Source organism: Methylocystis sp. H4A, assembly GCF_015709545.1.
GTDB lineage: Bacteria > Pseudomonadota > Alphaproteobacteria > Rhizobiales > Beijerinckiaceae > Methylocystis > Methylocystis silviterrae.
This window is the reverse complement of record NZ_JADNQY010000028.1, coordinates 1-57671: the sequence shown is the minus strand read 5'-3', so window position 1 is coordinate 57671 and position 57671 is coordinate 1. Positions and strand designations below refer to the sequence as shown.

The window sequence follows — 57671 nt, the reverse complement described above, 5'->3', positions numbered from 1 at the left end:
CTTCATTCGCGTCGTGTTCGATTTGCTCGGCCCGCCGGCCTTCTGGTGGTCGGTCGAGCCGATGACCTTTGGCGCAGCGAGCGCCCTCATCGGCGTTCTCTTCGCGACGATTCAGAGCGATCTGAAGAAGCTGCTCGCCTACAGCACCATCGAAAATATCGGCATCATCTTCATCGCGCTCGGTCTTGCCTTGGCGTTCAAGGCCAATGGCATGGCGCTGCCGGCCGCCCTCGCCTTCACTGCGGCGCTCTTTCACGTTTTCAATCATTCGCTGTTCAAGAGCCTCCTGTTTTTTGGCGCCGGCGCGGTATTGAACGCGAGCGGCGAAAGAAGCATCGAACGCCTCGGCGGTCTTATTCACTCCATGCCGAAAACGGCGTTCCTTTTTCTCGGCGGCTGCGTCGCCATCGCCGCCCTGCCGCCGCTGAACGGCTTCGTCTCGGAATGGCTGGTCTTTCAGGCGATCCTGCTGAGCCCGTCGCTGCCGCAATGGACCGTGAAGCTCCTCGTTCCGGCGGTCGGCGTGGCGCTGGCGCTGAGCGCGGCGCTCGGCGCTGGCTGTTACATCCGCGCCTATGGCGTCGCTTTTCTGGGGCGCCCCCGCAGCGAAGCGGCACGCGCGGCGCACGACCCAGATCGCTGGTCGCTCGCGTCCATGGCGGTATTGCTGACGCTGTGCCTCACGGCCGGTCTGCTGCCGAGCCTCGTCATCGACACGATCTCGCCCGTGGCGAAAGATTTTGTCGGCGGCCGCATGCCGACGCAGGCTGAACTCTCCTGGCTCTCGATCGCGCCCGTGGCCGAAAGCCGCAGCTCCTACAATGGGCTTCTGGTCTTCGTGTTCATTCTTTTCTCCGCCTATTCGGCGAGATGGGTCATCCACAAATTCGGCACGGCGCGGTCGCGGCGCGCGCCGGCCTGGGACTGCGGCTACATCGAAACCAGCCCCATGACGCAATACACAGGCAGCAGCTTCGCGCAGCCGATCCGGCGCACCCTTGGCGTCATCGCCTTTTCGGTGCGGGAGCGCCTCGACATGCCAGCGCCTGGCGATACGCGGGCCGCGCGCTTAAGCATTGAAATCAAGGATCGAATCTTCGACTATCTCTATGCGCCGCTCACGCGGGCGGTTGAGTCCTGCGCCGCCGGGCTGAACATCCTCAGTCTCCTGACGATCCAGGAATATCTCGCGCTGGTTTTCGCGGCGCTCGTCTTCCTCCTGGTCCTGGTGGCGATATGACGCTTCTTTTCAATCTCATGGCGCAGAGCGTCCAAATGCTTTTGGTGCTTGCGCTGGCGCCGCTGCTCATCGGCTTTGTTCGAAAGCTGAAGGCGCGCCTCTTGCGCCGCAAAGGACCGCCGATCATTCAACCCTGGCTCGATCTCATTCGGCTGCTGCGCAAGGAGGTCGTCCTCGCCGAAAACGCGTCGTGGCTGTACCGCTGGGCGCCCTATCTGATCTTTGCCATGATCTGGGTCGCCGCTTCGCTCGTGCCGACATTCGCCACGGGACTGACGTTCAGCTGGTCGGCCGATCTCATCGCCATCATCGCCCTGCTCGGCAGCGCCCGTTTTTTCCTTGCTCTCGCCGGCATGGACATTGGAACAAGTTTTGGCGGCATCGGCTCAAGCCGCGAGGCGATGTTCGGCTCGCTCGCGGAGCCGGCGATGATGATGATCGTCTTCACCGTCTCCTTCGTCGCCGGAACGACGCAGCTGTCTGAAATTGCAGCCTACATGGTCGCGAATATGGAATTGCGCGCCTCGGTCGGGATGGCGCTCGTCGCGCTCCTCATCGTCGCCATCGCAGAGAATGGACGGATTCCCGTCGATAATCCCGCGACCCATCTTGAGTTGACGATGGTGCATGAGGCGATGGTTCTCGAATATTCCGGGCGCTACCTCGCGCTCATTGAACTCGCCGCGGCGCTCAAGCTGCTCCTTTATCTCTCGCTCATCGCCTGCGTCTTTTTCCCCGTCGGGCTCGCCTCGCATGATGCGGGCGCGGAGGCGATGATGATTGGGCTTTGCGCTTACGTCCTGAAGCTGGCGATCGGCGGCGGCGCGCTCGCGCTGTTTGAGACAACCACAGCCAAGATGCGCATCTTCCGCGTTCCCGACTTTCTCGGCGCGGGGCTGATGCTTGGCCTCCTCGCGACGCTGCTCGTTTTCGTGACACGGAGCCTCTGATGGAGCTTTTGACAATCGACATCGCCCATGTGCTCGCGGGCGCGCTCCTGCTGACGAGCTTCATGCTGCTGTATCAGGATCGACTGTCGGGGCTGATCAATATCTACACGCTCCACGCCGTCATTCTGTCGCTGTCGGTCGCCTGGCAGGCCTATTACCAGGACGCACATCATCTCTATCTAACGGCTGCCATCGCGGCGATCTTCAAGGCGCTGATCATTCCCTTCAGCCTTCGCCACATCATCAAGCGCTTGCGCATCCATCGCACCGTGGAGGTTGTTGGCGGCGTCGGCATCACCATGCTCATCGGCATATTTCTCGTGGCGCTGTCCCTCGTCGTCATGCTGCCGGCGACCGCCTCCGCCGATCCGCTGTCGCGCGAGGACATCGCATTCGCCTTGGCGATCGTGCTGCTGGGACTGTTGATGATGGTGACGCGACGCAACGTCGTGAGCCAGATTATCGGCTTCATGTCGCTGGAAAATGGTCTGGTTTTGGCGGCTGCAGGGGCGAACGGCATGCCGCTCGTCGTCGAGATCAGCGTCGCCTTTTCCATTCTCATCGCCTTCATCGTGATCGGCATCTTCCTGTTTCGCATCCGTGAGCGATTCGACAACGTCGACCTTTCTGAACTCGATCGCGTGCGCGGAGGACGTTCATGAGTTCCGATCTCTTCCTGGTCTCGAACGCGCTTGTCGGCATTCCCGCCGTCGCGGCCATTGCCGTTGCGCTTGAACCGGCCTACCGACGCTCGGCGATCATCAACCTCTGCGCCTCCGGCGCGACGTTTCTCTTCGCGCTTGTGCTTCTCGTCGTCGAGCCCGAAAGCGGCGGCTATCTCTTTGTCGACGACCTCAACATCGTCTTTGTTGTGCTCTCGACCTTCATCGGCTTCACCACGAGCGTCTATAGCGCGAGCTATATCGACCATGAGATCGAAACTGGCCGGCTGACCACGAGAAACGTCCGCTTCTATCACGCGATGTATCAGTCGCTGATGTGCGCGATGAATCTGGCGCTGCTCGCCAGCAACATCGGCCTCATGTGGGTCGCGGTCGAAGTCGCGACCCTGACAACCGTGTTGATGGTCGGCATGTACCGCACGCCGCACGCTCTCGAGGCCGCTTGGAAATATTTCATCCTCGGCAGCGTCGGGATCGCGCTGGCGCTCTTCGGCACGATCCTCATTTACATGGCGGCCGAGCCGGTTCTGGGACAGGGCTACGACGCCATGGTCTGGACGACGCTGATGCAGAAAGCGCCGCAGTTCAATCCGCGGATGCTCAACGTCGCCTTCGTGTTCCTGATGCTCGGCTACGGCACGAAGGTTGGGTTGGCGCCGATGCACGCCTGGCTTCCGGATGCGCATGCGGAAGGCCCGACGCCGATCTCGGCGGTCTTGTCCGGCCTCCTTCTGAATGTCGCGCTTTACGCGGTGCTGCGGTTCAAGATGCTGCTGACGGCCAATGCGGCGGCGATTACGCCAGGCCCGTTGATGATCACGCTCGGCCTTGCATCTCTCATCATGGCGGCCTTCATGCTTTACCGCCGTGGCGACATCAAGCGGCTGTTCGCCTACTCCTCCATCGAGCACATGGGCATTATCGCCTTCGCCTTTGGCATGGGCGGGCCGCTCGCCAACTTCGCCGGTCTGCTGCACATGACGATGCACAGCCTGACCAAGTCCGCGATCTTCTTCTCGGTCGGCCACATCGCGCAGGTCAAGGGCACGCAGCGAATCGCCGACATCCGAGGACTGACGCAGAGCCAGCCGGCGCTCGGCTGGTCCCTCGTCGCTGGCGTCGTCGCAATCATCGGCCTGCCGCCGCTGGGCATCTTCATGAGCGAATTTCTCGTCGTAAGCTCGACCTTCGCACGCCAGCCGCTCCTCGCTATCCCGCTGGTTTTCGGCCTCCTGCTGGCTTTTGGCGCCTTGCTGTTGCGGCTCACCGGGATGGCGTTCGGCGAGCCAAGCCGCGACCAAGGCGAGGTGAAGGCTTCGATGTGGCCTGTCTACGCCCATCTAGCCCTTGTGCTGCTGGCCGGAATCTATCTTCCGTCTCACGTCGTGACTTGGTTCCAGAACGTCGCGCGACTGTTAGGCTGAGCTCGAAGGATGAAAAGATGAACTTCGCCAGCAAACAGATAGAGGCCCAGCCGTCGCCGCCGACGTGTCTGCCCTGGCCGCGTGAGATCGTCGACAGAGCTGGTTGGCTAGCTTTCGCCGAAAGTCTTGCGAGAGGCGAGCGCGAGCTCCTCAGCCTCTGGGGCGAACCTTCGAGCGTTCACATGGCGGCGCTCGAAGAGCGGGAGCCGCGCCTGCGCATTGTCACGTTGGACTGCCCCAAGGGCTCCTTTCCATCCGTCGGGCGATTGCATCCGCCGGCGTTGAGGCTCGAGCGCGCGATCCGCGATCTTTATGGCCTGCGAGCCGAAAACGCGCCCGACGAGCGGCCCTGGCTCGATCATGGCCGTTGGGGCGTGCGTCATCCTTGCAACGACCCCGAAAAGATCGACTCCGCCAGTGACAGCTACGCGTTCCTTCCCGCAGAAGGCGAACCGCTCCACCAGATACCGGTCGGACCCGTGCACGCCGGCATTATCGAACCGGGCCATTTCCGCTTCTCAGCCAATGGCGAAACCGTCGTGCGGCTTGAGGAGCGGTTTGGCTTTGTGCACAAGGGCGTCGATCAACTGATGGCCGGCGCCTCGATCGAGCGCGCCGCGCGTCTCGCGGCGCGCGTGTCCGGCGACAGCACGGTCGCCTATAGCCTCGCCTTTTCGCAGGCGATCGAAGCGGCGTTCGACGTCAATGTTCCGCCGCGCGCGACATATCTGCGCGCTCTAATGGCTGAACTCGAACGGCTCGCTAATCATTTCGGCGATATCGGCGCCATCTGTAACGACGCGGCCTTCGCATTGATGCATGCGCAGTGCGGCATCGTCCGCGAACGCATCTTGAGAAAAGCGGCAAATTGCTTCGGACACCGCCTGATGATGGATCGCATCGCGCCGGGAGGCGTTGTCGTCGATTTGGAGCAAGAGAACGTCGCGGCGCTTTTCACGCTGATCGAGTGGATCGAGCTCATGACTCCGCGCCTGATCGCGCTCTTCGGCGACACGACGTCGCTGCAGGATCGGACCGTCGGAACCGGCGTCGTCAGTGAGGCGCTCGCAAAGCAATATGCGTGCGGGGGCTATGTCGGACGCGCCTCCGGCCGGACATTCGACGCGCGCAAGGCGATCGGTTACGCCCCCTACCCGCAGCTGACCTTCGAGATCGGCGGCTCGAAGGAAGGCGACGTCGACGCGCGCGTCTGGGTCCGGTTCGATGAAATCAGAGCCTCGCTGCGAATCGTCAGACAGATTCTCGACGAAGCGCCGCAGGGTCCGATCATCGCCGCATGGGCGCTGCCGGAAGACTGGACGCGCGAAGGCGCCGCGCTCGTCGAAGGATTCCGCGGCGATATATTTGTCTGGCTGCGCATCCGCGCGGACGGCGTGGTGCAGCGCTGTCATTTGCGCGATCCGTCCTGGTTCCAGTGGCCGCTGCTCGAAGCGGCGATCAAGGACAACATCGTCGCCGACTTCCCCCTCTGCAACAAATCCTTCAACTGTTCCTACTCGGGGCATGATCTCTAGGACACGCGCGCGATGCAGAAATTCTTGCTTCAGGGCCTGCTCCGCCGCGCTCTGACCGAACAGGCCCCCATTCCGGATCCGACGTCGATCGCGGAACTTGGCTACACGCTGGGGCGCACCGCGCGCCAAAAACTGGGCCGCAGCCTGTCGATCCGCGAAGTCGACGCGGGCTCCTGCAATGGCTGCGAGCTGGAAATACACGCGCTCAGCAACGCCTATTACGATCTCGAGAGATTCGGCCTGCGCTTCGTGGCGTCGCCGCGTCACGCCGACGTCTTGCTCGTCACCGGACCGGTGACGAAAAACATGCGCGAAGCGCTTGAGCGAACCTATGCGGCGACGCCGGATCCAAAATGGGTGATCGCCGTCGGCGACTGCGCCTTTGACGGCGGCGTTTATTGCGAGAGCTACGCATGCGTGGGGGCCGTCGCGAAAGTCGTCCCCGTCGATCTTCATATTCGCGGCTGTCCGCCTGATCCGACGACGCTGCTCAAGGGGCTGATCGCCTTCGTTGAAACGATGAGCTGAACGACTCCGCCGAGACCCGCTTCGGCCGCGAATGTGGCGATGCGCTGTCACCCGGCCGATTCTCGAAATGCGCGAGCAATATTTCCTCGCACGAGAAAAACTCGAGAAAAACCTACGTACGAAAACTTGGCTAGAACGAGAGCGCGCTTCGCGCTTCGCATATGCGAGTCGCGGCGTTCAACGCGATGAACTTGCTGTCTTGATGCGCGGCAAAGCGCTCGCCGCTCACGCGAATAAAGACGCAAGCGGGGCTAGTCATGAATCTCCCAGGCTGGAAGCATGTCGCGGCAAGCGGGCTTGTCGCGGTTTTCTCGACAACGGCGGCGCATGCCGCCTCAAGCGACGCGATTGAGGCGAGGCTGCGAGTGCTGGAGGCGGAGATCGCAAAACTGCGGCGAGAGGCTCGCCAGGCCAAAGCGGAAGCCCAGCAGGCGACTCAGTCCGCTCAACGAAGCGCGGCGAAGGCCGAGGCGGCGCAAACCGCGACGTCGCTCATGCCGCCGGTTTTCGTCGCATTCAAGAACGGCCTGTTCGTCGAAAGCGCAGACAAAGCCTACAGCTTCAAGATTGGCGGGCGCATGCAGTTCGATGGCGGCGGCGCGGCGCAGCCGCTCAATGGCTGGTCAGGCCAGGCCGGCGTGCGCCAGGTGCGTCTCGAAGTGGAGGGCAAGGCTGCAAAATACTGGTTCTACAAACTGCAATATGATTTCGCCGGCTCGCAATATGGCACGCCCTTCAATGCGCCAGTTCAGGGAGGCATTCGCGACTTCTATCTTGGCGTACAACATCCCATTTTCGCGCTGCCATTCACGAAGGAGCCAGCCTTCATCCATATCGGCAGCTATTTCGAACCCTTCAGCCTCGAATTCACCGCGTCCTCGCGATTCCGCGACTTCATCGAACGCGCTATGGCGGTCGAAGCCATCGCGCCCAGCCGCCACCTTGGCGCGGCGATCGGCGCTTATGGCGACAATTGGACCGCCAAGGGCGGCATCTTCACCACGAGCTTCGAAGATTTGAACACAAACCCAGCGGTCGGCGCGCCGCCGTTAATCGGCATTCCGGCGCGCGCCGGTTGGGTCCCCACAGGCGGCGGCCAATATTTCGATCTGACAGGCCGATTGACCTACGCGCCGATCATGACCGAACACGATCTGCTGCATGTCGGCGTCTCCGGCCGCTATCACCAGCCAAACAGCGCCACGGGATTATCCGACGATCGCGTGCTGCGCATCGGCAACCGCATTCGCTCGGAAGCCTATATTCTTAACCAGGGGCTGCTTGGAACGCCGGATCTTTCCTGCGGAACCGTCGCTCTGCCGGGATGGACGTCGGCGGCCGCGGCGCATTGCGTCAACAACGTGCAGTCCTTTGGCGTGGAGCTGTCCGCGGCGCATGGGCCGTTCTCGCTGCAGGCCGAATATCTGGGGCAGCAAGTCAATCGCAACACCACCAATATCGCGCTCGCGCGCCTCGCGGGCGCTTTCGCGCCGGGCGGCGCCTCGCATTATTTCAGCGGCTTTTATCTCTATGGACAATGGTACCTGACCGGCGAGGAGCGCGCCGCCGCATATGACGTGACGAACAAACTCGGCGCAAACTTCAATCAGATCACGATCAAGCATCCGATGAGCGCGGGCGGCTTCGGCGCGGTTGGGGTCGCCGCGCGCTACAGCGCGCTCAATCTCAACAGCGGACCCTATAGCGGCTCAAGCCTCTACAACATGCTCGCCTATACGACGCTCATCGCGCCCAATCCCGTCGCCGCGTCTTATATCGGCAACGCTGGCGTGGTCGGCGGCCACCAGCAAAACGTCACTCTGGGACTCAATTGGTATCCCGACAATGGAATCCACTTTCAGTTCAACTGGGTCCATGTGCTGCAGGCCTCTGCGCCGCTCAATGATTACGCCTTGTTCACGACCGGCGTTCCGACGCGGCAAGGTCCCTATTTCAACGGCGCCCATCCCGATCTCTTCGAGGCGCGCGCGCAGGTCTATTGGTAGACGATCCGCCGACGCGCGCACGGCTCTTCAGTCCGTAGAAGGAACGGGCGCTCAAGACGCGCGGCGTATCGCTGCTTTGGAACGCGCTTCTTCCATGTGCTTCATTGTTCGAAAGCCCATATCCGGCTCCAATCGCTTTTCATGCTGATAACGAACCAACCCTGCCGCTTCGCCTCATCATGCAAAGACTGAGGAAAAGCCCCAATTCTGGTGTCGGGCAATCCGAGCGCTGGGCCATAGGCGTATTCGCGCCGGACGTCGTCGTGTAAAACCAACATGCCAAGCCGCGCGCCGTCCCCCGACGTCGTGTATTCGAGCATCTGCCGGTCGCCCGTTGAGTTGCCGAAGGCGGCGCGCGGCCGACGACCGATCATCAAATGGATGGCCTCGGGCTTGCCGGCGCCGACGTCGCTGAGCAGCGTTTCGGCGCTCTCGATCAGAACGGGACGCCCGCGACTGTCATAACGATAACTCACGCTCTCCAGAGTCCCGACAACCTCCTCGGGCGGAACGCCATAGGTCTTCTCTGCGTAGACTCGCACGAAATCCTGCCCGCCTCCGGTGACGATGTAGGTCTTGTAGCCGTTGGCGCGCAGATGCTTCATCAGTTCGAGCATTGGCAGATACGTCAGCTCGGTGTAGCGGCGACCCCAGCGCGGGTGTCTCGCTGTCTCAAGCCATTTCTCCGCATCGGCTCTGAACCGCTCTACACTCATGCCGCTGAGCGGCGTGGCCATGATCTTGATGAGGTCCTTCGTGGAAAGCTTCGATATCGCCTCCATGTTGCGAGAGAGCGCGGTCTTGAAGGGCTCGATCTTCGCAAGCGCCGGTCTCGCCTGTACGACGGCAGGCAGGCGATCCAGACAATACATCAACTGCGGATATATCGGATGTGACGCCCAGAGCGTGCCATCCTGATCGAAGACCGCGATACGCTCTTCGGGCGGGGCGAATTTCGTACTGGATGGATCGGTCGTCGCTCGAATGAATTCGACGATTGCATGTTTAGCCGGACCTTCGTTCCATGACGGAAGCGGATCGCTTCCCGCTCTGACAGATGATCCCGCCAACAGGAATGTTGTGGCCATCACAGCGATCAGGAAGCTCAATCGAACCAGCGCTTTCATCATTCCTCCCTGATAGGCTGACAGGTTGTCTAACGAGCGCCTCCGAGGTCCCATGCCGGCACGAACGGATGGTCGACGGCAGACGATGGGCGCGGTTATTTATAAGCGATTTGCGTGATCGATTGTGGTTGCCATCCCCGGCGCGAACATGAGTCGTCTTCGAGCGCGGCGCCTCGACTTTTGGAGCAGCTGCTTCGCGCCGAAGATCTGTTGAGAACCACAAGCGCCGCGACAAATTTGCAACGCTTGGCGCAATTCGTCGATGAAAGACGCGAGAAGATCGGAACAGAGCTTGATTTCATTCGTTGTTAGGATGACGCTCTTAAATCGGTTGTTCAGTGGTCCGTCTCTAAAGAAGGAGATTTCCAATGACCACCAGGAAGCTTCAGCGAAGGCGAAGCGCGATCAGATCGCTTCTCCAGAACCTCGAAACTCGTCCGTTCTGCGGGGATCAATTGCCGCACTCCGGCGGATGGCTGAGTCAGCCTCGGCCGAAGCTGTCGCGCGGCTCGGCCAGCGCCGGCGGTCAAGGCGATCGCCGATAGAGATTTGCGGCTGAGGGGCCTGTGAGCGCCACAGCCGCGCCAGCATTGGACGCGGACAGCATTCCGCAAACGAACGCCCCGACCGTGGATGTAACGGCGGGGCGTTCTGCATAGAGCGGCAAAGGTCGCATGCAGCGTCGATAAAGGGTCCTTGGAGGTAGTAGTCGCTCTTGCTGCGGCGCTACTTTTCGGCTCAGGGGGATTCCGGCGCCTCCAGCACATTCTCAATCGGGCAGTCGAAGTCCCAGACGACGCCTGCGCTGTCGTATTGGAGCCTTGCATCCCCTCTGAGGTTCAGTCTGATCATGTCACGAATGACTGTGGACCCGAAGCCGTTACGCGCAGGCGGAACGACCGTGGGACCCTCCGTCTCACGCCAGCGCATCGTGAAACGCCGGCCTTCGCCATCTTGCTCGCGGACGCCCCATTCGATGTCAACGCGGCCATCCGAGTTGGACAGAGCGCCATATTTGACGGCGTTGGTCGCCAGCTCATGCAGCGCCATGCTGAAAGATTGCGACGCCGCGGCCGAGATGATCAGCGGCGGGCCGTTTAGCCCGATGCGATCGCCGATCAAATCCTCCAGATGAGCGAGCTGCGAGCGCACGAGATCGCTTAGCGGGACGCCTTGCCAATCGCTGGCGACCAGCAGGTCCTGGTTGGCGGCGAGAGACAAAATGCGCTCTTGAAACGTTTCCTCGAAGTCGCGTCCTGGATTGCCCGCGGTCGCTCGTGCGATGGCCAGCACGATGCTCAACATGTTTTTCGAGCGATGATTGAGCTCGCGCATGAGAAGAGCGCGCTGTTCCTCCGCGCGCACGCGCTCAGTCACATCCCTCGACAGCACGGCGACTCGTGGGCTGTCCGCTTCCTCGATGCGGAAGACAAACGCGTCGTAGATCTTGCCGAGCGCTCGCGCTCTGCGGACGACGCGTTCGGCGTTCCCGGAAACCCCGACTCTGCCGATCGTATCGATCCAGTCCTTTTCTAGGCTGGGCGCAAGCTCGCGACCGCTCCGCCCTTCAACGTTCTTCAGCCCGGTAATAGCCACAAATGCTGGATTGACTTCAAGGAAGCGGTAGTCGACCGCATGACCTTCCTCGTCATAGAGCGGCTCGACCACCGTGAAGCTTTCGTCAATGGATTCGAACAGCAGGCGATAGCGCGACTCGCTGTCGCGCAGCGCCTCCTCCGCGCGCGCCCGTTCAATCGCCGACCACGTTCGCTCGGCGACATCTTCGGCGACCGCCGCCTGAGCGGCGCTCCACGTCCGCGGTCGCCGCGAGTGAACGGTAACCACCGCGACCAGCCGGTCGTCCTTGACCAGCGGCGCGGCCAGAAAAGCGGAAATCGAACGGCTTTCGAATGACCTTAGGGTCTCAGGCGCCGCCGTGCGCGGGTCGTTGCGAACGTCGCTGACGACGATTGTTCTGCCACGCTTGAGGTCTGCGATCAGGGCCTCTCCCCAACTCTCGAGACGATGGCGCCCGGCGTTGCTTGGCGCCGCGCCGTCGTTCCAGTCGTGCTGAACAGTTGCGTAGTCGCCGGTCTCGTCGATCTCCGCATAGGCCGCTTGGGTGGCCTTGAGATGTCGGCCCAGGACCTCGCTGGCCGCAGCCTGAATCGCCACGGGATCCGCCAACGGGCGCAATCGGTCATTCAGATCGATGAGGAGATTTTGCCGAACCTCGCGGTCCCGACGGTTCACCTCGCACGTCAGTTGCTCCATCGTGTCACTTATGGCGAGAACGATCAGGTTAAGCTGGTCGAGCCGACGGCCGTTCACCAGCATCACCCGAGGACCGAGGTCTTGGAACACGTGTTCGATCTGGTAGTCGTCGAAACTCTGGCGGCGAGGGAGGATATCCTCAAGCAGCCGTCGCAGCTCCGGGGTGTCCCACTGGCCATTGTCCAGCTCGTAAACGAGACGTCCTTCCGTCTCCTTGGGGTCTCCCCCGAAGAGTCGATAGAAGGGCCGATTCGCCGAGTGAACCGTGAGGTCCGCGTGGAGAACCAGCAGCGCTTCACGGACGCTGTCGATCAGTTTCTCCGAAAATTCGATCCGGCCTTCGAGTTCATGACGAAGCCGCTCACACTCGCTCTCGTCGAATATCGCAAGCAGGATGCAATCTTTTTCATCCGGCCTGCGGATGCGCTTGGCGTTGAGCCGCATGATGCGACGGCCGACACGTTCGAAGTCATGTTCGACGCGGCAATCCTCGATCATACTGTTTCGCTCAACAATTTGCTCTAGCAGCCGGCGCAGCTCCGGGATGTCCCACTGCCCGTCGCAAAGCTCATAAACCGGCCGGCCGACTGTCTCCTCGCGCGTCACCTGAAACTGGCTGAGGAACGCGTCATTGGCGAACTCGACCGTGAGTTGTGAATCCAGCGCCAGCAGCGGCAAGCCCACGGTCTCCAGGATCGAGCTCGCATAGGCGGAAATGTCCGTCTCGGTTGACATGCCTACCGAACTCAGATCGACGATCGCCCTCGCGAAAGGTAAGGCGTTTTGGCGCGAGAGGAACCCCGTAATGCGAAAGGCAGGCGGGCAAGTGGATGCGATCGTCTGGCGAATCTCGATTATGATGTCCTTCAATCGTCATTAATTGTCGATTCGAGGGGAAACGTGCTTTTAAAATTCTGGATGTCGCAGACGACGCTCGTCATGGCGCTCATGCTCACATTCGCCATGGCCGCAGTCGCGCTTTTCCTGTGCTGGCTTAGCTTCGCCTCGCGCTTTGCCGCCTATGCGCAGAACTGGAAAGGCGTCGTGCCGCCCTTCGTCGCCGTTCCGGCGACCCTGTTTGGCCTGCTGATGACGTTCCTCTCGCAGGACGTCTGGGACGCAAATCGCAGCGCCTATCGCGCCATCGCCATGGAGCGCGAGCAATTGGCGACGCTCGCGGCGCTTTCGGGCAATCATGGACTCAACGCGGATGATATTCCGCGCGCCGTGCGAGACTATGTGGAAACCGCCGTTGGCCTCGAATGGAAGACCATGGAAGACGGCAAAGAATCGCCGGAAACCGAGGCCGCGCTGAACAGACTCACGCACGCGGTCGCCAGCGCGAGAATCGAGGCGGCCTTCCAGCGCGCGCTCGTCGATACGGTGATGCGTTTGCGATCGGCGCGGGAACAACGACTCGCGATTGCGGGGGCCTTTCCCGACGATCGCAAATGGGCGGCGGTGATCATCATCGCCTTCATCACGCAAATCGCCCTTGCCATCGTGCATCTCGACCGCCCAAGGCCTCAGCTTCTCGCGCAGGCGGTTTTCGCTTTGGCGGCGATCGTCCCGATATCGCTGGTCGCATCCGTGGACGAGCCCTATTCGCCGCCCAATGCGGTGAGTTCCGAGCCGCTTGCGCAACTGCTGGAGCGCTATCCGCAAAAGTGACCGGGCCGCCCTCTGTGAGAGCGCCCTGTAGACGCAGCTAAGAGTTCCAAAAAATTGCATTAACCTTCAACGAGGGCGGGGCGCGTTGCTGCGCCGAACCCGGGTCCGATCGAGACAGCCAATGGTCGAAATTCAAAAGGTGGTGGGAACCGCTTTTGTCGTGGCGGAATTCCGCAATGACGAAAACAAGCAAGCTCATCCGCTCTACCGCGATCCCTTCGTCCACCTGTTCCTCAATCGGGAATCGAAAGAGGCGGCGGATCGCATTTCCCATTCGTTCCCGCCGATAAGGAACAATGTGCGACTGAGAACGCGCTACTTCGACGACCGGCTCCGTCTTCAGATCGACAAAGGATGCCGACAAATACTCATACTGGGCGCCGGACTCGACACAAGGCCGCAGCGGATCGCGGCCGAAGGCGTCGCCTATTTTGAAATCGACGCTCCTGAAACCCAGGCGTTCAAAAAGGCGAAGCTCGAAGCAAGTGATGTTGATCCCAATACGAAATATATTGGGGCGGATTATGTGACGGATGGAATGATCGGTCTCCTTCGTCGAAACGGATTTGACTTCAAACTTCCCACGCATGTCATATGGGAAGGGAACACAATGTATTTGGATGAAGCGGCGGTCTGTCAGATCTTGACGGACCTCATGCGCCATATCGAGAGCTGCTCGGTGTCCTTCGACTATTTCGCCGAGGATGTGATCCAGAACGCCACCGGCGATCCTGAAATCACCAGCGTCGTTGAAAGATTCGCCGCAATGGGCGCTCCTTGGACGTACGGGATCGAGAATCTTGCGGAGCAAGCCGCGCGGTGCGGAGCGAGCGTGCTCGATCGTTGCACAGTCGCCGACCTTCATCGGACCTACTGGCCGGATCAGCCGTTAGCGTCGCCCCTTTACGGGCGATATTCGCTTTGCACGCTGCAGAACGCGGTGGCGTCGTAATACGCGCGTCGCGGCCCGCGCCGGGGGAACCGAACGTAAACGCCGTAAAGATCGTCAGGGAGACGGCCCAGCGCTACATGAATATCAAAGTCGTAAGACAGGAGACCGCCATGCCAAAAGGCATTCTGTTCACCGGCGATTTTGAGGTATCTGCGATGCCCGCGCTCATTCCTGGCAGCTGGTATATTGGATTTGCGTGCAAACAGTGCCGACAACGCTTTGCTTTTCTGAGCGAGCTGACAGGCACGGGCGCTCTGGAGATATCCGGGCCCGCCACATTTAAGGTGACGTGTCCGAACTGCGGAGCGCGCGGAGAATATTCGGCCACCGAGGTCCTACAGTTTCAGGCCGCTCAGGGCGGCCCATCGTCGACCGCTTAGATCGCTTCCCGATCACATGGAATCATGTGATCGATAAGGACCGCCTCTAAGGCGAGTTACGCCGCCCTCACGTAACCTCACTTGCCGCCGCAGCGCTCGCGGTTCAACCGGCCCGTTCGTAATGGGCGGTGAAGTGCCGCAGAAATGGCGCCTGTTGAGTAATCCGGTAGGCTTCGATTGACTCGCGCTGGCGACCGATGGCGTCCAGCACCTCAATCAGATAGTCGAAATGGCTCTGCGTATAGACCCGGCGAGGGAACGCCAACCGCACCAATTCGTGCGACGCCGCGATCTCCTCTCCCCCTCCCGGCGCAGGCTTTCCGAACATGACGCTGCCGAGTTCGACGGCGCGAACGCCGCCTTCAAGATAAAGCGCATTGACGAGCCCGATGCCGGGATAGTCGCTGGCCCTCAGATGCGGGCAAAACGCGGCGGCGTCGATGAATATGGCGTGACCGCCGGCGGGGCGAACGATCGGTATGTCGCGCGAGATCAGCGCCGACGCCACATATTCGACGGTCGCATGCCGATAGCGCTGATAGTCATATTCCAACGCCTCCAACAGGCCGACGGAGATTGCCTCCAGATCACGGCCGGCGAGACCGCCGTATGTCGGAAATCCTTCCGTCAGGATGAGCAGGTTGCGAAAGTCATCGGCCCAAGAATCATTGTTGCAGGCGAGAAATCCTCCGATATTTGCGAGCCCGTCCTTCTTTGCGCTCATCGTCGCCCCATCGGCGAATGAAAACATTTCCCGCGCAATTTCCAGCAGGCTCCGATCGGCGAAGCCCTGCTCGTGTTCTTTGATGAAGAATGCGTTTTCCGCAAAGCGGCAAGCGTCGATCATCAGCGGGATGTTCTGCTTTTCCAAGATTTGCTTGACGCTCCGGACGTTCTCCATTGACACCGGTTGGCCTCCGCCGGTGTTGTTGGTCACTGTCAGCATGCAGAAAGGAATGTTTCCGGCACCTTCCGCCTCGATCAACTGTTCGAGTCGCGCGAGGTCCATATTTCCTTTGAACCGTTTTTCAGAATGCAGATCGCGCGCTTCGATCGACGGTAAGTCCGTCGCGACGGCGCCGACATATTCGATGTTCGCGCGCGTCGTATCGAAGTGACCGTTGTTAGGAACGACGTTCCCCTTTTTCAAACGCGTCGCAGCCAGAATGCGCTCAGCGGCGCGTCCCTGATGCGTCGGGAAAATGTGTTTGAAACCGGTAATCTCGCGCACGGTTCGCTCGAATCGTCGCCAGGAGCGACTGCCGGCATAGCTTTCGTCGCCGAGCATGAGAGCCGCCCATTGGCGATCGGACATGGCCCCCGTGCCGCTGTCGGTCAGCAGGTCGATGGTGACGTGGTCGGCGTCCAAGAGGAAGACGTTGTTGAACGCCCTGGCGAGAAGGACTTCACGCTCGCTGCGCGTGGTGATGGGCAGCGCCTCGGTCATCTTGATGCGAAACGGCTCGATGATCGTTCTCACGGGAATGCTCACGATTGAATGCCGAAACCGACCGGGCTGTCGGCCCACGTGCTCTTCAAATGGGCCTCATCGCACGGCTGGTCCACTTCCAGGCGCGAACGGCAGGCATCGCCGCCTCCTTCAGAGCGGCGCGCGAGCTTCTGCTCCCTGGTAGATTATTCAGCGGGGATCATCGGGCAGTTCGTGCGCCTTCAAGCGTTCGCGCGTTTGACGCGGCAAGTGCATCGCGCCGGCGGCGACGATCGATTGTGGGCGACTGCGTCGATCAACGGCGATCGTTACTGCTTCTCCCCGAGCCGTCCGAAAAACTTGCGAACCGAATTCGCGGTGCGCTTCAGGAAGGTGGAGAAGCCGTCGGGCTTCCTAGAGGTTTGATGGCTGGCGTTCCTGTCCTTGGCTTGATGCTTGGGTTTGGCGTCCGCGCCGGTATTGACTGCTCCGCGTTTGGACTCAGAGGCGTTTTGCTCCTGGTCGGGCCTGATCTGCTCACGCGATCGTTCCGGCGCCACGGCCGCCGGCTCCGCATTTGAATTCTTGTCCGGCTTTGCAGGCGAGGCGGCTTCCGTGGCGGCGCGCGGAACCGGCGCCGGCAGAGTCGCCGCTGGCGCAGCCTCATTGCCATGGAGAGCCTTGTCTCCCTGCTCACGCTCTTGGGATGGAGACGGCGCTTTGCTTCCCTGCCCGGCGCCCGGCGCAACCGGATTCGGTTTCGAGTTTTCCGGCGTTTCGGCTGGAGGCGCAGCAATGATTGCGGCGTCGCTCGGCCTTGCCGGCGCGGCGCCGCTCGGATGTGTCGCCGCGTCGTTTTTCGGCGCGCTTCCATTCTCCATGAGCTTTGGCGCCGGGGCGTCGGACGTCTCCGCCTTGGGCAATGCGCTCCGGCTGCGATTAGTCTTTTCCGTTTTTTTCTGCGGCGCGCCGGGCGCATTGGCGTCATTGGTCGAGCCGAAAGGGCCCCACAGCGCTGTTGTGACGCCAATGACGGAAACCAAACCGCCAACAACGATGAGGCCGGCGATCATGATGGTTCGGCCGGCGCGGCGCGGCGGCTTGTCGAGAACCGTTCCGTCGTGGCGGCTTACAAGAGGCACAAGGGCTGTTGCTGAAGCTTCATCATTGGCGCCTGTCGCCGCGTCTTGGTTCGCAGATCCGCGATCCTCGGACAGGCTGATGCGCTCCACCGCGACGCCGTCATCCGACGGCGACGAGTCCAGATCTGAAATGGAATGGTCGTCGCTAACGCCCGCCGCTTCCGCTTCATCCGGTCCAGCGATCGTTTCGCGTCGCCGTTCTTCTTGCTGGTGACGCTTGAAGCCCTCGATGAGCCAGTTATCGACGGGAACTTCCTTGCTTGCCGCATGCGTATGCGCGCTACGGGATTGATGCCTCGCCGCTTTTTCGCGCTCGTCCTCTTGCCGGCGCCTGAAGGCTTCAGCGATCCAATTATTGCCGGATCCGTCGTGAGCGCGGCGCGTTTCGCGGGTGTCGGCGCCGCCTGGGGAAGAGCTGCGCTCGCTGCTTCGCCGCGTGTCTTCGCGGCGTTTAAAGGCGCCGAGCGTCCAATCGCTTTCGAGAATTTCCTGCAAAATCTTATCCCCACTCACCGGCTCCGCTCCTGCGCTCAAGGCTGCAGCGACGATCATCCGGGAACGCATGAGGTCTACACGAATGATCGATGCTAGCTGACTGAGGGCGTGCGTCAATGATCCTGGGCTAGACTCCGACTTGGTCAAGTTGGAGGCGCGCCAAATGTGGGCTCGAACACCCCCCTAACGCAAGCGTCACTTGAACGAGAACAGCCGCGGTCGGACGTTCAATGCCGAGCTTACGACGCGCCATGTGGAGCCGCCATGTGACGGTGGCGCAGAAACGGCCATTCGAGGTAAGCTCTCGCTGAAGCGGGAAGCGATGTGAGAGAGCTGGAACGCCGCGGCGGCCGCGCCTGACGGCCACGACGGAAGCGAGTTCAGAAATTTAAACAAAAGGAAACAGACTATGCGGACTGTCCTCAAAATTTCGATTACGCTCGCGTTTGTTGGAATTTCGCATCCCGCACTGGCGGCCCAGTGTGGACGCTCGGCGGCGGGCTTCGACAATTGGAAGCAGGAATTTGCCCAGGAAGCGCGCGGCCACGGCATAGGTCAGGCTGGCATCAGCGCGCTGATGGGCACCCATTACAACGCGGCGACGATTTCCGCCGATCGCGGCCAGAAGAGCTTCCGCCTTTCGCTCGACCAGTTCCTCGCCAAGCGCGGCGGCTCGGCCATCGTGTCGCGCGGCCGCGCGCTCAAGCGGTCCTACGGCGGACTCTTCGCCCAGATCGAGCAGCGCTACGGCGTGCCGCCGGGACCACTTCTCGCGATCTGGGGAATGGAGACCGGCTTTGGCGCGGTGCATGGCAACCAGCACGCGCTGTCGGCCGTGGCGACGCTGGCTTATGACTGCCGCCGTTCCGACTATTTCACCGATCAGCTCTATGCCGCGCTGACATTGGTCGATCGGGGCGCGCTGTCGCCGAACGCCCGCGGCTCCATGCATGGCGAGATCGGCCAGACTCAGTTCCTGCCGAAAAACATCCTGAATTACGGCGGAGGCGGCAACCTCGACAGCGCGGCGCCCGCGCTCAACGCCACGGCGAATTTCCTTCACGCCCATGGCTGGCGCGCCGGCGGCGGCTATCAGCCCGGCGAAAGCAATTTCGGGGCGATCCAGGCGTGGAACGCGGCTTCGGTCTATCAACAGGCGATTGCGCAAATTGGCCGACAGATCGACGGCGGCGGCGCCTACCAGTGACGCGCCAAGCAAAAAAAACGCCGGCGCGAATGGCGCCGGCGCATAGCTAAGGCGACGCTCCAACGCGAGGCGCTCTCACTCAGCCGGAGTCGCCTCGGGTCCGTGATCCTCGTCTGGCGCAGTCGGTGGAGGCGGCGGCGGGGGTTTGTGAGCCTTGGCCGTAGCCGTCGTCTCACGACGGCGATGGACGAGATAGATCGCGAAGGCGGCGATCGTGCCGAGGCCGAGCGTAAGATAGATCGGCAGGTCGCGCATGAAGCTCTTTCCCACCGAGAAGGGGAAGCGCGACACCCAACGCTCTCCGTGATCGCCTGTGACGGTGACGATGCCGACGAAATACCCGGGTTCATTGAACGTATGTTCGAAATTGATGGTGCCCGTCGGATAGCTCTTGGGTTCCCGGTAGGCGACAGTGACGGCCTGGAGATCCTCGTTTTCCTTCTCCTCCCCGCCGACATCCTTGACGATGCGCAGCTCGACCTTCATGTCGCGCAGCTCTTCCTGCTCCGCGTCGAAAACCATGATAATCGGCCCGGTGGCCGGAATGTCCTCGCAGAATTCGTTCTTGGACGCTTCCGGCAGATAGCCGGTGAAATTCATGATATCCGGGCCAATGAAGAGCCGGCACCGGCCTTCGGCCGCCCCCAAGCGCCCATGCGCTTCGGCCGGAGCGGGCGCGCCGGCGACCATCGCCACGGCGACGGCAGCGGCCAAAAAAATCGCGAGGCGAAAGCCTCTCGCGAAACGGCAAGCGTCCCGCGGCGTGAGGCGATCTTCACCCACATCCGGCGCGGGATGCGCTTCCGGATTTCCACCATCACGCATGATGACCTCCTGGGTCTTCGTGTGACAAGAACACGCGACTCTCAGAAATGTTGCCTTTGCGCCGCACAGCCGCTCCCCCGTGACGCTTACGCTCCAGGGAGCCGCTCTAACAACGCCTGAGGCTTGATGTTAGCGGATTTCGTCGCTTCAGCAAGGGTGCGACGATCAGTCGCTGTTTCCGCGCTGCGCAACGTGGGGGGCTCTTTCCGCGCGCGGCTCCGTCGGGATCGCCGGCGCTCAAACGAACGCCGCGCCGAGGAATCGATTTTGCAGCGCGAAATAAAAATTGACGGAAATCAGAAAAAATATCGTAAGTCTGCGCTCGGTCGTGGAACGACCTTAAAAACCACCTTAACAAGAGTTCATTCGTGGAAAGCTTGCCACCCAATTAAGGCGGAGCCATATTCAGCGCGAGGCTGGGGTGCGCTTCCCATATCGGAAGCGCGGAACAGCCAACCAGACCAAGAGGATCACATGTCCAACTTCGACCGCAACACCAGCTTCGGCTACGGGCGCGGGGTCGCGCGGCCGACAACGGCTGAGATCGACCAGGGCCTGCGCGCCTATATGCTTGGCGTCTATAATTATATGACGCTCGGCCTCGGCGTGACCGGGCTCGTCGCGCTCGGCGTTTATATGCTCGCTGTCGCCAAGGTGGCGCCCGGCGCGATCGAACTGACGTCCTTCGGCCACATGCTCTACGCGACGCCGCTGCGATGGGTGGTGATTCTGTCGCCGCTGGCGTTCATCTTCTTCATCGGCGCGCGCGCGAACACCATTTCCGCGGCGACGGCCCGCAATCTCTTCATCGCCTTCGCGGCGGTGATGGGATTGTCGATGTCCTCGCTTCTGCTCGTCTTCACGGGCGTATCGGTCGCGCGGGTATTCTTCATTACCGCCGCGGCGTTCGGCGGGCTGAGCCTTTACGGCTACATGACGCAGCGGGATCTGTCGGCCTTCGGCTCCTTCCTGGTGATGGGCGTCTGGGGGCTCGTGATCGCCGGCCTCGTCAATCTGTTCCTGCAGTCGACCGGCCTGCAGTTCGCGCTGTCGATCATCGCGGTTCTGGTGTTCGCCGGCCTGACGGCCTGGGACACGCAGAACATCAAGGACATGTATTACAGCAGCGACAGCTATGAAGTCGCGCAGAAGAAGAGCGTTTTTGGCGCGCTCTCGCTCTATCTGGACTTCATCAACATGTTCCAGTCGCTGCTGTTCCTGTTCGGCCAGCGCAACAACTAAACGGTCGACCGGACCGATTAAGAGCCCCGCTTCGGCGGGGCTTCTTCTTGCGTACGCCTTTGCGGGACGGCCCGCCTGTGGCAGAAGCGCCGAGCGACCTAACGAGGACCCTTAATGGCGGACGTCACATTCCCGGCTGCTGCGGCGGCGGGATTACTGTCCTTCCTCTCCCCCTGCGTCCTGCCTCTGGTGCCGCCCTACCTGACCTATCTCGCCGGCGTCAGCATGGAGGATCTCGAACTCGAGACCCGCTCCCGCGCGCGGCGCGACATTCTGCTGTCGTCGATTCTGTTCGTTCTTGGCTTTACGACGGTCTTCGTCGCGCTTGGCGCAACGGCCAGCGCCTTCGGCGGCGTGCTGCGCGCCAATCTGCATATCCTGTCCTGGGTCGCGGGCGGGATTATCATCCTGATGGGCTTGCACTTTATCGGCCTGCTGAAGGTCAGCCTTTTGTATCGCGAGAAGCGCGCCGAGTTCACGAAGCCGATAGGGCTTTTCGGCTCCTATGTCATGGGCCTCGCTTTCGCCTTCGGCTGGACGCCCTGCATCGGGCCGATCCTCGCCGCGATCCTCGCCGTCGCCGGGACGCAGGAGACGGTGCCGCTCGGCGCCGCTCTGCTCGCAACCTATTCGCTCGGCCTCGGTCTGCCTTTCATCCTGGCCGCCTTGGCGCTCGGCCGCTTCCTCGCCTTCGTCGCGCGTTTCCGCCGGCATTTCGGCAAAGTCGAAAAGATCGTCGGCGTGCTGCTCGTCTTTACCGGCGTCGCATTTCTCACAGGCGGCGTGCAGGAGATGTCCTATTGGCTACTGGAGCTGTTTCCCGGCCTCGCCAAGCTCGGATAGGCGGAACGCAAAACCCGCTCTATGACGAGCACCGGCTGCCGGAGATCGACCGGCTGCGCGGCCTCGTCATGGTCCTCATGGCGCTCGACCATATGCGCGACTTCTTCGACGCGGACGTCATGCGCTTCTCGCCGACGGATCTCGATCACACCTATCCTTTTCTGTTCTTCACGCGCTTCATCACGCATTTCTGCGCGCCGACCTTCACCGTTCTCGCCGGAGTGAGCGCCTATCTCTACGGCGTGAAGGTGAAAGACCCTGCGGCGCTTTCGAAATTTCTGGCCGCGCGCGGCCTGTGGCTCATCCTGCTCGATGTCGCCATCATAAGCCCGATCTGGAGCATGGGCTGGGGCCGGGTCGAACTGTCGACGCTTTGGGCGATCGGCTGCAGCCTCGTGGCGCTTGCCGCCCTCTCGCGCCTATCGCCGCGAATTGTGCTGCTCGTCGGCGTCGCGATCATCTTCGGCCATAATCTTCTCGATGGGATTCACGCCGCCGACCTCGGCGCGTTCGGACCGTGGTGGTCTCTGCTGCACGAACCCGGCAAACTGCCCTTCGGCGTGCCGGGCGGCGTCCTCTATCCGGCGCTTCCCTGGATCGGCGTCGGCGCGCTGGGTTACGGAATCGGGCCGCTGTTCCTCAAGCCGGCGATCCTGCGCGACCGCACGCTTTATCTTGCTGGCGGCGCGGCGCTGGCGCTTTTCGTCGTGCTGCGCTTCTCCAATCTCTATGGCGATCCGCGTCCCTGGAGCGTGCAGCGCGACTCCGTCTTCACCCTGCTCTCCTTTCTCAACGTCACGAAATACCCGCCCTCGCTTCTCTATCTTCTGGTGACGCTTGGCGGCGCGGCGTTGACGCTGCCCGCGTTGGCGCGCGCCGGAAAAAGAATCGGCGAGGCGCTGACGGTCTTCGGCCGCACGCCGTTGTTCTTTTATGTCCTGCATCTTTACGTCGGCGCCCTCGCGGCGCTGGCGCTCACCTTGGCGCGCGGCTATTCCCTGGAAGACGTCGCGGCCTGGGCAAAAGGCGGGGGCCCGCCGCCGGAATTCGGCGCGGGGCTCGCGGGCGCTTACGTCGCGTGGATATTGATTGTATTGGCGCTGTACCCGCTGTGCCGCTGGTTTGCGGAGGTGAAGCGCCGACGCCGCGATCTCTGGTGGCTGACGTATTTGTGACGAGGCGGCGTTAAATTGGCGCACGGCGTCGCCATTAAGGTTTCGGCGTAAGCCGCCTTGGTGGTCGCGCAGCGCGCTTGTATAGAGGAACCCGACCCAGGAGCGCCGGTTCCCGCTCATATGAGGTCTTACGCCAGAAGGCGGGAAAAACGGAATGCTTGAAAAGCTGGTCGCCTTTTGCCTCCGCTGGCCTTGGACAGTGGTTTTGCTCACTCTCTGTCTGACGGCGGGGGGCGTATATGTCACCGCTGAGCGGTTCGCCATCGATACGGAGACCGGAAATCTTTTCTCGCCAGATATCCCCTGGCGCAAGAATGAAGCGGCGCTCTACAAAGCCTTCCCGGACCTCCTCGACGTCATTGTCGTCGTCCTCGACGGCAAGACCAGCGAAGAGGCCGACGACGCCGCGAAACGTCTCAACGCGGCCCTACAGGACAAGCCCCTCCTGTCGCGCGTATGGCGCCCGGACGAGCACGAATATTTCCGCAAGAACGGCCTGTTGTTCCTGCCGGTCCCCGACATCGAAAAACATGTCGGCGTGATGATCGGCCAGCGCGACGTTCTCGAACCGCTCGCCGAAGATCCAAGTTTGCGCGGCCTGTCGAGCGTGCTCGTGGACAACTTCAAGTCCGCCTCGGGCAGCGAACGCGCCATGAAACTGTACATCAACGGCGTCGAGGAGTTTTCCGCCGGGATCGAACAAGCGCTCGCTGGAAAGCAGGCGGAGGTCGACTGGGGCAAGCTGCTGGCGTCGGACGGAAGCGCGCCCGCTGCGCCTGAAATGGACAAGCGACGCATCGTGATCGCCAAGCCGGTCGTCGACTATTCCGACCTTGAGCCGGGCGCCGACGCGATCCGGCTGGTACGAAAGACGGCGGCCGACCTGCATCTCGACGAAGAACACGGAGTCAAGCTGCGCTTGACGGGTCAGGTGCCGCTCGCGGACGACGAATTCGCCACCATCTCGGAAAACATGACTCTCAACACCACTGGCACGCTCGCCGTGGTGACGCTCATTCTGTTCGCCGCGCTGCGTTCGCCAAAGCTCATTCTCGCGGTCCTCGCCACCCTGCTCGCAGGTCTCGCGATCACGTCGGGGCTCGGGATCTTGATGATCGGCCGCTTCAACCTGATCTCGGTCGCCTTCGCCGCGCTGTTCATCGGGCTTGGGGTCGACTTCGGCATCCAGTTCGCGACCCGCTATCGCGAAGAACGGCACAGCGACGACAATCTCGAACGCTCTCTGCTTTCGGCGACCCGGGGCATCGGCAGCTCGCTGACGCTCGCCGCGGTGTCGCTGCTCGCGGGCTTCTTCTGCTTTTTGCCGACCTCGTTCAGCGGCGTGTCCGAACTTGGACTCATCGCGGGCGTCGGCATGATCGTCGCCTACGTCGCGACCCTCACGTTCTTGCCTGCGGCGATCAAATTGCTGCGCCCGCGCGCGGAGCATGTGCCGATCGCGACGACGTCGCTCGCCGCCGTGGATCACTGGATCGCGCATCACCGGGTCTTCGTGCTGATCGCCACGGCGATCGTCGTGCTCGCCGGCATGCCGGCGCTGATGCATCTGACTTTCGACTCCAATCCGATGAACCTGCGCGATCAGAGGGTGGAATCGGTCGCGACTTTTCTCGATCTCTCCAAGGACCCCAAGACGGCCCCAAACAAGATCGAGGTGCTCGCGCCGTCGATCGAAGCCGCGCGCGAACTGGAAAAGAAGATCGAGGCGCTGCCTGAAGTCGACCACGTCGACTCGATCGACTCCTTGGTCCCCAAGGATCAGGACGACAAGCTCGCCCTCGTCGACATGGCGGTTTCGCAATTGCGCGGCGTGCTGAATCCCAAGATGAAATCGCCGCCAAGCGACGCCCAGACCGTCAAGGCGCTGACGAACGCCGCCAAGGCGCTGCGCCGCGCGACGGCGAAGAAGCCCATCCCGGCCGTGACGCGCTTCGCCGACGACCTCGACGCTCTCGCCAAGGCGAGCCCGGAGACGCGTGCGGCGGCGCGCCAGGCGGTGTTCGGCGGCTTCGACAAGATGCTCGGCGAAATCCGTCAGGCGCTGCAAGCGCAGCGCGTGACGATCGACACGCTGCCCGAGGATTTGCGTCGCGACTGGATTTCCAACACCGGCCTGGTGCGCGTCGAGGTGACGCCCAAAGGCGACAGCAACGACCGTGTCGTCATGACCGAATTCGCACAAGCGATGCAAGCAATCGCGCCGGACGCGAGCGGTCCGCCGGTGATTGTGTCGGAAGCGCAAAAAACCATTACGCGCGCATTTCTCGAAGCTGGCCTCTACGCCTTTATCGCGATCTTCATCATCCTGGCGGTGGCGCTGCGCAATCCGCTCGACGTCGCCTTGACGCTGGGCCCGCTGGTGCTCGCCGGCATCATGAGCCTTCAGGCCGCAGACTTGCTCGGCATGTCGCTTAATTTCGCCAACATCATTGCGCTGCCGCTGATGTTTGGCGTCGGCGTCGCCTTCCACATCTATTATGTGATCGCTTGGCGAAAGGGCGTCGTCGACATGTTGGCGTCGAGCCTAACCCGCGCCATCTTTTTCAGTTCTCTGACGACGGGAACCGCTTTTGGCAGCTTGATCCTGTCGAGCCATCCCGGAACGGCGAGCATGGGCCAACTTCTCGCCATTGCGCTGTTCTTCACATTGCTCGCCGCCTTCATTATCGTGCCGGCGTTTCTTGGGCCGCCACGCGCGCCAGCAAAGGATGCGGGGGACGTGGCTTGACGGAGTCGGCGTTCCGCCGTTCGCTACTTTGAGCGAATCATATTCATCGCAACCGAACAGAGGTCCGGCGTCATGAGAAAAGCACTTCTACGCATCGCGATGGCGACCGCCCTCTGCGCCCCCACGGCGGCGTACGCCGTCGACGCCGTTTACGGCGTCTGGGTTCGCGAAGGACATCCGGACGACAAGCTGGAATTCTACGACTGCTCGGGCAAGCTTTGCGCCAAGGGGATCGAAGCGATGCCAGATGGCTCACCGGCCCCGCAGGTCTTGCGCAACGCCGCCAAAACAACGCCCAACCACTGGGAGGGCGAGATCAATGATCCCGAAAGCGGCAAGACCTACATCGGCAAGATCGCGCTTGATTCGCCGACGACGCTGACGATGACCGGCTGCCTCGTCGCCTTCCTCTGCCAAAGCGAGACCTGGACCAAGGTTTCCGGACCGACCAAGCCGGCGGCCGACGCCAAGCCCGCCGGACAGCCTGCCGGGAAAACGGCCGCGCCCGCGCCGGACGCGAAGGAGCCTGCTGCGGCGAAACCCGCAGCCCACGAACCAGCGGCCAAGGAGACGGCGAAGCCTGCAGCCAAGGCGACAAAGCCGGGAAAGGGCAAGACGACAGCCCCTCCAGCCGCAACGGAATAGCGGCCCGATGGGGCGCGCGGCGGGGACGGTCCTTACCGATAGGTAACTTGACCGTCGCGGCGCGCCGCGCGAGCTTAGAATTCACAGCTTTTCGCGCGTTGACGGCCATCGCGCGCCTCCCCGCCGCCGCTTAGAGGCCCGCAACTCGTCGCTCGTCAGGTCTTCGGACCAGCGGCAGCGCGTTCGCGAATTGCAGAGACGAGCGACGGGCCTTCCCCACGCCTCCACTGGCGCTTAAGGAAGGGGACGCTCTGGCCGTTCCCGCGGTTCCTCTGGAGACGTCTGCTACTTGACCGCGCCCGCTCTGTCTCGCTCTTTTCGACCAGCGCTGGCGGCCGCCGCGACGCTCGCGGCGGCGCTCGCCGGCTGCGATCTTGAGTGGGACAAGCCCGATCTGTCGGCGCCGCCGCCGGCGCGGTTCATAGAGGCGAAGCCGCATCCGCAGCCGCCGATTTCCGGAGGACGGGATTTCGCTGTCAAATTCGGCTCGAAGGAGCTGACCGGGCTCGTCGAGCGCGCGCTCGACGACAACCTCGACCTCGCGGCGGCGATCGCCCGCATCACCCAAGCCGACGCTCAGGCGCGCATTTCAAGCGCCGCGCAATGGCCGTCGGTCTCCATGACGAATATCGCCCGCACGACGCGGACTCCCGGCACGACGATCAACGTCGGCTCCGCAAGCGGCGGATTTAATCCGGCCACCACGTCGAGTTCGAGTTCGACCTCTACCTCGAGCTCCGGCTTCCGCGCGCGCAACTTCGGCTTTTTCCAGCTTGGCCTGACCGCGAGCTATGAAGTGGACTTCTGGGGCAAAAACGAGGACGCCTCCATGGCCGGGCGCATCCTCGCCAACGCCTCGCGCTTCGATCGCGACGTCGTCGAAATCTCGACCGTCGCCGCCGTGCTGAACGCCTATTTCCAGGTGCTCACGGCTCAGGATCGTCTGCGCATCGCCCGCCAGAACGTCACGATCGCCCAGCAGGTCATGGACGCCATCAACGCAAGGCTCGAAGTGGGCGTGGCGACCGTGCTCGACACGTCGCAACAGCTAACCATCCTTGCCCAGCAACAGGCGACGATTCCGCCGCTCGAACAGACCCTGCGCCAGACCCGCAACAATCTTGCAGTGCTGCTCGGACAGACGCCCGAAAGCATGACCATCAGCGGCGGTTCGCTGACTCGGTTGAGCTTCCCTCGGATTGCGCCGGGTCTGCCGTCGGAAGTGCTGCTACGCCGCCCCGACGTGGCCGAGGCGGAAGCGCGACTCGCGTCGCAGGAATTTTCAGTGTTGCAGGCGCGGGCCGCCTTTTTCCCGTCTCTAACCTTGACCAGCCTCTATGGCTTCCAGAGCGCGCTGCTCTCGACGCTGCTTTTGCGGCCGGACGCCATCGCCATACAGCTCGCCGGGACGATCACGCAGCCGGTGTTCGACGGATGGAATCTGCAGGGGCAATATGACCTGCAGAAAGGCCGCTACTCGGAACTCGCGGCGCTTTACCGCAAGCAAATTCTGACGGCGTTGTCCGAAACCGAGAACGCGCTGATTGCAATACGCGAGACGGACCGCCAGATGAAGTTCCTGAGCGTCGCGGTGACCGCCGCCCGCCGCGCGTTGGAGGCGGCGGAAATGACTCTGCGGGAAGGGACAATCGACATCGTGACGCTGGCGCAGACGCAAACGAGTTATTTCCAGACGCAGGAACAGCTCGCCATCGCGCGGCTCTCTCATTTTCAGGCGGCGACGAGCCTCTATCAAGCGCTCGGCGGCGGCTGGGGGCCGACGACCCGCGAAATCGAGATCGCCCGCTCCAACGCGGCCTATGAAGCCGACAGGGGACCATGGCCATGACCCGCGTCAGCCGAAGGACGCTGCTCGCGATCGGCGCGCTCGCGCTCGCCGTCGCCCTGGGCTGGGCGTATCAGGCCGGAAAGATTCCCGGATTCGGCGCCAGGGACCAGGGTCCCGGCGCGGCGCGTTCCGGCGGTCCGCGCGGCGACCGCATCGTTACGGTGACGGCGGCGAAGACGCGTCTCGACGACGTTCCCGTGACCATTGACGCCGTCGGCACCGTGCAGGCGCTCAACACGGTGACGATCCGCACGCAGGTCGACGGGCGGCTGCTGCGCCTCACCTTCACCGAGGGACAGGACGTCCGCAAGGGCGACATATTGGCCGAAATCGATCCGGCGCTCTATCAGGCGCAATATGATCAGGCGCTCGCCAAGAAGGCGCAGGACGAGGCCAATCTCGCCAACGCCCGCGTCGATCTCGCGCGCTATGAAAGGCTCGTCGTCGGCAATTTTGCGTCCAAGCAGCAGCACGCGACCCAGAAGGCGACCGTCGCTCAGCTCGAAGCGCAGGTGCGGGCCGACAAGGCGGCGATCGACAACGCCAAGACGACGCTCGATTTTGCCACCATCCGCTCGCCGATCGACGGTCGCGCCGGCATCCGCCTCGTCGACGTCGGCAATATTCTGCATGCCTCGGACCAGACCGGCATTGTCGTCATCACGCAACTCAAGCCGATCTATGTCGTATTCACCTTGCCTCAGCAGGCGCTGCCCGCGGTGCAGAAGGCGCAGGCTCAGGGAAGGGCCAAGGTCTCGGCGCTCGGTCCAGACAATGCGACGCCGATCGAAATCGGAGAGCTAAGCGTCATCGACAACCAGATCGACCAGCAGACGGGAACGGTGCGTATCAAAGCGACCTTCGCGAATCAAACGCTGTCGCTCTGGCCCGGCCAGTTCGTCAATGTGCGTCTGATGCTCGACACGCTGAAGAATGTTATCGTGACCCCGAGTCCAGCGGTGCAGCGTGGGCCGAACGGGGCTTTCGTTTATGTGGCGGGCCCTGACGATATCGCGACAATGCGCGAGGTGACGACGGGTCGCCAGGACGAGAAAATCGCAGTCATCGCTTCGGGGCTTCAGCCCGGCGAGGTCGTCATCACCAGCGGCTTCTCTCGGCTGACGGACGGCGCAAAAATTCAGATCATGAATGCGCCTTCGGCTGCAAGCGCCGAAGATGTCGGCGCCGGCGGCGAAGACCAGCGCTCAAACGCGGCGCGCGGCGCGCCGCCCCGACGCACGCGAGGCAATCGAACGCAAAGATGAACGTATCTGCACCCTTCATCCGCCGGCCGGTGGCGACGTCGCTCTTGGCGTTCGCCGTGCTGCTGTTCGGTATGATGGGGTATTTGCGACTTCCCATCTCGCCGCTTCCGCAGGTCGATTTTCCGACCATTCAGGTGACGACGCAGCTCCCCGGCGGCAATCCCGATACGATCTCATCGCTGGTGACGGCGTCGCTCGAACGGCAGTTCGGCCAGATCCCGTCGCTGACCAGCATGTCGTCGCAGAGCTCTTTCGGGCTTTCGCAGATCACGCTGCAATTCGATCTCGACCGCAACATCGACGCGGCCGCGCAGGACGTTCAGGCGGCGATCAACGCCGCCGCCTCGACGCTGCCGCGCAATCTCCCCTATCCGCCGGTTTACGCCAAGGTTAATCCCGCCGACACGCCAATTCTGACGCTGACGCTGCGTTCAAAGACCGCCACGCTGCGCGATTTGAGCGATCGCGCCGACACGCTGATCGCGCCGCAACTCTCGCAGGTCACGGGCGTCGGCCGCGTGTCGGTGCAGGGCGGCGTCCGGCCGGCCGTGCGCATTCAGGCCGATCTTGCGCGCCTGGCGGCCAATCGCATCGGCATGGAGGACTTGCGCCTCGCCATCGCCGCGGCAAACATCGCCGGCGCCAAGGGCTCGCTTGACGGCAGGCGACAGTCTTACATGCTGGACGCCAACGACCAGATTCTGCACGCGAGTCAGTACAACGACATCATCGTCGCCTGGCGCAACGGCGCGCCGGTGATGCTTCGCGACGTGGCTCAGGTCATCGACGGACTGGAGAACGCCCGCGTCGGCGGCTGGCACAATGGCGAGCAGACGGTCGTTCTCGACGTGTTGCGCCAGCCCGGCGCCAACATCATCAACACCGTCGAGCTGGTCAAGAGCGAACTGCCGCAGATTCAGCGGGCGCTTCCCGCCGGCATGTCTCTGGAGATCGTCAACGACCGCACCGTAACGATCCGCGCCTCGATTTTCGAGGTGCAGCTGACGCTTGTGATCGCCTCGGCGCTCGTCGTGCTCGTCGTGCTGATGTTCCTGCGGAGCTGGCGGGCGACGGTCATCGCCGGCGTCAGCCTGCCGCTCTCGATCATCGCCACATTCGCGATCATGTGGGCCGCGGGCTTCTCGCTCGACAATCTGTCGCTGATGGCGCTGACCATCGGCACGGGCTTCATCGTCGACGACGCGATCGTGATGATCGAGAACATCGTGCGCAACATCGAGGAAGGCAAAGCGCCGCGCCAGGCCGCGCTCGACGGCGCGCGCCAAATCGCATTCACGGTCGTATCGCTCACCGTCTCGCTTATCGCCGTCTTTATCCCGCTGCTGTTCATGACCGGCATCGTCGGACGGATGTTCCGCGAATTCGCGCTGACGTTGACGATCGCCGTCGTCGTGTCGGCAGTGATCTCGCTAACGCTGACGCCAATGCTTTGTGCGGCGCTGCTGCGGATGGCGCCGCCGCGGGGACAATCGCGATGGGAGACGCTTTCGCTGGCGCTCGATCGCGCTTATCACGTCTCGCTCGATTGGGCGCTCAAGCGCGAGAGGTTCATGCTTGCGCTCACCGTCGCGACTCTGGCGCTCACCGTCGCGCTCTATGCCGTCATTCCCAAAGGTTTCCTGCCGCGGCAGGACACCGGCGTGCTGTCGGTGGTTTTAGAGGCCTCGTCGGACGCGTCTTTCGACAAGATGACGGCGCTACAGGCGAAGATCGCCGAAGAGTTTCGCCGCGACCCGGACGTGAGCGGCGTGACATCGGTGCTCGGCGTCGGCCCGCTCAATGCGACGACCAATGTCGCGCGGCTCACCGTGATGCTGCGTCCGCATGACGAGCGCCGGGAGAACGCCGAAAAGATCGCCGACCGTCTGAAGGCGGCGGGCGAACAAACGCCGGGCGTCACGCTTTACGTCCAGCCGGTTCAAGACATCCAGATTACGACGCGGCCAAGCCGATCCCAGTTTCAATATACGCTGACCGCCGCTGACGGCGGCGAATTGCTGACATGGTCCGGCCGATTGCTCGATCAACTGCGCATGACCCCAGGCTTGCGTAACGTCGCCGCCGAAACGCAGGAGGGCGGTTTGCGCACGCTCATGCGAATCGACCGCGATAAAATGGGGCGGCTCGGCATTACGGCGCAAAATGTCGACGACGCGCTGAACGACGCCTTTGGGCAGCGGCAGATTTCGATGATTTACACGCAGTCGAATCAATATCGCGTCATTCTTGAAGCTGCGCCTCAATATCTGCGCGACCCGTCGGCTTTGGAGAAGCTTTATGTCGCGCCGCCTGGCGGCGGACCGCAGACGCCGCTAGCGACTTTTGCGCGCCTGGAAAATCTCTCCGCGCCGCTTTCCGTCGCGCATCAGGATCAGTTTCCAGCCTCGACAATCAGTTTCGATCTTGCCGAGGGCTATTCGCTTGGCGACGCGGTGAAAATGATCGCCAACGCGGAAGCCGCAATCGGCATGCCGTCGTCAATCGTCGGCGTATTCAGCGCCGACGCCGCCGAATTCAACAAGTCGCTGGCGAGCCAACCCTGGCTCATTCTCGCGGCGATCGTGTCGATCTATATCGTGCTCGGCGTTCTTTACGAAAGCTTCGCCCATCCCTTCACCGTCCTGACGACTCTGCCGTCGGCGGGCGTTGGCGCGCTGCTCGCGCTGCTCGCCTTCCACATCGAAATGTCCATTGTCGCGCTGATCGGCGTCGTTCTGCTGATGGGCATCGTCAAGAAGAACGCGATCATGATGATCGACTTCGCGCTGGACGCCGAGCGCGATGAGGGACTCTCGGCGCGTGACGCGATCGTGCGCGCCTGCCATCTGCGCTTCCGTCCCATCATGATGACGACGCTTGCCGCGCTCTTCGGCGCGCTGCCGCTCGCGCTCTCGCATGGGCCGGGCAGCGAACTGCGTATTCCGCTGGGCGTCGCGATCATCGGCGGCCTGCTGCTCTCGCAGGCGCTGACGCTTTACACGACGCCGGTCATCTATCTCGCCGTGGAGCGGCTGCGCGTCCGGCTCTCGCCGCCGGCCGAGCCGCCCGCCGCCGAGGCGTTTGAACCGATCGGCGCACTGCCGAAGCCGCCAACCCGCGAGGCCGCCGAGTGAACGTCTCCGCGCCCTTCATCAAGCGGCCGGTCGCGACGACGCTGCTTGCCGGCGCGTTGTTTCTGCTGGGAGCCGTCGCCTATTTTTTCCTGCCCGTCGCGAGCCTGCCGGAGGTGGATTTTCCGATCATCGGCATCTCCGCCCAGCGCCCGGGCGCTGATCCGCGGACGATGGCGGCGTCGGTCGCGGCGCCGCTCGAACGTCGCCTGTCCACCATCTCCGGCCTGAATGAATTGACTTCAACCAATTCGCTCGGTTCGACTCAGATCATCGCCCAGTTCGACATCTCGCGGCCGATCGACGCCGCGGCGCGCGACGTACAGGCGGCGCTTAACGCCGCGCTCACCGACCTGCCGACCGATCTGCCAACGATGCCGACCTATCGAAAGGCAAGCCAATCCAGCATGCCCGTGCTCGTGCTGGCGATGACCTCCGACACATTGCCGACGAGCGCCATTTTCGATGCCGTCGACTCGGTGATGCTGCAGCGCGTTTCGCAGGTTCCGGGCGTCGGCGAGGCGCGCCTCGCCGGCGCCGAGCAGCCAGCGATCCGCGTCCAGGTCGACAGCGCGCGGCTCGCGGCCATGGGGCTCGGCGTCGACGCCGTCGCCAACGCGCTCAACGCCGCCAACGCCCACTCCTCCGTAGGGGCGCTCGGCGGCGATACGAGGGAGATCACGCTCGCCACGACCGATCAGCTGTCGACGCCTGACGATTATCGCAACATCGTCATCGCATCGCGCAACGGCGCGGTGGTCAAGCTCGGCGACGTCGCCACGGTCGAGCGCGGCGCAAAAAACCGCAACGCCGCCGGCTGGTTCAACGGCAAGCCCGCCGTGCTGCTTATCGTCACCAAGCAGCCCAACGCCAATGTTATCGAAACGGTCGATCAGATTAAGGCGCTGTTGCCGCGGCTTCAGGAATGGATACCGAGCGGCATCAAGATCAACGTGCTCGCCGACCGCACGCAAACGATTCGCGCCAGCATTCACGACATTCAGCGCACCCTGGCGATCTCCGTCCTGCTGGTGATGATGGTCGTCTACGTATTTCTGCGCCGTTCGACGCCGGTCATAGCCGCCGGCGTCACCGTGCCCCTTTCTCTGGTCGGCACTTGCGCGGCGATGTGGGTCGCCGGTTTCTCGCTCGATAATCTATCGCTGATGGCCCTGACGGTCTCGGTCGGCTTCGTCGTCGACGACGCTATCGTCATGATCGAAAACATCCAAAGCAACGCCGAGCGCGGTCTGAACCGCCTGGAAGCGGCGCTGGTGGGCGCGAAGCAGATCGGCTTCACCGTCCTTTCGATCAGCCTGTCGCTCGTCGCCGTTTTTATACCGCTGCTCTTCATGGAAGGCGTGATGGGCCGGCTGCTGCGCGAATTCTCCTGGACGCTGACGTTCGCGATTGGGATTTCAACGGTCATCTCCCTGACAGTGACGCCGATGATCTGCGCGCGCTTGCCCGCGCATCGCAAGAAGCCGCCGTCGCGCTTCGATCGGATCGTCGAAGGCGCTCTCGACACGGTCGTCGATTTGTATGCGCGCAGCCTGCGGCCGGTGATCGATCATCCGTGGGCCACCCTTATTGTCGTGGTCGTCTCGATCGGCTGGACGGTGCGTCTCTACCAGACGATTCCTAAGGGCACGCTGCCCCAAGACGATATCGGCCTGATCAATGGAACCACCGAGGCGTCGGGCGACGTGTCTTTCGCCGAGATGGAGCGGCTGCAAAGGCTCGCGTCTGATACGCTGCTCGCTGATCCGGATGTGGCCAATGTCGGCTCGTTCATCGGCGCGAAAAGCTTGACCGCCTCGATGAATCAGGGCCGGCTGTTCGTCGCCTTGAAGCCGGCGGACGAACGGCGTGCGTCGAGCAAGGAGGTGATCGCGCGCCTGCGCGGCCAATTCGCGAAGATTCCCGGCCTGGCCGTGTATATGGTGCCTTCCCAGGATTTGAGGGCGGGCGGGCGGCTCAGCAAGGCGCAATATCAGTTCACGCTGTCGAGCCCGTCGGTGGAAATCCTCGAGGAGTGGCGCGACAAGGTGCTGGCGCGCTTAAAGCAGGCGCCCGAGCTTGTCGACGTGACCACCGATCAGGAGCGCGGCGGCCTTCGCGCCAAAATCGTCATCGATCGCAACGCCGCCTCCCGTATGAATGTGCAGATCGCCGCCATCGACGCGGCGCTGAATAGCGCGTTCGGCCAGCGGCAGGACGCGATCATCTATACTCAGCGCAACCAATATCGCGTGATCTACGAAACGCCGCCCGAACGGCAGCGAGACATTCGCGACCTCGCCGGAGTCTACGTGACATCGACGACCGGCGCCCAGATTCCGCTGACCGCGCTCGCCCATATAGAGCGCAGCTCGACGCCGCTCGTCGTCAATCATCAGGGCGTGGTGCCGGCGACGACCATTTCCTACAATGTCGCGCCCGGCTACAGTCTCGACGCGACCGTCGCGGCGATCGAAATGGCGATTGCGGAACTCAATCCGCCGGGCGGCCTGCGGGCCGAATTCGCAGGCGACGTCGCCGATTTCCGCAAGGTGGCGGCGGGAATGGCGGCGCTGATCATTGCCGCTCTGCTTTCGGTCTACATCATTCTCGGCATTCTCTACGAAAGCCTCATCCATCCGATTACGATCATCTCGACGCTGCCGTCCGCCGGTCTCGGCGCGCTACTGTCGCTTGAACTCTTCGGCGTCGAATTCACCATCATCGCCTTCATCGGCATTTTGCTGCTGATCGGCATCGTCAAGAAGAACGGCATCATGCTCGTCGACTTTGCCTTGCAGGCGGAGCGCGACGGCGGCATGTCCGTGCATGACGCGGCGCTCGCGGCGGCGCGCGAACGCTTCCGTCCCATTTTGATGACGACGCTCGCCGCGATTTTCGGCGCCCTGCCGCTCGCCTTCGCGACCGGGATCGGCGCCGAACTCCGGCGTCCGCTCGGCATCACCATCGTCGGCGGATTGCTGCTCAGCCAGGCGCTGACGCTCTACACGACGCCGGTGATCTATCTGCTGATGAGCAGGCTTAGGCGCAAAAAACCGGCGACGCCTGCGCACCAGCGCATCACGCCGCTAAAAGCCCACGGCGCTTGACGTCAGAGCGCGCCGCGAAAAAGTGGACGCCGGTTTTTCGCGTATAGCGCGCTCTAGTCTAAGTTTTTGGACTCGATCACGTCATCTGCGTTTAGGCGATTCCGCCTAAACGCAGCGTGATCTAGTGCGCCGGCGCTTGCGGCGTTTCGAAGAAGAAGCGCAACACCTGGGCCGCGCCGCAATCCTCGATCGGAATGTGCCAGAACTTCGAATCGAGATCCGGAAACCGCTCCATCGGCAGCTGGATCTGCGTCAGTGGCGCGTGATTGTCGAAGCCGCGCAGCATGGCGCGTTCGAACAGTTTCAGCAGCTGCTCTTCGCAGTCTGGCACTTCCGTGACGGTGAGAATGATGTTGTTGGCGAGGGGGAAGTCTTTCTCGAACAGCTGTTCCAAATTAACCAGCGCCATGTTCGCGTCTCCGACGCCCCCTAAGTGGAGCTTCGACAATCCGGGGATCCCTAACGCCCAACCCTTAACATCACGCCAAAAGATGAGTGACGCTAACAGGTTGTCGATCGGTGTCCACAGGAAAGCCGGGCTCAGCCTTTCAGTTATTTAAGGCGGGTTTGTGGAAGCGGCCAGTTCTCCCCAGCTGTCCTCGAAGATCAGATTCTCCAACGGCAGACGCGAGGCCCAGCGTTTCGCTTCGAGCTCCGGCAGCTTATAGGCCTGCGCGACATAGCCGACGCAGAGATAGGCGACGATGGCTATCTCTTTGGGAATTCTAAAGATATCGCGCAGATCTGCATCCCGGACGATGCTCACCCAGCCGACGCCGACGCCTTCGGCTCGCGCCGCCAGCCAGAGATTTTGAACAGCGCAGGCGGTGCTAAGGATATCGGTGTCCGGCTGCTGCGTGCGCCCGAGCCCTGTCGCGCCGAACCGCGCGCGATCGCAGGTGACGCAGATATTCAGCGGCGCCTTGATGATCCCTTGCAGCTTGAGGCTGCGATAGAGCGAGCGACGCTCCGGCTCCAGCGCCTGTTCCTCGGCTTCACAGGCGCGTTGAAAGGCCGCGTAGGCTGCGCGCCGCTTCTCGACGTCCTTGATAATGATGAAGTTCCATGGCTGCATGAAACCGACGGAGGGCGCATGATGCGCTGCGTCAAGGATGCGCAGCAAAACTTCGCGCGGCACGTCGTCAGGCAGGAACTCGTCACGCACGTCACGGCGCGTGTGAATGACGCGGTAGATCGCGGCGCGCTCGGCCTCGCTGAAGGCTGCGGCGGGCGCCAGATCCGCTGGCTTCTCGTCCGGCTTGTTCGGCGCTTCAGTCGCCATCGACGCTCTCCAGCGCCGCGGCGAGCCGCGCCCAGGCGGCCTCGTTTGGCGGCAGACCGAACCGCAGCCAGTCTGGCCTGTCGGCGAAGCCTCGGGTCAATATGCCGCGCGCGGCGAGATGCGCAAACCAGCGGGGGGCTTGCGGATTCGCCGCCAGCCGAAACAGCGTCGTTCCGCCCATGATGTGAAAACCGGCTTGCGTCAGCAGCGCGTCGAGGCGCGCAGCGTGGCCCGCGCAGGCTCGCGCCGCGCCTATGCGCCATGCTTGATCCGCAAGCGCCCGGGCGCCGATGGCGAGCGCCGGTCCCGAAACCGCCCAGGGTCCGAGCGCCGCGCGCAGCTTCGCCCCGCGCGCACGCGAACAGAGCGCAAAGCCCAGCCGCAATCCGGGAAGCCCATAGGCCTTGCCGAAGGAGCGCAGCACGACGAGGCTCTCATTTTGCGCGAAACCAGCGACGCTCGCTTCCGGCGTGAAATCCATGAAGGATTCATCGACGATCAGCAGACCGCGTTGCGACATTTGCGTGGCGGCGGACAAAATGTCCTGCGGCCCGACCACGCGTCCGTCCGGATTATTGGGAGCGACGATCACGCCAACGTCGGCGTTCGCAAGCGCGTCTATTGTTTCCACCATTTCGACCTGCGCGCCCATTGCCGCCCAACAGGCGGCGTGCTCGGCATAGGTGAAGCCGAGGATCGCGACGCGTTTGGCCGGGAAAACGCGCGGAAGCATCTGAATGAAGGCTTGCGCGCCGCCGCCTGGAACGACGTCGGCTCCGGCGGGCGCGCCATAGGCCTTGCGCGCGGCGCCGTCGAGGGCGGCGAACGCATCATCGTCCGGAAGGCGCGTGAAAACCTCATCGTCAAGCGGCGGCAGTGGATAAGCGCGGGGATTGACGCCCGTCGACAGATCGATCCAGGGTTGCGGCGCGTCGGGAAAAAGCCGCCGCGCGGCGTCGAGTCGCCCGCCATGCGCGACGAGCGGCGGCGCGCCGATTGCCGAATGCGCCGTCATCGCGCCATCTCCCACAGCGCGTCGAGATCGATATGGCGCGCGCAATGCGCCGCAAGCGCGTCGAGCGTCTCTTCGATCGACTCCTCGTAACGCAGCGACGATTGCGGCGCGCCGAGCGTTCGCAGCAGCGACGCGCGCAAGCAATCATCCGCGAAGATTCCATGCGCATAGGCGCCCGCCACACGCCCGTCGCGCGAGCTCGCGCCATCCGCGCGCCCGTCCGCCAGTTGCAGCGCCGGCCGCGCGCAGTCGGAACCGGCGGTTGCGCCGACATGCATTTCGTAGCCGCGGAACGGCGCGTCGAACATCGGCGCATGGCCGCTGACCGGAGCCAGCGCTTTTTCTCCCGTCAGCGTCGTTTCAATATCGAGGAGACCCAATCCCTGCGCTTCGCCGGCGGCGCCTTCGACGCCGAGCGGATCGCGGATGACGCGGCCCAGCATCTGATAGCCGCCGCAAATGCCGAAAACGCGGCCTCCGCGACGGACATGCGCGAGAATGTCGATATCCCAGCCATTGTCGCGCAGCGCCGTCAGATCGGCGATCGTCGCTTTCGATCCCGGCAGGACGACGAGTTGCGTTTCCGGCGGCAGCGGCTCTCCATCCTTGAGGAAGACCAGGCGCACGCCGGGCTCGGCTTTCAGCGGATCGAGGTCGTCGAAATTAGCGATATGCGGCAGCAGCGGCGCGGCGATCGTCACGCCATCGCGCTGATCGCGGCTGCTCCTGCGCAGTCCGAAGGCGTCCTCCGCCGGAAGCCGCGCGGCGGCCTCGAAATAAGGCACGAGGCCGAGCGAACGCCAGCCGGTCCGCGCTTCAACGAAACGCAGGCCATCGTCGAACAGCGAGGCGTCGCCGCGAAACTTGTTGACGATGAACCCTTCGATCATCGCCGCGTCCTCATCGCCCAGCGCCGCCTTGCAGCCGACGAGCTGTGCGATGACGCCGCCACGGTCGATGTCGCCGACCAGCACGACCGGAACGTCGGCTTCACGGGCGAAGCCCATATTGGCGATATCGTTCTGGCGAAGATTGATCTCGGCGGCGCTGCCGGCGCCTTCGACGATGACAAGCTCGGCTTCAACTTTCAGCCGCGCGTAGCTCTCGAGCACAGGCTGCATCAGGCGCGGCTTCAAATCCTGGTAGTCGCGCGCCTTCGCCTGGCCGACGACGCGTCCCTGCACGATGATTTGCGCGCCCGAGGCGCCTTGCGGTTTGAGCAGCACGGGATTCATGTCGATGCGAGGCGTAAGCCGCGCGGCGCGCGCCTGCAAGGCCTGGGCCCGACCGATCTCGCCGCCGTCGCTCGTCACCGCGGCGTTGTTCGACATGTTCTGCGGTTTGAAGGGCGCGACCCTGACGCCGCGATTGGCGAAGGCGCGCGCGAGCCCGGCGACGAGCAGCGACTTGCCGACGTCGGAGCCCGTGCCCTGGATCATCAGCGTGCGGCTCATGAAGCGAGGAAAGCCATCGCCGCGTCGATGCTATGCGTCGTCGCAGCGTCCAGGCTTACCGGACGCGCGATCATGACGACGTCAAGCCCGAGCGTCCGCGCCGCTTCGATCTTGGCATAGGCCAGCGCGCCGCCGCTGTTCTTGGTGACGACGATCTCGATGCGCCCCTCGCGCAGCAGCGCGATCTCATCCTCGAGCGCGAAGGGACCGCGGCCGAAGATCACCTCGCAGGAGGGCGGCAGGTCGGCGAGCTGCGGCGGTTCGATCACCCGCAAGAGATAGTCGTGCTGCGGCGCAAGGCGAAAATTGGCGACGCCCTGCCGGCCGATCGCGAGAAAGACCCGGCGCGGCGCGGCACCGAGCGCGCGCGCCGCCGCGGCGTTGTCGTCGACGTCGATCCAGCGATCGCCCTGCGCACAGATCCATGGCGGGCGCGTCAGGACGAGCAGCGGCGTGCCGGCAACGGCGCAGGCGGCGCGGGCGTTGGCGGAGATGCGCGCGGCGAAGGGATGCGTCGCGTCGATGACATGCGAGATGCGCTCCTCGACGAGATAGCGCGTCAATCCTTCGACGCCGCCGAAGCCGCCCACTCTAGTCGGCAAATCATGCGCGATCGGCGCGCTGGTGCGTCCGGCGAGCGAAATGACGCCTGCGAGACGCGAGTCGGCGGCGATACGCGTCGCAAGCGCGCGCGCTTCGCTCGAGCCGCCGAGCACAAGCGCGCGGCGATGCGGGTGCACGGCATACGAAGAAAGAAGAGATGACGAAAGCGAAACTGTCACGCCAATGTCCACCGATCCTTTTAGCGCATCACTGCAGAACTGATTGATCGCTTCGCGGATGTCATTCCCGACGCGCGGAAGCGCGATCGGGAATCCAGGGCCAAATCCGAGCCTCGCAATGTGGCTCTGGATTCCCGATCAGGCCTTTGGCCTGTCGGGAATGACGACCCCAAGGCGCTGGCGGTCGGATTTATATCACCGCTTAATCCCGGCGGGCTCACTCTGCGGCGAGTTTCACCGCGCTTGGCTGGCGATATTCGGCCATGAGCCGCTCGCGCTCAGCGTCCGCCGCCGCGATGTGGCGGGCCTTGATGTGGCCAAACCCGCGGATGTATTCCGGCACACGCGCCAGCGCGACGGCGCCCGCGTGGTTTTCCCGCGTCAACGAAGCGGCAAATTCATCGAGCAGCGCTTCGTAATCCTTCAGCAACCTGCCCTCGACCACCCGGTCGTGGTCGAAGCGGAAGACGTCGAACCAGGTGTTGCGCAAGCTCTTCATCCGCGCCAAAACGCGCAGCACCTTGAACATCCAGGGACCGAAGGTGATCTTGCGCGAGCCGCCGAAGTCGGTCTTGCGCTGCAGCGACGGAAAATTCGGCGCGAGATGCAATTCGAGACGCAGATCGCCGTCGAATGTTTCCTCGAGCTGGCGCTGGAAACCGCCGTCCGTGTATAGCCGCGCAACCTCATAATAGTCTTTCGTCGCCATCAGCTTGAAGAGATAGCGCGCGACCGCTTCGGTGAGTTCGCGTGAACCCGGCGTGCGCGCGCCCTCCAACTTGGCGATCTTCTCGACGCGGGCGCGATAGCGAGCGGCGTAGGCCTCGTTCTGGTAACCGACGAGAAACGCCGCGCGACGTTCGATGATCTCCTCGAGCGTCTTCGAGTTCTCGCGATCGCCGTTGGGCTGGCGCAGCGACTTAACGGTGGCGAGCACGCTGCTCAGATCATGCGCGGCGCGTCGGCCCCACAAGAAGGCCGACTGATTCATCGGCACGGATTCGCCGTTCAGTTCGATGGCGCGCAGGATCGCCGCCTCCGACAGCGGCAGATAGCCCTTCTGCCACGCGTAGCCGAGGATGAAAATATTCGCGGCGATCGAGTCGCCGAGCAGCGCCTGCGCCAGCGCCGTGGTGTCGATGAAAGTCGACTCCGGCCCTGCGGCCCGGCGGATCGCCTGCTTGATTTCTTCCGACGGCAGCACGAAGTCGGGATTGCGCTCGATATCGCCGGGGAACACTTCGGCGCTGTTGACGAGCACCGCCGTCTTGCCCTGCTCGACGGCGGCGAGCACCTGTTTCGCGCCGGCGACGACGAGGTCGCAGCCGAGCAGAAGATCGGCTTCGCCCGCAGCGATGCGGATGGCGTGAACCTCCGCCGGCGTGCGGCCGATCTTCACGTGGCAATAGACCGCCCCACCCTTCTGCGCGAGGCCGGCCATATCGATGACGCCGACGCCTTTGCCCTCGAGATGCGCGGCCATGCCAAGAATGGCGGAAACGGTGACGACGCCCGTGCCGCCAAGCCCCGCGATAAGAACGCCGTAAGGCACGGCGCCGATCTCGGCGATCGCAGGCTCCGGCAACGCAGGCAGTCCGCCGTCGTCCTGCGTCGAGGGCAGCGGCGCCTTCTTCATGCGCCCGCCATGCACGGTGACGAAGCTCGGGCAGAATCCCTCGAGACAGGAAAAGTCCTTGTTGCAGGCGGACTGGTCGATGCGCCGCTTGCGGCCGAATTCAGTTTCAACCGGCTGCACCGCGACGCAGTTCGACGCCGTGCCGCAGTCGCCGCAGCCCTCGCACACGAGTTCGTTGATGATGACGCGCGAATCCGGATCGTTCATCAGCCCGCGCTTGCGCAGGCGACGCTTTTCGGTCGCGCAGGTCTGATCATAGATCAGCACGGTGACGCCGTCCGTTTGCGCCAGATCGCGCTGCACCTCGTTGAGGACATTGCGATGATGGATCGTCAGGCCCGGCGGCCAGCCGATCGTCGGCGCAAATTTGCCAGGCTCATCCGAGACGAGGGCGATCTTCTGCACGCCTTCGGCCGCGACCTGCCGCGCGATTGTTTCGACGGTCAGCTCGCCTTCATGCTTCTGGCCGCCGGTCATCGCGACGACGCCGTTGAAGAGAATCTTAAAGGTGATGTTGGTGTTGGTCGCGACCGCAAAGCGGATGGCGAGCGACCCCGAATGATTATAGGTGCCGTCGCCGAGATTTTGGAACATATGCTTGCGCGTCGAGAACGGCGCCTCGCCGATCCAGTTCGCGCCTTCGCCGCCCATATGGGTGTAGCCTTCCGTCGAGCGGTCCATCCATTGCGCCATGTAATGGCAACCGATGCCGGTATAGGCGCGCGAGCCCTCGGGCACATGGGTCGACGTCGAATGCGGACAGCCGGCGCAGAAATGCGGCACGCGAACGGTGACGTCGGTCATCGTCCGGCGGCGATCCTGCAGCTTCTCGAGCCGGCGCACGCGCGCCTCCAGCTCATCGAGCGAATGATATTTCAACAGCCGTCGGCCGATGGCGATGGCGACGTCATTGGAGTCGAGCGCGCCCTTGACCGGGAACAGCCATTCGCCGCGCTCGTCCTTCTTGCCGATGCAGAGCGGCTGATGCGGCGCGCCGTACAGTTCCTCACGCAGCTGCACTTCAATGAGCGAGCGCTTCTCCTCGACGACGATGATGAGGTCGAGGCCGCGGGCGAATTCACGTAGACCCTGCGGCTCCAGCGGCCAGGGCGCGGCGATCTTGTAAAGGCGCAGACCGAGATCGTTCGCCTTCACCTCGTCCAGGCCAAGATCGTCCATCGCCTGGCGCACGTCGAGATAGGACTTGCCGACGGTGATGACGCCGATCTTCGGATTGGCGCCGCCGGAGGTAATGATGCGGTTCAAGCGATTGGCGCGGATGAAGGCGAGCATCGCGTCGCGCTTGCTCTCCTGCATGCGCTCTTCCTGCGCGAGAACCGGATCGCCGGGGCGGATGTTGAGGCCGCCCGGCGGCAGAAAGAAAGATGGGGGGGCGATCGGGCGGATGCGGTCGAGCGAAGCGTCGATCGAGGCCGTCGACTCGACCGTATCCTTGAGGAGCTTCAGACCGACCCACACGCCCGCGAAACGCGACATGGCGAATCCGTAAAGCCCGTAATCGAGAATTTCCTGCACGCCGGCCGGCGACAGGATGGGGATCATCACATCGACGAAATGATAATCCGACTGATGCGCGGTGGTTGAGGATTCGGCGGTGTGATCGTCGCCCATGAGGGCCAGCGCGCCGCCATGGCGCGACGTGCCGGCGAGATTGACGTGGCGGAAGGCGTCGCCGCTGCGGTCGATGCCTGGACCTTTGCCGTACCAGAGCGAGAAGACGCCGTCGTATTTGCCTTCGCCGCGCATCTCGGCCTGCTGCGCGCCCCAGATGGCGGTCGCGGCGAGATCCTCGTTGAGCCCCGGCATGTACAAGATATTATTGGCGTCGAAGAGCGCCTTGGCCTTGTGCATCTGCGCGTCGACGCCGCCGAGCGGCGAGCCGCGGTAGCCGGTGACGAAACCCGCGGTGTTCAGTCCAGCGCGGCGGTCCGCCTCCTTCTGCATAAGGAGCATACGCACGATCGCCTGGGTGCCGGTGATCAGAACGCGCGACCTGTCGAGATCAAATCGATCGGAGAGCGACGCCTCGGCGAAGGCGGAGCCGGTCTTTGCGTCGCCGGCGGCTGTGTCCGCCATTACTGCTCTCCTGCGAGAAATCGGGGCGAAGCGCGCTTGGGACTCTTGCGCTCACACGCTAAAGCAAGGATCAACCCGTGAACGAATCCGGTTTAAAGACCCAGCTGGTCGCGGCCTTCCGCCGCAGAGGCGCCCAGTAGCGCCGATTCTATATCCGCCACCTTATGCCACACGGAAGCGCCTTTTCAAGGACGGATCTGCTAGCATGCACAGGCTCGAAGCGGGAGCCTGCGCCGCGTTTTCGCCGCCTTCGCCGCCTAAGCGCGAGACTCGCATGAAGCTGAAAATCAACTCGGTTCTCATCCTTTTGACCATGGCGACGGGTATTGGCGCGGCCTCGGCCCATCCGCATGTCTGGGTCGCGGTGCGCAGCGAAGTCGTATTCGCGCCAGACGGCAAGATCGCGGGCGTTCGGCACGCCTGGGAATTCGACGAGATGTATTCGGCCTATGCCGTACAGGGGCTCGGCAAGGACGGCAAGCCGCCCACCCGGGAAGAACTTGCGCCGCTCGCCAGGACGAACGTCGAGTCGCTGGCCGAATTCGAATTTTTCACCTTCGCCAAGCAGAACAGCGCCAAGCTCGCGTTCAAGCAGCCGGAAAATGTGGCGCTCGAAGCCAATGACAAGAAGATCGTCACCCTGCGCTTCTTCCTGCCGCTGGAGACGCCGATCGCGGCCAAGAAGCCGTTCTCCTTTCAGGTCTATGACCCGACCTATTTCGTCTCCTTCGCACTGGAAAAGAAGGATCCCGTGACGCTCGCGGGAGCGCCGGGCGGATGCTCGCTCAGTCTCGTCGAACCTGCGCCGCTCGTGGCGACTGAAAACCAGAAACTGAGCGAAGCGTTCTTTCAGAACATGTCGCCAGGCGCCGATTTCGGCATGAAGCTGGCGACCCGCGCGATCGTGGCCTGTCCGTGAAGATTGGGCAGAGGGCGGTTTGGCTCGGCGTCACCGCCGCGGCGCTGGCCGTGATCGCCGCCTCATCGGCCTGGGGGGCGCCGCGCCATCCATTTGCGGTCGGCGCGCAAGAGTCGACCGCGGCGGCGACGGGCGTCGCCGGGCTCATCCTGGCGTGGCAGAGCAAGTTCCACGCTGAGCTGCACGCAGCCGTGCGCGCGCTGAAGACCGATTCTTCCGCGTTCTTCGCGCTCGCTGCGGCGAGTTTCGCCTATGGCGCTTTTCACGCCGCAGGCCCCGGCCACGGCAAAGCGGTGCTTGCATCCTACATGCTCGCCAATGAAACGGCGCTGCGCCGTGGTCTGCTGCTCGCGGCGCTCGCCGCGCTGCTGCAAGGACTGGTCGCCATCGCTGTCGTCGGCGCGGCGGCGGCGTTGTTCCGGGCGACCGCGAATCAGATGAGCGACGCGACCCACTTCATCGAGCTTGCAAGCTATGCGGCGGTCGCGGCGCTCGGCGCGCGCCTCGCCTGGGTGAAAGGCCACGCGCTATCGGCCGCCCTCCGCATGCCCGCAATCGCCCCGACGGCGCGCGGCTTCGTTTGCGAGGCCATCGACGACCCGACGCATGTGCATGACGCGACCTGCCGCCACGCGCCGGACCCTTCGACGTTGGGAGGACCGAAGTTTCGCCTCGCCGACGCCGCCGCGACCGTCGTCGCCGCCGGCCTGCGCCCCTGCTCGGGGGCCATTCTGGTGCTGGTCTTCACCCTGTCGCAGGGGCTTTTCGCCGCCGGCGCCGGGGCGGTCATCGCCATGTCGGCGGGAACGGCGATAACGACGAGCGCCCTCGCCGCGACGGCTGTTTACGCCAAGAGCGCCGCGGTGCGGTTTGGCGCGAAGGATTCACGGCGCGCGGTCATCATCGCCCGCGGCGGCGAGTTCGTCGCCGCAATTCTCGTACTAGCGCTCGGCGTTTCGCTGCTCTTCGGCCTCGGGCCGGCGCCACCCGGGACGGCGTGACGCGGCTCGCGGCGACGCAACATAATGATTGCGGCGGGGATGGCCTCATTCGACGCGAGACGCGCTATCTTGAACAAGAACACACAGGCGCAGCGGACGATTCGCGTCGCGCGCTTCACGCCCGCGAAGTCGAGGACGACATGACCAGCGCAGAAAAAATAGAGGACCCTTACGTCAAGCGGCCCTGGCTTTCGTCCTACCCCGCTGGCGTCCCGGCGGACATCGACGAATCTTCCTATTCGACGCTGGTCAATATGTTCAACGCGAGCGTTGCGGAATTCGCCGACAGGACCGCGATGGAGAGTTTCGGCGCGACGCTCACCTTCGAGGAGCTCGGCCGCGCCGCGGTGGCCGTCGCCGCCTGGCTGCAGACGCGCGGATTAAGAAAAGGCGATCGGGTCGCGATCATGTCGCCCAACGTCCTCGCCTATCCAGCGACCCTCTTTGGCGTCTTGCTGGCTGGCGGCGTCGTTGTGAACGTCAATCCGCTGTACACGCCGCATGAGCTCGAGCACCAGATGAACGACTCCGGCGCGCGCTTCTTGTTCGTGTTCGAAAACTTCGCGCATACGGCGGCCGCCGCCTGGCCGCACATGAAAATCGAACGTGCGGTGATCATGAAGCCCGGCGATCTGATGGGGCTGCGCGGACTGATCGTCAATTTCGTCTCGCGCTGGGTCAAACGCATGGTCCCCGCCTATCGGCTGCCCGGCTGCGTCGGCTTCGCGCATGTGTTGCAAGCCGGCGGCGAGGAGCCATTCAAGCCGCCGCAAATCGGGCCGGACGATATCGCCTTTCTGCAATACACCGGTGGCACGACCGGCATCGCCAAGGGCGCCATGCTGCTGCATCGCAACGTCGCCGCCAATGTCGAACAGTCGTGGACCTGGCTGAAGCCCTACCTCGAAGGTAAGCCGCTGATCATGGTGACGGCGCTGCCGCTCTACCATATTTTCGGACTGACCGCCTGCCTGCTGCTTGTGGTGAAGACCGGCGGTTGCTGCCTGCTGATCGCCAATCCTCGCGACATCAAGGGACTGATCGCGACGCTACGGAAATCGAAATTCACGTTGTTCTCCGGCGTCAACACGCTCTATGCGGCGATCGCCGACCATTCCACCGCCGGCTCGGTCGACTATTCCAATCTTCTCCTGACCATCTCCGGCGGGATGTCGACCCAGGAGGTCGTGGCGCAAAAGTGGAAGGCCTTGACGGGAAGGCCGATCGTCGAAGGCTATGGGCTGACCGAAACGTCGCCGATCGTGACGGTCAACAAGCCGACGATCGCCGAATTCACCGGCGCGATCGGCTATCCGGCGCCGTCGACGGAAGTTACGTTGCTTTCGCCCGAAGGCGACCCCGTTCCGCTTGGCGAGCGCGGCGAACTCTGCGTCAAGGGCCCGCAGTTGATGGGCGGCTACTGGCGCAGGCCGGATGAGACGGCGAAAGCCCTGACCCCCGACGGATTTCTCAAGACTGGCGACATTGCGGTGATGGCGCCGGACGGGCTCATCAAGATCGTCGATCGGCTGAAGGACATGATCCTCGTCTCGGGATTCAACGTCTATCCAAACGAAGTCGAATCCGTCCTCGTCGAACACCCCAAGGTGAAGGAAGCAGCGGTCGTCGGCGTGCCGAACGAACATTCCGGCGAAGCGCCGATGGCGTTTGTCGTGGCGCGCGACCCGAGCCTCACGCGCGAAGAGTTGCGCGCTTTCGCGCATGAGCAACTGACGAGCTACAAGGTTCCGCGTCATTACGAATTTCGCGAGAGCCTGCCCAAGAGCACCGTCGGCAAGATTTTGCGGCGCGCGCTCAAGGACGAATTTCTCGCGCGCAAGAATACCGTCGCCGATGAGGGACGCGGCAAGAGCGTGCGCACCGAACTCAAAGGTTGACGATCGCACTATGCAGATCCGCCGAAGCAATCGGCCGCCTCGCTGATCGCGTCATAGACGAGATCGAGTTCGGCCGCCTCGACGCAGTACGGCGGAAAGACATAGATCGTCGGCCCGAGCGGGCGCAGCACGAGTCCACGCGCATTGAAGAAGCGCATGAGATCGAGCGCGATCGTCGCCAGATAGCCGCCGTCCGCGACATTGAGATCGAGCGCCGTGACGATTCCGAGCTGGCGGGCGTTCGAGAAGCGCGCGTCATTGGCAAAGCGCGCAAGCCGCGTCGCCTGCATGTCGCACAGCGCCGCGACGCGGGCGGCGGGTTCGCCCGTCGCCCAGACGTCGAGATTGGCGAGCGCCGCCGCGCAGGCGATCGGATTGGCGGTGTAGGAGCTCGAATGAAAAAAGGCGCGGGCGCGCTCCGGCGATAGATGCGCCTCGAAAATTTCGCGTTTGCACATGGTGACGGCGAGCGGCAGCGCGCCGCCGGTGAGGCCCTTGGCGTAGCAGGCGATGTCCGGAACGACGCCCGCCTGCTCGCAGGCGAAGAGCGTTCCGGTGCGGCCGAACCCGGTCATCACTTCATCGGCGATGAACAGCACGTCGTAACGGGCGCAGATGCGCTTCATCTCCGCGAGCGTCTCGGCGCCGTAGATAAGCATGCCGCCCGCGCCCAATATCAGCGGCTCGACAAGCAAGGCGGCGGGTCTGTCGCGGCAGGCGCGCTCCAGCGCGTCGAGCGTCTCCTGCTCGCGCCCGCGCGAGGGGAAGGGAATGCGCGAGACCTCGTAGAGCAGCGGCTCGTAAGGCGCGTTGAAGGGCGAACGCGCGCCGACGGACATCGTGCCGATCGTATCGCCGTGATAGCCGTGTTCGAGCGCGACGATGCGCGTGCGCGCTTCGCCGCGATTGCGCCAGAAGCCGAGCGCCATCTTGATCGCCACTTCGACGCAGGTGGAGCCGCTGTCGGAATAGAACACATAGTCGAGGCCCGGCGGCGTCAGCGCCACAAGGCGCCGCGCCAGCGCTTCCGCCGGCTCATGGGTGAAGCCGGCGAAGATGATCTGATCGAGCCGCTCGGTTTCTTCACGGATCGCCTGCATGATGGCAGGGTGGCGATGGCCGTGGGTGATGACCCACCAGGACGAAATAGCGTCGAGAAAGCGCGCGCCGTCTTCGGCTTCGAGCCAGGCGCCTTCGGCGCGCGCGATCTTGAAGGCGCCGGGCTGCAGCGCATGCTGCGTGAACGGCCGCCAGACCGGGGACTCTGTGACGATGCTCATGCGCCGCTCCCGAAAGCGTCGCGCGCGATCGCGGCGTTAAACGCCGCGCCGAGCGTCTTTTTATTCAGAGGATCGAGCTTCGGCAGACGGCCAAGAATGCGCGCGCCGCCGATCGTCTCGATCGAATGTTGCGCATCGGCGTCGGCGTCGCCCACGAACATGATTCCGGTGATCGAGATTCCGCGTCTGCGCAATGCTTCAAGCGTGAGCAGGCTGTGATTGATCACGCCAAGTCGCGTGCGCGCGACGAGTATGACCGGCAAGCGCCAGCGTTCGAGCAGATCGACCGTCAGCGCGCGGTCGCTGAGCGGCGTCAGCACGCCGCCGGCTGTCTCTATGATCAGAGGACCGTCGCACGGCGGCGGGTTCAGCGCGGCGGCGTCGATTTCGACGCCCTCTTCGCGCGCGGCAAGATGCGGCGAGGCCGGTCGACGCAGCCGCCAGGCTTCCGGGAAAATGCGGTCAGCCGGCGCGCCCGAAAGACGCGCGACGATCTGCGAGTCCGTCTCGCCATCGAGGCCCGACTGCACCGGCTTCCAATAATAGGCGTCAAGCGCGCCGACGAGCGCGGCGGAGACGACGGTCTTCCCGACGCCCGTATCCGTTCCCACGATCACGAAGCGGCGCTTCATGGTTCGAGCCTCGCGAGTTCTTCGCCAAGATGCGCGATCATGCGCGCGACGTCATCTTGGCGCGCATGCAGCGTCAGCGCGATGCGCAAGCGAGCCGAGCCGTTCGGCACCGTTGGCGGACGGATGGCGCGAATGTCATAGCCATGCGCCTGCATGCGCGCCGCAAGAGTCGTCGCGCGGACGTCGGCGCCGACGATGACGGGCTGGATCTGGCTGCCCGAAGGTTCGATCGCGCAGAGCCGCCGCAGCTCGGCGCCGGCGAAATCGATGCGCGACATCAGCTCGGCGCGCCGATCGTCGGCCGCTTCGATGATCTTGAGCGCCGCGCGCACGCAAGCGGCCATAACGGGCGAAGGCGCAGTCGCGAAGATAAAGGACCGGCAGCGGTTGACCATGAAGTCGCGCAGGACGCGCGGCAGACAAAGCAGACCGCCGGCGACTCCCAGCGCTTTGCCGCATGTATGCAAAGTGACGACGTTCTCCGCGCCTTCAAAACGCGCGGCGAGTCCGCGGCCGCCTGGACCATAGACGCCCGTCGCATGCGCCTCGTCGATCAGGAGGAAGGCTTCGTTTCGCTCGGCGAGCGCGAACAGATCATCGAGCGGCGCCTTGTCGCCGTCCATGCTGTAAAGGCTTTCCACAACGATCCAGATTCGCCCGGTTCCGCCCTTTTCGCGCCAGGCGCGGATCGCGTCCTCGGCGGCGCCGACGTCATTATGGGGGAACTTCGCATTCGGCGCGCGCGCCAATCGCATGCCCTCATGGGCGCTGGCGTGCGCGAGCGCGTCATAGAGTATCAGATCTTCGCGCTGCGGCGCCGTCGAGAGCAGCGCTTCGTTGGCGGTAAAGCCGCCGCTGAAATACAGCGCGCTTTCCGCGCCAAAAAAACGCGCCGCTTCCTCTTCCAGCGCTTCATGCTCCGGATGATTGCCGCGCAACAGCCGCGAACCGCCGGCGCCAACGGGAACGCCGCGCGCGAGCGCTGTCGTCACGGCCGCGGCGAGTTCCGGCGACTCGGCGAAAGCCAGATAGTCATTCGACGCGAAATCCAATCCGGCGCGCGAAGCGAGCGCGCGCAGCCTGCCGCGCGCGGCGAGGCTCGCAAGATCTTGCGCGTAGCGCTCAAGCATGAAGGGCCGATGCTCGATCAGGAGAAACGCTCCCAGGCGGCCTGTCGGGAAACGCCCAGGACCTTGCCGATCGCCGTCCAGCTCACCTCGCGTTTGCGAAGCGCCGCGACTTGCGCGTGAATCAGTGAATGCAGCGCCGCCACGCTGGCCTCGCTCGCCTTGATCGAGGTCAACAGCTGCTCGTCGGTGAGGTCGTCCCAGCTTTTGAACGGCGAAGGCGCGGCGTCAAGGATCTTGTTGCAGACCCCCACGCAATCTTCGCAAATGTAGCCGCCGGCCGCGCCGCCGATGAGCCGCGCGACCTGCGTCTCCGACTTCTTGCAGAATGAGCAGCGCAGCTTACGTTTGGGCAAGGCCAGCATGACAGCTCTCGCATGTCCAGGGCGATTAGGCGTCAAGCCGATCTTGACGGCCTGCAGGACCGCCGTCAAGTCATCCTTGACAAGGGTGCACTTGAAACGCGCGCCCCGAACCGCGATCTAAAGAGAAGCGTTTTCCACCGATAGGAGCCGCGATGAACGCGCAGATCGGCGCAAACGCGCCCCCTTCCCGCATTCCCTGGCCGCCGATTTTGATGGGGCTGACGCTCGCCGCCGGGCTGGCGCTCGACGCCGCGACAGGGGCTTCGCTCATCGATCGCGCTTCCTCCCCGCTGCCGCAGGTCGCCGGCGCAGCCATTGTCGTCCTCGCGCTGGCCAATGACGTCTGGTGTTTTCGCATTCTCTCGCGCCATCAAACGACGATCATGCCGCATCGCGCCGCGTCCTTTCTCGTGACTGAGGGGCCGTTCGGCTTTTCGCGTAATCCGATCTATGTGTCTCATGTCGCCCTGATCTTTGGACTTGGTCTCTTCCTCGGCTCGCCCTTCACGCTGTTGTTAACGCCAGTTCTCGCTTTTGGGCTGACGAAACTGGCGATCGAGCCTGAAGAGCGGCATCTTCTTGGGAAATTTGGCGACGGCTATCGGTCCTATATGGCGCGCACGCGGCGGTGGCTTTAAACTGATGCATTGAGGGCGTTGTGAATGAGGCGGCAAGTATGAACGCTCAAACTCCTTTACCGGGCGGCGAACGCCTTGACTTCGCCGTCCAGGGCATGACCTGCGCCTCCTGCGTGTCGCATGTCGAAAAGGCGCTGGCGCATACGCCGGGCGTTAACGCCGCCAGCGTCAATCTCGCGACTGAACGGGCGGAAGTTTCGCTGGCGCCGGGGGCGAGTCTCACGCAACTCGTAAAATCGGTCTCGGACGCGGGCTACGAGGCGGTCGTCGAGACGATTGAGATCGGAGTCGGCGGCATGACCTGCGCCTCCTGCGTCTCGCATGTTGAAAAGGCGCTCGGCGCCGTTCCAGGCGTGCTCGAGGCGAAAGTCAATCTCGCGACCGAACGCGCGACCGTGCGCGCGCTCGCCGGGCCTGGCCTGACAGACCGCCTGCGCCGCGCGATTTCACAGGCGGGTTATGAGCCGCGCGCCATCGAATCCGATTCCGGCGGCGCCGATCGCGAGAGGATGCGACGTGAGGAGGAGATGCGCGCGCTGCGCTTCCGCCTCATCGTCGCCGCGGCTCTGACGGCGCCGATCTTCGTGATCGAAATGGGCGGGCATCTCATTCCCGCCGTCCATCACTGGACGATGGGCGTGATCGGCGAGGCGAGGATCCGCGAGATTTCCTTCCTGCTCGCCAGCGTCGTGCTGTTCGGGCCGGGTCTTGTTTTCTTCCTCAAGGGAATTCCGTCGCTGTTGCGGCGCCAGCCCGACATGAACGCCCTCGTCGCCACGGGCACGCTCAGCGCCTATCTCTACTCGGCCGTTGCGACCTTCGCGCCCCAGGTGCTGCCGGCCGGCTCGGTGCATGTCTACTATGAAGCGGCGGTCGTCATCGTCACCCTGATCCTGTTCGGCCGCTATCTCGAAGCGCGCGCCAAGGGCCGCACGTCGGAGGCGATCCGCGCGCTGGCGCGGCTTCAGCCGAAAACCGCCCGCGTCGAGCGCGACGGCGCCACCGTCGACGTCGACATCGATGACGTGCGCGTCGGCGATATCGTTCTGGTGCGGCCGGGCGAGCGCATTCCGACAGACGGCGTCGTCACGCAGGGCGCGTCCCATGTCGATGAATCGATGGTCACCGGCGAGCCGACGCCCGTCGCCAAGAGGACGGGCGCCGCCGTCACCGGGGCGACCGTCAACGGCTCCGGCGCGTTCTCATTTCGCGCCACCCGCGTCGGCGCCGATACGACCCTCGCCGGCATCATCCGAATGGTCGAGCAGGCGCAGGGCGCCAAGCTGCCGATTCAGGCGATGGTCGACCGCGTCACCGCCGTCTTCGTTCCCGCTGTTTTCGCCGTCGCGGCGCTGACCTTCGTCGTCTGGATGCTGATCGGTCCGGAGCCGCGACTGACCTATGCGCTCGTCAACGCGGTCGCCGTGCTGATCATCGCCTGCCCCTGCGCCATGGGGCTGGCGACGCCGGCGGCGATCATGACCGGCACCGGCCGGGCGGCGGAGCTCGGCGTGCTGTTTCGCAAGGGCGAAGCCCTGCAGACGCTGCGCGACGTGACCCTCATCGCCTTCGACAAGACCGGCACGCTGACGTATGGCAAGCCGCGCCTGACCGATCTCGTCGCGACGCCCGGTAAGAACGAGAACGAACTCCTGCGGCTTGCCGCGAGCGTCGAGGCGCAGTCCGAACACCCCGTCGGCGCGGCGCTGGTCGTCGCGGCCAAGGCCGCGGACCTTTCGCTTTCGCCCTGCGCCGACTTCAAATCGATCGCCGGCATGGGGGTCACGGGACTCGTCGACCGCAAGACCGTCGCCATCGGCGCCGAGCGCTTCATGACGACGCTCGGCGTCGACGCGACGCCCTTCGCGCAAGACTCCCAGAGGCTCGCCGAGGAAGGCAAGACGCCGCTTTACGTCGCGGTCGACGGCAAGCTTGGCGCCATACTCTCCGTCGCCGACGATCTGAAGCCGACGAGCCGCGCCGCGATCGACGCGATCCATTCGCTCGGCGTCAAAACCGCGATGATCACCGGCGACGACGCGCGCACGGCGAAAGCCATCGCCGCGAGACTCGGCATTGACGAGGTCGTCGCCGGCGTCCTTCCCGACGGAAAAGTCGCGACGCTCGAACGCCTGCGCGAGGCCAACAAAATCGCCTTCGTCGGCGACGGCGTAAACGATGCGCCGGCGCTCGCCGCCGCCGACGCCGGGATCGCCATCGGCACGGGAACCGACATTGCGATCGAAGCCGCCGACGTCGTGCTGATGTCGGGCGATCTCGCCAAGGTGCCGGCGGCGCTCGCGATCTCGCGCGCGACGATGCGCAACATCCAGCAGAACCTGTTCTGGGCGTTCGGCTATAACGTCGTGCTCATACCGGTCGCGGCGGGCGCGCTCTATCCCGTCAACGGCATGCTGCTCTCGCCGATGTTCGGCGCGGCGGCCATGGCGCTGTCGAGCGTTTTCGTGCTGACCAATGCGCTGCGCCTGCGCCGTTTCAAGGCTCCGGTCATCGCAAGCGCCGACGTTGCCGCGCAAGCGACGCCGATCGAAACGCAGGCGGCGGATAAGGAATTCAAGGAGGAAGCAATGACAACATTCAATGTGCAAGACATGACCTGCAATATGTGCGTGAAACATGTCACCAAGGCGGTGCAAGCCGTGGAGCCGAACGCCGACGTGAAGGTCGATCTCGCCACCGGCAAAGTCGACGTCACGCCCGCGCCCAAGGACGCCCAGGCGCTCGCCAAGGCGATCAGCGACGCGGGCTATCCGGCGCAGGTCGCCGCGTGAGTTTCGCGACGAACCACGGCGCGGGCGCGACATGACGCCGACAACGACGCGCTCGCTCGCCGGCAAGACGCTCTTCATCACCGGCGCGAGCCGAGGCATTGGCCTCGCGATCGCGATGCGCGCCGCGCGCGACGGCGCGAATGTCGTCGTCGCGGCGAAGAGCGTGACCGAAAACCCAAGAATTCCCGGCACGATCTACACGGCGGCGGCGGAGATCGAAGCGGCGGGCGGACAGGCGCTCGCCCTGCCCTGCGACATTCGCTTCGACGATCAGGTCGAGGCGGCGGTCAGTCAGGCCGTGTCGTGCTTCGGCGGGATCGACATCCTCGTCAACAACGCCAGCGCCATCGATCTGCGCGGGATCGAGGCGCTCGAGATGAAGCGCTTCGATCTGATGCATCAGATCAACGCGCGCGGAACCTATCTGTGCTGCAAGGCGGCGTTGCCGCATCTGCGCCAATCCGCCAATCCGCACATCCTGACGCTGTCGCCGCCGCTCGATTTGAACCCGAAGTGGTTTTCTCCCAACCTCGCCTACACAATGTCGAAATATGGGATGAGCCTCGTGACGCTCGGCCTCGCACGGGATCTCGCCGCCGACGGCGTCGCGGCGAATTCGCTATGGCCCGAGACCGCGATCGCGACGGCCGCCGTGGGCAATCTTCTCGGCGGCGACGAACTGCTGCGCCGGTCCCGAAAGCCCGAGATCGTCGCAGACGCCGCGCACGCCATTCTGGTCCGTCCCGCGAAGAGCTGCAGCGGGAATTTCTTCATCGACACGGAGGTCCTAAAGGAAGAAGGCATGACCGACTTCTCGACCTACGCCGTCGATCCCAGAGTAGACGCCGTGCTCGACTTTTTCCTCGACGCGCCGATCACCGCAAAGGTGACGAAGTCGGCGTTTCACCTCGGCAAATAACGCTACCCCAGCGCGGCTGCGCCCACTGCAATCGTATAGGCGCCGACCGCGGCGACGATCGCGCCTGAAACATACGGGGCGCGGGCAGCCAGCGCTTCCAATCCTGGCCAGCGCGACGCGGCGTGACGCATGCCGAGCGCCGCCGCCACCCCGACAAGCACGAGGGTCAGCGCCAGACCGACGCTGAAGCAGAGCACGAGAAGCGCGCCGAGCCCGATGCGGCCGACCTGCATGCAGAGCAGAAGCACGGTAATCGATGCGGGACAGGGGATGAGCCCACCCGTCAGGCCGAAGAGAATGATCTGTCCGGTCGTCACCCGGCGACTGGCGAAGCGCCGCTCGATATCCAACGCATGTTCGCGCTCATGCGCGTCAGCGTAGACGGTGGGATCGACGTCGAGAAGCTCGCGCTCGAATTCCTCTTCCTGATGGCTATGCGGAACGCCGCCGTCATCGGTGTGAACATGGGCGTGAACATCGCCGTGAACATGGTCTCCGTTGTGCGAGTGGCCATGCGCCGCGCTGGCGCCGGCCGGAAGCGTTCCGCTCTCATGCGCCGGCCCCGTCAGGGCTGCCGCGGCGGCGATATCGCGCCAGCTTCGCCACATCATCCAAACAGCGACGGCGATGATCAACGCGCCAGAGACAATCTGCAGATAGGGTTCGTTCGCCTCGACGTTCAGTTGCGCGCCGAGATAAAGCCCGGTCAGCGCCACGGCCCAGACGATCGCCGTATGAGAAATTGTCGCCGCGACGCCGAGCAGCACCGCTTGCGCCACCGTGCCGCGAACCGCGACGATGAACGCCGCCATCATCGTCTTCGAGTGGCCCGGCTCGAGTCCGTGCAGCGCGCCTAAGGCCACCGCGCTCGGCGCAAAAATCCAGGCGTTCGCCGCGCCGGCGCGGAAGACTTCGGAGAGGTCGGACATCGTGTTCGCCGTGGGCTCCTCAGGCGCGATGCCGAGGCGATGGAAGGGGCTGGCCTCTCGGCGGCGCTCAAATGCTCCGCCCGTCTCGAGGCAGCCTTAACCACCGTATTTTATAGTGAGCGTCGCCTGATGAAACAAGCGCCAGCAGAAGCAGAGAAATAGAAGCGGCACGACGCCAAAGGCGCGAATGTTCGCGTTATGCAGGATTTCGCCGGGGGCCTGCAGAACGCCGCTCGACGCTCAGCGAGCGCCGTCGCGCGGAAGGCGCGTCGTCATCAGAAGCCGCGCCTGGTTTGCGCGACGGGCCGCACGGGGCGGCTGCAAACGAAAACCCCCGGCCTTTTGGGCCGGGGGCTTTTATTTCAATTCGTCAGTATCGCTTAGGGCATATCGCCGGCGACGAACTTCGGAATGACCGGTCCGCCGATTTCGGCCGCAAAGCGGCGACCCGTCGGCGAGAAGAACATCAAGAGGCCGCCGATCTGGCTGTCGGTGTCGTAAGCCAGGTCAGACAGACGCTCGATGTCCCAACGCGCGTCCTGCACCTTCACGGCGATTTCCTTCGTCTCGCCCGGCGCGATCGGAGTCGCGTCCGTCGACAGACCGCGGTCGGCCAACAGATAGTCCGGGAAGTCGGGCTTCGTCGTGAACACGTCAGGGTTCAGGAAGCGCAGGCCGGCCGCCGTATATTCGCCAAGGCGAAGCGGCTCGGAGGTCGTGTTCGTGACCTTGACGTTGATCGTCAGCTCACGGCCAGGAACCTTATAGACGCCGCCGTTCAGATCGGCCGTCACGCGCTCCTTGCCGACGCCCGCCGTGCCGTCCGTAACGAGCGGCGTCAGAGGCTTCTGCAAGCCCGCCTGAAGCGGGATCGTGCGCGGGAAGGTCGAGTTCGTCACAGCGTAGCCGACGATCGTCGCCAGAATGGTCAACGCCAGCACAATCGCGCCAATCCGCTTGTCGTCGTCGGTCACCTGCTCGTCAACCTTGCCGGTGGCGACACGGAGATACGAAGCGATGATGCCCTT

At 63.6% G+C, this 57671-nt stretch carries 42 protein-coding genes (1 of these 42 running past the window's edge); 25 read left to right on the top strand and 17 right to left on the bottom strand.

What is annotated here, in order from left to right:
• The 7 genes from hyfB to IYW40_RS16915 all read left to right on the top strand — a co-directional run.
• A protein-coding gene (gene hyfB, locus IYW40_RS16945) for a hydrogenase 4 subunit B (RefSeq protein ID WP_196401478.1) crosses the window boundary here: on the top strand, positions 1-1240 show its 3' portion. The gene continues 758 nt to the left of window position 1, outside the view; 1240 of the gene's 1998 nt are visible here — the last part of the coding sequence; its start codon lies beyond the left edge, outside the window; the stop codon is at positions 1238-1240.
• Positions 1237-2190, top strand: a complete 954-nt coding sequence (locus IYW40_RS16940) for an NADH-quinone oxidoreductase subunit H (RefSeq protein ID WP_196401477.1) — start codon at positions 1237-1239, stop codon at positions 2188-2190. Before hyfB ends, IYW40_RS16940 begins: the two co-directional genes overlap by 4 nt.
• Complete coding sequence (locus IYW40_RS16935; protein ID WP_196401476.1) at positions 2190-2852, top strand: hydrogenase-4 component E; 663 nt, start codon at positions 2190-2192, stop codon at positions 2850-2852. The genes IYW40_RS16940 and IYW40_RS16935 overlap by 1 nt, the downstream gene beginning before the upstream one ends.
• Positions 2849-4297, top strand: a complete 1449-nt coding sequence (locus tag IYW40_RS16930) for a hydrogenase 4 subunit F (RefSeq protein ID WP_196401475.1) — start codon at positions 2849-2851, stop codon at positions 4295-4297. The genes IYW40_RS16935 and IYW40_RS16930 overlap by 4 nt, the downstream gene beginning before the upstream one ends.
• A gap of 17 nt (positions 4298-4314) precedes the next feature.
• Positions 4315-5832, top strand: a complete 1518-nt coding sequence (locus tag IYW40_RS16925; RefSeq protein WP_246720878.1) for an NADH-quinone oxidoreductase subunit C — start codon at positions 4315-4317, stop codon at positions 5830-5832.
• A 12-nt stretch (positions 5833-5844) separates the two neighbouring features.
• Positions 5845-6360 carry an NADH-quinone oxidoreductase subunit B family protein gene (locus tag IYW40_RS16920; RefSeq protein WP_196401474.1) on the top strand — a complete coding sequence of 172 codons (516 nt, stop codon included), beginning with the start codon at positions 5845-5847 and terminating at the stop codon, positions 6358-6360.
• 257 nt (positions 6361-6617) lie between these two features.
• Positions 6618-8366, top strand: a complete 1749-nt coding sequence (locus IYW40_RS16915) for a porin (protein WP_196401473.1) — start codon at positions 6618-6620, stop codon at positions 8364-8366.
• 101 nt (positions 8367-8467) lie between these two features.
• On the opposite strand, the gene IYW40_RS16910 is transcribed toward IYW40_RS16915, so the two are convergent.
• Together IYW40_RS16910 and IYW40_RS16905 are read right to left on the bottom strand one after the other, a co-directional pair.
• The gene (locus tag IYW40_RS16910; protein WP_210327348.1) at positions 8468-9496 is read right to left on the bottom strand and encodes an HAD family hydrolase; all 1029 of its coding nucleotides are present in this window, start codon (positions 9494-9496) and stop codon (positions 8468-8470) included.
• 735 nt (positions 9497-10231) lie between these two features.
• Positions 10232-12502 carry an HWE histidine kinase domain-containing protein gene (locus IYW40_RS16905; protein WP_196401472.1) on the bottom strand — a complete coding sequence of 757 codons (2271 nt, stop codon included), beginning with the start codon at positions 12500-12502 and terminating at the stop codon, positions 10232-10234.
• A gap of 165 nt (positions 12503-12667) precedes the next feature.
• Here IYW40_RS16905 and IYW40_RS16900 point away from each other — a divergent pair, with 165 nt between their 5' ends.
• Positions 12668-13438 carry a DUF4239 domain-containing protein gene (locus tag IYW40_RS16900; protein WP_196401471.1) on the top strand — a complete coding sequence of 257 codons (771 nt, stop codon included), beginning with the start codon at positions 12668-12670 and terminating at the stop codon, positions 13436-13438.
• Between the two features lie 121 nt (positions 13439-13559).
• Positions 13560-14390, top strand: a complete 831-nt coding sequence (locus tag IYW40_RS16895) for a class I SAM-dependent methyltransferase (RefSeq protein WP_196401470.1) — start codon at positions 13560-13562, stop codon at positions 14388-14390.
• A gap of 483 nt (positions 14391-14873) precedes the next feature.
• Here the strand turns inward: IYW40_RS16895 and IYW40_RS16890 are convergent, their stop codons facing one another.
• Complete coding sequence (locus tag IYW40_RS16890; protein WP_348644301.1) at positions 14874-16262, bottom strand: tryptophanase; 1389 nt, start codon at positions 16260-16262, stop codon at positions 14874-14876.
• A 266-nt stretch (positions 16263-16528) separates the two neighbouring features.
• Positions 16529-17854: a hypothetical protein gene (locus IYW40_RS16885; protein ID WP_196401469.1), complete on the bottom strand. Its 1326-nt coding sequence runs from the start codon at positions 17852-17854 to the stop codon at positions 16529-16531.
• 391 nt (positions 17855-18245) lie between these two features.
• Between IYW40_RS16885 and IYW40_RS16880 the strand changes: the two genes are divergently transcribed.
• Positions 18246-19043, top strand: coding sequence for a lytic murein transglycosylase (locus IYW40_RS16880; RefSeq protein ID WP_196401468.1), 798 nt, complete (start codon positions 18246-18248; stop codon positions 19041-19043).
• Positions 19044-19118: 75 nt separating this feature from the next.
• On the opposite strand, the gene IYW40_RS16875 is transcribed toward IYW40_RS16880, so the two are convergent.
• Positions 19119-19868 carry a hypothetical protein gene (locus IYW40_RS16875; protein ID WP_196401467.1) on the bottom strand — a complete coding sequence of 250 codons (750 nt, stop codon included), beginning with the start codon at positions 19866-19868 and terminating at the stop codon, positions 19119-19121.
• Positions 19869-20342: 474 nt separating this feature from the next.
• On the opposite strand from IYW40_RS16875, the gene IYW40_RS16870 reads away from it, so the two are divergent.
• The 9 genes from IYW40_RS16870 to IYW40_RS16830 all read left to right on the top strand — a co-directional run bounded on the left by IYW40_RS16870 (position 20343) and on the right by IYW40_RS16830 (position 35877).
• On the top strand, positions 20343-21110 hold the full coding sequence (locus IYW40_RS16870) for a Bax inhibitor-1/YccA family protein (RefSeq protein WP_196401466.1): 768 nt from the start codon (positions 20343-20345) through the stop codon (positions 21108-21110).
• A gap of 114 nt (positions 21111-21224) precedes the next feature.
• The gene (locus tag IYW40_RS16865) at positions 21225-21953 is read left to right on the top strand and encodes a cytochrome c biogenesis protein CcdA (RefSeq protein ID WP_196401465.1); all 729 of its coding nucleotides are present in this window, start codon (positions 21225-21227) and stop codon (positions 21951-21953) included.
• The gene (locus tag IYW40_RS16860) at positions 21911-23128 is read left to right on the top strand and encodes a heparan-alpha-glucosaminide N-acetyltransferase domain-containing protein (RefSeq protein ID WP_246720877.1); all 1218 of its coding nucleotides are present in this window, start codon (positions 21911-21913) and stop codon (positions 23126-23128) included. Before IYW40_RS16865 ends, IYW40_RS16860 begins: the two co-directional genes overlap by 43 nt.
• A gap of 154 nt (positions 23129-23282) precedes the next feature.
• Positions 23283-25877 (top strand): MMPL family transporter, encoded by a 2595-nt coding sequence (locus IYW40_RS16855; RefSeq protein ID WP_196401464.1) that lies wholly within the window; start codon positions 23283-23285, stop codon positions 25875-25877.
• A 72-nt stretch (positions 25878-25949) separates the two neighbouring features.
• The gene (locus tag IYW40_RS16850; protein ID WP_196401463.1) at positions 25950-26522 is read left to right on the top strand and encodes a DUF2147 domain-containing protein; all 573 of its coding nucleotides are present in this window, start codon (positions 25950-25952) and stop codon (positions 26520-26522) included.
• 289 nt (positions 26523-26811) lie between these two features.
• Positions 26812-28371, top strand: a complete 1560-nt coding sequence (locus IYW40_RS16845) for an efflux transporter outer membrane subunit (RefSeq protein ID WP_196401462.1) — start codon at positions 26812-26814, stop codon at positions 28369-28371.
• A complete protein-coding gene (locus IYW40_RS16840; protein ID WP_196401461.1) occupies positions 28368-29636 on the top strand; it encodes an efflux RND transporter periplasmic adaptor subunit in 1269 nt (422 codons plus the stop codon). The genes IYW40_RS16845 and IYW40_RS16840 overlap by 4 nt, the downstream gene beginning before the upstream one ends.
• Positions 29633-32770, top strand: coding sequence for an efflux RND transporter permease subunit (locus IYW40_RS16835; RefSeq protein WP_196401460.1), 3138 nt, complete (start codon positions 29633-29635; stop codon positions 32768-32770). Before IYW40_RS16840 ends, IYW40_RS16835 begins: the two co-directional genes overlap by 4 nt.
• Positions 32767-35877 carry an efflux RND transporter permease subunit gene (locus IYW40_RS16830; protein ID WP_196401459.1) on the top strand — a complete coding sequence of 1037 codons (3111 nt, stop codon included), beginning with the start codon at positions 32767-32769 and terminating at the stop codon, positions 35875-35877. Before IYW40_RS16835 ends, IYW40_RS16830 begins: the two co-directional genes overlap by 4 nt.
• Before the next feature lie 121 nt (positions 35878-35998).
• Here the strand turns inward: IYW40_RS16830 and IYW40_RS16825 are convergent, their stop codons facing one another.
• The 6 genes from IYW40_RS16825 to IYW40_RS16800 form a co-directional block, all read right to left on the bottom strand.
• Entirely contained in the window at positions 35999-36286 is a 288-nt protein-coding gene (locus IYW40_RS16825) for a hypothetical protein (protein WP_196401458.1), read from the bottom strand.
• 147 nt (positions 36287-36433) lie between these two features.
• A complete protein-coding gene (gene bluB, locus IYW40_RS16820) occupies positions 36434-37159 on the bottom strand; it encodes a 5,6-dimethylbenzimidazole synthase (protein ID WP_196401457.1) in 726 nt (241 codons plus the stop codon).
• Positions 37149-38174 carry a threonine-phosphate decarboxylase CobD gene (gene cobD / locus IYW40_RS16815; protein ID WP_196401456.1) on the bottom strand — a complete coding sequence of 342 codons (1026 nt, stop codon included), beginning with the start codon at positions 38172-38174 and terminating at the stop codon, positions 37149-37151. The genes bluB and cobD overlap by 11 nt, the downstream gene beginning before the upstream one ends.
• Positions 38171-39628, bottom strand: coding sequence for a cobyric acid synthase (locus IYW40_RS16810; RefSeq protein WP_246720875.1), 1458 nt, complete (start codon positions 39626-39628; stop codon positions 38171-38173). Before IYW40_RS16810 ends, cobD begins: the two co-directional genes overlap by 4 nt.
• On the bottom strand, positions 39625-40410 hold the full coding sequence (locus tag IYW40_RS16805; protein WP_348644300.1) for a cobalt-precorrin-6A reductase: 786 nt from the start codon (positions 40408-40410) through the stop codon (positions 39625-39627). The genes IYW40_RS16810 and IYW40_RS16805 overlap by 4 nt, the downstream gene beginning before the upstream one ends.
• A 217-nt stretch (positions 40411-40627) precedes the next feature.
• The gene (locus tag IYW40_RS16800; RefSeq protein WP_196401455.1) at positions 40628-44143 is read right to left on the bottom strand and encodes an indolepyruvate ferredoxin oxidoreductase family protein; all 3516 of its coding nucleotides are present in this window, start codon (positions 44141-44143) and stop codon (positions 40628-40630) included.
• Positions 44144-44348: 205 nt separating this feature from the next.
• Between IYW40_RS16800 and IYW40_RS16795 the strand changes: the two genes are divergently transcribed.
• The 3 genes from IYW40_RS16795 to IYW40_RS16785 all read left to right on the top strand — a co-directional run bounded on the left by IYW40_RS16795 (position 44349) and on the right by IYW40_RS16785 (position 47961).
• The gene (locus IYW40_RS16795; RefSeq protein WP_196401454.1) at positions 44349-45062 is read left to right on the top strand and encodes a DUF1007 family protein; all 714 of its coding nucleotides are present in this window, start codon (positions 44349-44351) and stop codon (positions 45060-45062) included.
• Entirely contained in the window at positions 45059-46063 is a 1005-nt protein-coding gene (locus IYW40_RS16790; protein ID WP_196401453.1) for a high frequency lysogenization protein HflD, read from the top strand. The genes IYW40_RS16795 and IYW40_RS16790 overlap by 4 nt, the downstream gene beginning before the upstream one ends.
• A 140-nt stretch (positions 46064-46203) precedes the next feature.
• Positions 46204-47961: an AMP-binding protein gene (locus tag IYW40_RS16785; protein ID WP_196401452.1), complete on the top strand. Its 1758-nt coding sequence runs from the start codon at positions 46204-46206 to the stop codon at positions 47959-47961.
• Positions 47962-47969: 8 nt separating this feature from the next.
• Here IYW40_RS16785 and IYW40_RS16780 read toward each other — a convergent pair whose 3' ends face one another.
• From IYW40_RS16780 to IYW40_RS16765, 4 genes are read right to left on the bottom strand one after another with little or no spacing between them, the layout of a single operon-like run.
• Entirely contained in the window at positions 47970-49241 is a 1272-nt protein-coding gene (locus IYW40_RS16780; RefSeq protein WP_196401451.1) for an adenosylmethionine--8-amino-7-oxononanoate transaminase, read from the bottom strand.
• Positions 49238-49873 carry a dethiobiotin synthase gene (gene bioD / locus IYW40_RS16775; RefSeq protein WP_196401450.1) on the bottom strand — a complete coding sequence of 212 codons (636 nt, stop codon included), beginning with the start codon at positions 49871-49873 and terminating at the stop codon, positions 49238-49240. The genes IYW40_RS16780 and bioD overlap by 4 nt, the downstream gene beginning before the upstream one ends.
• Positions 49870-51003 (bottom strand): 8-amino-7-oxononanoate synthase, encoded by a 1134-nt coding sequence (locus IYW40_RS16770; protein ID WP_196401449.1) that lies wholly within the window; start codon positions 51001-51003, stop codon positions 49870-49872. The genes bioD and IYW40_RS16770 overlap by 4 nt, the downstream gene beginning before the upstream one ends.
• Before the next feature lie 17 nt (positions 51004-51020).
• On the bottom strand, positions 51021-51365 hold the full coding sequence (locus IYW40_RS16765) for a ClpX C4-type zinc finger protein (RefSeq protein ID WP_196401448.1): 345 nt from the start codon (positions 51363-51365) through the stop codon (positions 51021-51023).
• 152 nt (positions 51366-51517) lie between these two features.
• Between IYW40_RS16765 and IYW40_RS16760 the strand changes: the two genes are divergently transcribed.
• From IYW40_RS16760 to IYW40_RS16750, 3 genes are read left to right on the top strand one after another with little or no spacing between them, the layout of a single operon-like run.
• Positions 51518-52003, top strand: a complete 486-nt coding sequence (locus IYW40_RS16760) for an isoprenylcysteine carboxylmethyltransferase family protein (protein WP_196401447.1) — start codon at positions 51518-51520, stop codon at positions 52001-52003.
• Between the two features lie 38 nt (positions 52004-52041).
• Positions 52042-54795 carry a heavy metal translocating P-type ATPase gene (locus IYW40_RS16755; protein WP_196401446.1) on the top strand — a complete coding sequence of 918 codons (2754 nt, stop codon included), beginning with the start codon at positions 52042-52044 and terminating at the stop codon, positions 54793-54795.
• 31 nt (positions 54796-54826) lie between these two features.
• The gene (locus IYW40_RS16750) at positions 54827-55714 is read left to right on the top strand and encodes an NAD(P)-dependent oxidoreductase (protein WP_196401445.1); all 888 of its coding nucleotides are present in this window, start codon (positions 54827-54829) and stop codon (positions 55712-55714) included.
• A 2-nt stretch (positions 55715-55716) separates the two neighbouring features.
• On the opposite strand, the gene IYW40_RS16745 is transcribed toward IYW40_RS16750, so the two are convergent.
• Both IYW40_RS16745 and IYW40_RS16740 read right to left on the bottom strand, forming a co-directional pair.
• On the bottom strand, positions 55717-56643 hold the full coding sequence (locus IYW40_RS16745; protein ID WP_196401444.1) for a nickel/cobalt efflux transporter: 927 nt from the start codon (positions 56641-56643) through the stop codon (positions 55717-55719).
• Positions 56644-57023: 380 nt separating this feature from the next.
• The coding region (locus tag IYW40_RS16740; protein ID WP_246720873.1) for a methane monooxygenase/ammonia monooxygenase subunit B at positions 57024-57671 on the bottom strand (648 nt) is incomplete at its 5' end.

Excerpts from the sequence above, each read along its gene's own strand:
- IYW40_RS16940 (WP_196401477.1), top strand. The coding sequence starts at position 1,237 with ATGACGCTTCTTTTCAATCTCATGGCGCAGAGCGTCCAAATGCTTTTG.
- IYW40_RS16935 (WP_196401476.1), top strand. The coding sequence starts at position 2,190 with ATGGAGCTTTTGACAATCGACATCGCCCATGTGCTCGCGGGCGCGCTC.
- IYW40_RS16930 (WP_196401475.1), top strand. The coding sequence starts at position 2,849 with ATGAGTTCCGATCTCTTCCTGGTCTCGAACGCGCTTGTCGGCATTCCC.
- IYW40_RS16925 (WP_246720878.1), top strand. The coding sequence starts at position 4,315 with ATGAACTTCGCCAGCAAACAGATAGAGGCCCAGCCGTCGCCGCCGACG.
- IYW40_RS16920 (WP_196401474.1), top strand. The coding sequence starts at position 5,845 with ATGCAGAAATTCTTGCTTCAGGGCCTGCTCCGCCGCGCTCTGACCGAA.
- IYW40_RS16915 (WP_196401473.1), top strand. The coding sequence starts at position 6,618 with ATGAATCTCCCAGGCTGGAAGCATGTCGCGGCAAGCGGGCTTGTCGCG.
- IYW40_RS16910 (WP_210327348.1), bottom strand. The coding sequence starts at position 9,496 with ATGATGAAAGCGCTGGTTCGATTGAGCTTCCTGATCGCTGTGATGGCC.
- IYW40_RS16905 (WP_196401472.1), bottom strand. The coding sequence starts at position 12,502 with ATGTCAACCGAGACGGACATTTCCGCCTATGCGAGCTCGATCCTGGAG.
- IYW40_RS16895 (WP_196401470.1), top strand. The coding sequence starts at position 13,560 with ATGGTCGAAATTCAAAAGGTGGTGGGAACCGCTTTTGTCGTGGCGGAA.
- IYW40_RS16880 (WP_196401468.1), top strand. The coding sequence starts at position 18,246 with ATGCGGACTGTCCTCAAAATTTCGATTACGCTCGCGTTTGTTGGAATT.
- IYW40_RS16875 (WP_196401467.1), bottom strand. The coding sequence starts at position 19,868 with ATGCGTGATGGTGGAAATCCGGAAGCGCATCCCGCGCCGGATGTGGGT.
- IYW40_RS16870 (WP_196401466.1), top strand. The coding sequence starts at position 20,343 with ATGTCCAACTTCGACCGCAACACCAGCTTCGGCTACGGGCGCGGGGTC.
- IYW40_RS16865 (WP_196401465.1), top strand. The coding sequence starts at position 21,225 with ATGGCGGACGTCACATTCCCGGCTGCTGCGGCGGCGGGATTACTGTCC.
- IYW40_RS16855 (WP_196401464.1), top strand. The coding sequence starts at position 23,283 with ATGCTTGAAAAGCTGGTCGCCTTTTGCCTCCGCTGGCCTTGGACAGTG.
- IYW40_RS16850 (WP_196401463.1), top strand. The coding sequence starts at position 25,950 with ATGAGAAAAGCACTTCTACGCATCGCGATGGCGACCGCCCTCTGCGCC.
- IYW40_RS16840 (WP_196401461.1), top strand. The coding sequence starts at position 28,368 with ATGACCCGCGTCAGCCGAAGGACGCTGCTCGCGATCGGCGCGCTCGCG.
- IYW40_RS16835 (WP_196401460.1), top strand. The coding sequence starts at position 29,633 with ATGAACGTATCTGCACCCTTCATCCGCCGGCCGGTGGCGACGTCGCTC.
- IYW40_RS16825 (WP_196401458.1), bottom strand. The coding sequence starts at position 36,286 with ATGGCGCTGGTTAATTTGGAACAGCTGTTCGAGAAAGACTTCCCCCTC.
- bluB (WP_196401457.1), bottom strand. The coding sequence starts at position 37,159 with ATGGCGACTGAAGCGCCGAACAAGCCGGACGAGAAGCCAGCGGATCTG.
- cobD (WP_196401456.1), bottom strand. The coding sequence starts at position 38,174 with ATGACGGCGCATTCGGCAATCGGCGCGCCGCCGCTCGTCGCGCATGGC.
- IYW40_RS16810 (WP_246720875.1), bottom strand. The coding sequence starts at position 39,628 with ATGAGCCGCACGCTGATGATCCAGGGCACGGGCTCCGACGTCGGCAAG.
- IYW40_RS16800 (WP_196401455.1), bottom strand. The coding sequence starts at position 44,143 with ATGGCGGACACAGCCGCCGGCGACGCAAAGACCGGCTCCGCCTTCGCC.
- IYW40_RS16795 (WP_196401454.1), top strand. The coding sequence starts at position 44,349 with ATGCACAGGCTCGAAGCGGGAGCCTGCGCCGCGTTTTCGCCGCCTTCG.
- IYW40_RS16785 (WP_196401452.1), top strand. The coding sequence starts at position 46,204 with ATGACCAGCGCAGAAAAAATAGAGGACCCTTACGTCAAGCGGCCCTGG.
- IYW40_RS16780 (WP_196401451.1), bottom strand. The coding sequence starts at position 49,241 with ATGAGCATCGTCACAGAGTCCCCGGTCTGGCGGCCGTTCACGCAGCAT.
- bioD (WP_196401450.1), bottom strand. The coding sequence starts at position 49,873 with ATGAAGCGCCGCTTCGTGATCGTGGGAACGGATACGGGCGTCGGGAAG.
- IYW40_RS16770 (WP_196401449.1), bottom strand. The coding sequence starts at position 51,003 with ATGCTTGAGCGCTACGCGCAAGATCTTGCGAGCCTCGCCGCGCGCGGC.
- IYW40_RS16765 (WP_196401448.1), bottom strand. The coding sequence starts at position 51,365 with ATGCTGGCCTTGCCCAAACGTAAGCTGCGCTGCTCATTCTGCAAGAAG.
- IYW40_RS16760 (WP_196401447.1), top strand. The coding sequence starts at position 51,518 with ATGAACGCGCAGATCGGCGCAAACGCGCCCCCTTCCCGCATTCCCTGG.
- IYW40_RS16755 (WP_196401446.1), top strand. The coding sequence starts at position 52,042 with ATGAACGCTCAAACTCCTTTACCGGGCGGCGAACGCCTTGACTTCGCC.
- IYW40_RS16750 (WP_196401445.1), top strand. The coding sequence starts at position 54,827 with ATGACGCCGACAACGACGCGCTCGCTCGCCGGCAAGACGCTCTTCATC.
- IYW40_RS16745 (WP_196401444.1), bottom strand. The coding sequence starts at position 56,643 with ATGTCCGACCTCTCCGAAGTCTTCCGCGCCGGCGCGGCGAACGCCTGG.